The sequence below is a fragment of the Neobacillus solisequens genome (assembly GCF_051233465.1).
Taxonomy (GTDB): domain Bacteria; phylum Bacillota; class Bacilli; order Bacillales; family Cytobacillaceae; genus Neobacillus.
Genome location: NZ_JBKFGJ010000006.1, coordinates 57,672 through 115,342, shown reverse-complemented (window position 1 = coordinate 115,342; position 57,671 = coordinate 57,672). Strand labels below are relative to the sequence as shown.

General features: G+C 41.1%; 53 protein-coding genes (1 of these 53 only partly in view). 45 read left to right on the top strand and 8 right to left on the bottom strand.

The features are described from left to right. Positions 1-54: 54 nt before the first annotated feature. From ACI3K6_RS08085 to spoIID, 25 genes are all read left to right on the top strand, one after another. The gene (locus ACI3K6_RS08085; protein WP_335476731.1) at positions 55-276 is read left to right on the top strand and encodes an AtpZ/AtpI family protein; all 222 of its coding nucleotides are present in this window, start codon (positions 55-57) and stop codon (positions 274-276) included. Between the two features lie 2 nt (positions 277-278). After that, on the top strand, positions 279-653 hold the full coding sequence (locus ACI3K6_RS08080; protein WP_435554412.1) for an ATP synthase subunit I: 375 nt from the start codon (positions 279-281) through the stop codon (positions 651-653). A gap of 23 nt (positions 654-676) precedes the next feature. Continuing rightward, entirely contained in the window at positions 677-1,390 is a 714-nt protein-coding gene (atpB, locus tag ACI3K6_RS08075; protein WP_335476733.1) for a F0F1 ATP synthase subunit A, read from the top strand. Between the two features lie 63 nt (positions 1,391-1,453). Then, positions 1,454-1,666, top strand: a complete 213-nt coding sequence (gene atpE, locus ACI3K6_RS08070) for a F0F1 ATP synthase subunit C (RefSeq protein ID WP_027323467.1) — start codon at positions 1,454-1,456, stop codon at positions 1,664-1,666. Positions 1,667-1,773: 107 nt separating this feature from the next. Beyond that, positions 1,774-2,298 carry a F0F1 ATP synthase subunit B gene (locus tag ACI3K6_RS08065; protein WP_435554411.1) on the top strand — a complete coding sequence of 175 codons (525 nt, stop codon included), beginning with the start codon at positions 1,774-1,776 and terminating at the stop codon, positions 2,296-2,298. Then, a complete protein-coding gene (locus ACI3K6_RS08060; protein ID WP_335476735.1) occupies positions 2,295-2,831 on the top strand; it encodes a F0F1 ATP synthase subunit delta in 537 nt (178 codons plus the stop codon). The genes ACI3K6_RS08065 and ACI3K6_RS08060 overlap by 4 nt, the downstream gene beginning before the upstream one ends. A 24-nt stretch (positions 2,832-2,855) precedes the next feature. Continuing rightward, entirely contained in the window at positions 2,856-4,364 is a 1,509-nt protein-coding gene (gene atpA / locus ACI3K6_RS08055) for a F0F1 ATP synthase subunit alpha (RefSeq protein WP_335476736.1), read from the top strand. 96 nt (positions 4,365-4,460) lie between these two features. Beyond that, a complete protein-coding gene (gene atpG / locus ACI3K6_RS08050; RefSeq protein WP_335476737.1) occupies positions 4,461-5,318 on the top strand; it encodes an ATP synthase F1 subunit gamma in 858 nt (285 codons plus the stop codon). 189 nt (positions 5,319-5,507) lie between these two features. Beyond that, a complete protein-coding gene (atpD, locus tag ACI3K6_RS08045) occupies positions 5,508-6,929 on the top strand; it encodes a F0F1 ATP synthase subunit beta (RefSeq protein ID WP_335476738.1) in 1,422 nt (473 codons plus the stop codon). 20 nt (positions 6,930-6,949) lie between these two features. After that, entirely contained in the window at positions 6,950-7,354 is a 405-nt protein-coding gene (locus tag ACI3K6_RS08040) for a F0F1 ATP synthase subunit epsilon (RefSeq protein ID WP_335476739.1), read from the top strand. Between the two features lie 1,245 nt (positions 7,355-8,599). Then, entirely contained in the window at positions 8,600-8,974 is a 375-nt protein-coding gene (locus ACI3K6_RS08035) for an NADH-quinone oxidoreductase subunit A (RefSeq protein ID WP_335476740.1), read from the top strand. Continuing rightward, positions 8,965-9,477, top strand: a complete 513-nt coding sequence (locus tag ACI3K6_RS08030; protein ID WP_335476741.1) for a NuoB/complex I 20 kDa subunit family protein — start codon at positions 8,965-8,967, stop codon at positions 9,475-9,477. Before ACI3K6_RS08035 ends, ACI3K6_RS08030 begins: the two co-directional genes overlap by 10 nt. A 3-nt stretch (positions 9,478-9,480) precedes the next feature. Beyond that, the gene (locus ACI3K6_RS08025) at positions 9,481-10,884 is read left to right on the top strand and encodes an NADH-quinone oxidoreductase subunit C (RefSeq protein WP_435554410.1); all 1,404 of its coding nucleotides are present in this window, start codon (positions 9,481-9,483) and stop codon (positions 10,882-10,884) included. A 3-nt stretch (positions 10,885-10,887) separates the two neighbouring features. Next, entirely contained in the window at positions 10,888-11,988 is a 1,101-nt protein-coding gene (locus tag ACI3K6_RS08020) for an NADH-quinone oxidoreductase subunit D (RefSeq protein WP_335482054.1), read from the top strand. Next, positions 11,988-12,992, top strand: a complete 1,005-nt coding sequence (nuoH, locus tag ACI3K6_RS08015) for an NADH-quinone oxidoreductase subunit NuoH (RefSeq protein ID WP_435554409.1) — start codon at positions 11,988-11,990, stop codon at positions 12,990-12,992. The genes ACI3K6_RS08020 and nuoH overlap by 1 nt, the downstream gene beginning before the upstream one ends. A gap of 86 nt (positions 12,993-13,078) precedes the next feature. Continuing rightward, entirely contained in the window at positions 13,079-13,498 is a 420-nt protein-coding gene (gene nuoI, locus ACI3K6_RS08010) for an NADH-quinone oxidoreductase subunit NuoI (RefSeq protein WP_435554408.1), read from the top strand. Beyond that, positions 13,495-14,016, top strand: coding sequence for an NADH-quinone oxidoreductase subunit J (locus ACI3K6_RS08005; protein WP_335482060.1), 522 nt, complete (start codon positions 13,495-13,497; stop codon positions 14,014-14,016). Before nuoI ends, ACI3K6_RS08005 begins: the two co-directional genes overlap by 4 nt. Next, positions 14,013-14,327 carry an NADH-quinone oxidoreductase subunit NuoK gene (gene nuoK / locus ACI3K6_RS08000; protein WP_335482062.1) on the top strand — a complete coding sequence of 105 codons (315 nt, stop codon included), beginning with the start codon at positions 14,013-14,015 and terminating at the stop codon, positions 14,325-14,327. The genes ACI3K6_RS08005 and nuoK overlap by 4 nt, the downstream gene beginning before the upstream one ends. A gap of 114 nt (positions 14,328-14,441) precedes the next feature. After that, positions 14,442-16,310 (top strand): NADH-quinone oxidoreductase subunit L, encoded by a 1,869-nt coding sequence (nuoL, locus tag ACI3K6_RS07995; RefSeq protein ID WP_435554407.1) that lies wholly within the window; start codon positions 14,442-14,444, stop codon positions 16,308-16,310. Beyond that, complete coding sequence (locus ACI3K6_RS07990; RefSeq protein ID WP_335482066.1) at positions 16,307-17,815, top strand: NADH-quinone oxidoreductase subunit M; 1,509 nt, start codon at positions 16,307-16,309, stop codon at positions 17,813-17,815. The genes nuoL and ACI3K6_RS07990 overlap by 4 nt, the downstream gene beginning before the upstream one ends. A 6-nt stretch (positions 17,816-17,821) precedes the next feature. Next, positions 17,822-19,336 carry an NADH-quinone oxidoreductase subunit NuoN gene (gene nuoN / locus ACI3K6_RS07985; protein WP_335482068.1) on the top strand — a complete coding sequence of 505 codons (1,515 nt, stop codon included), beginning with the start codon at positions 17,822-17,824 and terminating at the stop codon, positions 19,334-19,336. Between the two features lie 312 nt (positions 19,337-19,648). After that, positions 19,649-19,885: a DUF1146 family protein gene (locus ACI3K6_RS07980; protein WP_335482070.1), complete on the top strand. Its 237-nt coding sequence runs from the start codon at positions 19,649-19,651 to the stop codon at positions 19,883-19,885. Between the two features lie 294 nt (positions 19,886-20,179). Then, positions 20,180-21,118 carry a YwmB family TATA-box binding protein gene (locus tag ACI3K6_RS07975; RefSeq protein ID WP_435554406.1) on the top strand — a complete coding sequence of 313 codons (939 nt, stop codon included), beginning with the start codon at positions 20,180-20,182 and terminating at the stop codon, positions 21,116-21,118. A 32-nt stretch (positions 21,119-21,150) separates the two neighbouring features. Further along, complete coding sequence (gene murA / locus ACI3K6_RS07970) at positions 21,151-22,461, top strand: UDP-N-acetylglucosamine 1-carboxyvinyltransferase (RefSeq protein WP_335482074.1); 1,311 nt, start codon at positions 21,151-21,153, stop codon at positions 22,459-22,461. Positions 22,462-22,945: 484 nt separating this feature from the next. Continuing rightward, on the top strand, positions 22,946-23,989 hold the full coding sequence (gene spoIID, locus ACI3K6_RS07965) for a stage II sporulation protein D (RefSeq protein ID WP_435554405.1): 1,044 nt from the start codon (positions 22,946-22,948) through the stop codon (positions 23,987-23,989). A 45-nt stretch (positions 23,990-24,034) separates the two neighbouring features. On the opposite strand, the gene ACI3K6_RS07960 is transcribed toward spoIID, so the two are convergent. Then, positions 24,035-24,460: a VanZ family protein gene (locus ACI3K6_RS07960; protein WP_335482078.1), complete on the bottom strand. Its 426-nt coding sequence runs from the start codon at positions 24,458-24,460 to the stop codon at positions 24,035-24,037. Positions 24,461-24,604: 144 nt separating this feature from the next. On the opposite strand from ACI3K6_RS07960, the gene ACI3K6_RS07955 reads away from it, so the two are divergent. Next, positions 24,605-25,570, top strand: a complete 966-nt coding sequence (locus ACI3K6_RS07955; protein ID WP_335482092.1) for a peptidoglycan DD-metalloendopeptidase family protein — start codon at positions 24,605-24,607, stop codon at positions 25,568-25,570. Between the two features lie 125 nt (positions 25,571-25,695). Here ACI3K6_RS07955 and ACI3K6_RS07950 read toward each other — a convergent pair whose 3' ends face one another. Next, the gene (locus tag ACI3K6_RS07950; RefSeq protein ID WP_435554404.1) at positions 25,696-26,031 is read right to left on the bottom strand and encodes an MGMT family protein; all 336 of its coding nucleotides are present in this window, start codon (positions 26,029-26,031) and stop codon (positions 25,696-25,698) included. 654 nt (positions 26,032-26,685) lie between these two features. Between ACI3K6_RS07950 and spoIIID the strand changes: the two genes are divergently transcribed. From spoIIID to ACI3K6_RS07925, 5 genes are all read left to right on the top strand, one after another. Next, positions 26,686-26,958: a sporulation transcriptional regulator SpoIIID gene (spoIIID, locus tag ACI3K6_RS07945; protein ID WP_007086083.1), complete on the top strand. Its 273-nt coding sequence runs from the start codon at positions 26,686-26,688 to the stop codon at positions 26,956-26,958. A gap of 181 nt (positions 26,959-27,139) precedes the next feature. Further along, on the top strand, positions 27,140-28,141 hold the full coding sequence (gene mreB / locus ACI3K6_RS07940) for a rod shape-determining protein (RefSeq protein WP_335482082.1): 1,002 nt from the start codon (positions 27,140-27,142) through the stop codon (positions 28,139-28,141). Positions 28,142-28,403: 262 nt separating this feature from the next. Next, on the top strand, positions 28,404-28,694 hold the full coding sequence (locus tag ACI3K6_RS07935; protein WP_435554403.1) for a DNA-directed RNA polymerase subunit beta: 291 nt from the start codon (positions 28,404-28,406) through the stop codon (positions 28,692-28,694). Positions 28,695-28,787: 93 nt separating this feature from the next. Next, positions 28,788-29,222, top strand: a complete 435-nt coding sequence (gene fabZ / locus ACI3K6_RS07930) for a 3-hydroxyacyl-ACP dehydratase FabZ (RefSeq protein ID WP_335482086.1) — start codon at positions 28,788-28,790, stop codon at positions 29,220-29,222. Between the two features lie 126 nt (positions 29,223-29,348). Next, positions 29,349-29,762, top strand: a complete 414-nt coding sequence (locus ACI3K6_RS07925) for a hypothetical protein (RefSeq protein ID WP_435554402.1) — start codon at positions 29,349-29,351, stop codon at positions 29,760-29,762. Positions 29,763-29,802: 40 nt separating this feature from the next. On the opposite strand, the gene ACI3K6_RS07920 is transcribed toward ACI3K6_RS07925, so the two are convergent. Both ACI3K6_RS07920 and ACI3K6_RS07915 read right to left on the bottom strand, forming a co-directional pair. Continuing rightward, entirely contained in the window at positions 29,803-30,063 is a 261-nt protein-coding gene (locus ACI3K6_RS07920; protein ID WP_335482090.1) for a hypothetical protein, read from the bottom strand. Between the two features lie 88 nt (positions 30,064-30,151). Then, entirely contained in the window at positions 30,152-30,583 is a 432-nt protein-coding gene (locus ACI3K6_RS07915; protein WP_435554401.1) for a YwpF family protein, read from the bottom strand. A gap of 246 nt (positions 30,584-30,829) precedes the next feature. On the opposite strand from ACI3K6_RS07915, the gene ssb reads away from it, so the two are divergent. The 3 genes from ssb to ACI3K6_RS07900 all read left to right on the top strand — a co-directional run bounded on the left by ssb (position 30,830) and on the right by ACI3K6_RS07900 (position 32,875). Then, positions 30,830-31,201 carry a single-stranded DNA-binding protein gene (ssb, locus tag ACI3K6_RS07910; protein ID WP_335476614.1) on the top strand — a complete coding sequence of 124 codons (372 nt, stop codon included), beginning with the start codon at positions 30,830-30,832 and terminating at the stop codon, positions 31,199-31,201. Further along, complete coding sequence (locus tag ACI3K6_RS07905; RefSeq protein WP_435554400.1) at positions 31,191-31,379, top strand: hypothetical protein; 189 nt, start codon at positions 31,191-31,193, stop codon at positions 31,377-31,379. Before ssb ends, ACI3K6_RS07905 begins: the two co-directional genes overlap by 11 nt. Positions 31,380-31,774: 395 nt before the next feature. Beyond that, entirely contained in the window at positions 31,775-32,875 is a 1,101-nt protein-coding gene (locus ACI3K6_RS07900) for a 3D domain-containing protein (RefSeq protein ID WP_435554399.1), read from the top strand. Positions 32,876-33,154: 279 nt separating this feature from the next. Here ACI3K6_RS07900 and ACI3K6_RS07895 read toward each other — a convergent pair whose 3' ends face one another. The 3 genes from ACI3K6_RS07895 to ACI3K6_RS07885 form a co-directional block, all read right to left on the bottom strand. Further along, a complete protein-coding gene (locus ACI3K6_RS07895; protein WP_435554398.1) occupies positions 33,155-36,286 on the bottom strand; it encodes a DEAD/DEAH box helicase in 3,132 nt (1,043 codons plus the stop codon). Positions 36,287-36,451: 165 nt separating this feature from the next. Further along, complete coding sequence (locus ACI3K6_RS07890) at positions 36,452-37,990, bottom strand: SWIM zinc finger family protein (protein WP_435554397.1); 1,539 nt, start codon at positions 37,988-37,990, stop codon at positions 36,452-36,454. Positions 37,991-38,359: 369 nt separating this feature from the next. Next, complete coding sequence (locus ACI3K6_RS07885) at positions 38,360-39,430, bottom strand: C40 family peptidase (RefSeq protein ID WP_435554396.1); 1,071 nt, start codon at positions 39,428-39,430, stop codon at positions 38,360-38,362. A 249-nt stretch (positions 39,431-39,679) separates the two neighbouring features. On the opposite strand from ACI3K6_RS07885, the gene ACI3K6_RS07880 reads away from it, so the two are divergent. The 8 genes from ACI3K6_RS07880 to ACI3K6_RS07845 all read left to right on the top strand — a co-directional run bounded on the left by ACI3K6_RS07880 (position 39,680) and on the right by ACI3K6_RS07845 (position 53,891). Continuing rightward, positions 39,680-42,016, top strand: a complete 2,337-nt coding sequence (locus tag ACI3K6_RS07880; RefSeq protein ID WP_435554395.1) for an Ig-like domain-containing protein — start codon at positions 39,680-39,682, stop codon at positions 42,014-42,016. A 305-nt stretch (positions 42,017-42,321) separates the two neighbouring features. Continuing rightward, on the top strand, positions 42,322-44,163 hold the full coding sequence (locus ACI3K6_RS07875; protein WP_435554394.1) for a SpoIID/LytB domain-containing protein: 1,842 nt from the start codon (positions 42,322-42,324) through the stop codon (positions 44,161-44,163). Between the two features lie 643 nt (positions 44,164-44,806). Beyond that, positions 44,807-46,075, top strand: a complete 1,269-nt coding sequence (locus tag ACI3K6_RS07870) for a glycosyltransferase family 4 protein (RefSeq protein WP_435554393.1) — start codon at positions 44,807-44,809, stop codon at positions 46,073-46,075. Continuing rightward, positions 46,029-47,336 carry a glycosyltransferase gene (locus tag ACI3K6_RS07865; protein ID WP_435554392.1) on the top strand — a complete coding sequence of 436 codons (1,308 nt, stop codon included), beginning with the start codon at positions 46,029-46,031 and terminating at the stop codon, positions 47,334-47,336. The genes ACI3K6_RS07870 and ACI3K6_RS07865 overlap by 47 nt, the downstream gene beginning before the upstream one ends. A gap of 27 nt (positions 47,337-47,363) precedes the next feature. After that, positions 47,364-48,512: a non-hydrolyzing UDP-N-acetylglucosamine 2-epimerase gene (gene wecB / locus ACI3K6_RS07860; protein ID WP_435554391.1), complete on the top strand. Its 1,149-nt coding sequence runs from the start codon at positions 47,364-47,366 to the stop codon at positions 48,510-48,512. A gap of 107 nt (positions 48,513-48,619) precedes the next feature. Then, a complete protein-coding gene (locus ACI3K6_RS07855) occupies positions 48,620-49,897 on the top strand; it encodes a nucleotide sugar dehydrogenase (protein ID WP_435554390.1) in 1,278 nt (425 codons plus the stop codon). A gap of 114 nt (positions 49,898-50,011) precedes the next feature. Further along, positions 50,012-51,199 (top strand): methyltransferase domain-containing protein, encoded by a 1,188-nt coding sequence (locus ACI3K6_RS07850; RefSeq protein ID WP_435554389.1) that lies wholly within the window; start codon positions 50,012-50,014, stop codon positions 51,197-51,199. 1 nt (position 51,200) lies between these two features. Then, complete coding sequence (locus tag ACI3K6_RS07845) at positions 51,201-53,891, top strand: glycosyltransferase (RefSeq protein WP_435554388.1); 2,691 nt, start codon at positions 51,201-51,203, stop codon at positions 53,889-53,891. A gap of 61 nt (positions 53,892-53,952) precedes the next feature. On the opposite strand, the gene ACI3K6_RS07840 is transcribed toward ACI3K6_RS07845, so the two are convergent. Then, complete coding sequence (locus ACI3K6_RS07840; RefSeq protein WP_435554387.1) at positions 53,953-54,774, bottom strand: glycosyl transferase family 2; 822 nt, start codon at positions 54,772-54,774, stop codon at positions 53,953-53,955. 196 nt (positions 54,775-54,970) lie between these two features. Between ACI3K6_RS07840 and ACI3K6_RS07835 the strand changes: the two genes are divergently transcribed. The 3 genes from ACI3K6_RS07835 to ACI3K6_RS07825 all read left to right on the top strand — a co-directional run. Then, on the top strand, positions 54,971-55,774 hold the full coding sequence (locus ACI3K6_RS07835; protein ID WP_335474671.1) for an ABC transporter permease: 804 nt from the start codon (positions 54,971-54,973) through the stop codon (positions 55,772-55,774). A 15-nt stretch (positions 55,775-55,789) separates the two neighbouring features. After that, the gene (gene tagH / locus ACI3K6_RS07830) at positions 55,790-57,397 is read left to right on the top strand and encodes a teichoic acids export ABC transporter ATP-binding subunit TagH (RefSeq protein WP_435554386.1); all 1,608 of its coding nucleotides are present in this window, start codon (positions 55,790-55,792) and stop codon (positions 57,395-57,397) included. 134 nt (positions 57,398-57,531) lie between these two features. Further along, positions 57,532-57,671, top strand: partial view of a right-handed parallel beta-helix repeat-containing protein gene (locus ACI3K6_RS07825; RefSeq protein WP_472850921.1) — the 5' portion only. The gene runs 1,246 nt beyond the window's last position; 140 of the gene's 1,386 nt are visible here — the first part of the coding sequence; the start codon lies at positions 57,532-57,534; its stop codon lies off the right edge, out of view.

Here is a 57,671-nt window from a genome sequence, read left to right as displayed (position 1 = left end):
TTCTTGAATAATTTTTTTCCAACACCCATTCTCTTATGGTGAGGATGATTTTTTATGCAAAAAGATCGAAATCCATTTCGTGCTATGGCCTTAATGTCCGCGATTGTCTCCCAATTGGTAGGCTCTATTTTAATAGGAATATTTGCAGGCAGATGGATCGATAAGAATTGGGGTACAGAGCCAATTTTCTTAATTATCGGACTGTTGTTGGGGCTTTCTGCAGGTGTATATTCCATGTTGCTCTCAATCCGTCAGTTTTATTCAGGAGATAAATAACCATGCCAGATTTTAAAGAACTATATAACAGACAGCGAAAATGGACTTTTTACATATTATCCATTTGTGTACTTGGCTGGGGGTTTACATCCTACAAAACCGTTTTCCTTGGAATCATACTAGGTACCATTTTTAGCAACGTGAATCTTTGGTTGTTAATGAGAAAGGCAGACAAATTTGACAAAGCCATTTCTCAAGGAAAAAAACTGCGTTCGCTTGGATCCCTACAAAGATTAGCAATGGCAGCGATTTCAGTAACAATTGCCTTAAAATGTCCACAATATTTTAGGGTAGAAGGTGTTGCATTGGGGCTAATGACATCCTATATTGTCATTATGATAAATTATTTTTATCATGCACTGCATGTACATAAATAAACGGGAAGCGAGGTGAAGTTTACATGCATCATGGGGCTCCTGAGTTTGAATTTATGGGTCTTTGGTTTAACGCGGCGAATATGTTGATGATTACCGTATCCAGTGTGATTGTTTTCTTAATTGCCGTGATAGCAACCCGCAAACTGGCCATGAAACCTACAGGGATGCAAAACTTTTTGGAGTGGGTGATGGACTTTGTTAAGGGCATCATCAACAGTACAATGGATTGGAAGGACGGCGGAAGATTTCATGTTCTCGGTCTGACAATCATCATGTACGTTTTTGTATCCAATATGCTAGGTCTGCCATTTGCAATTATTGTTGACGAAAAACTTTGGTGGAAATCGCCAACAGCTGACCCAGTAATCACTTTAACCATGGCGGTTATGGTAGTCGGGTTAACGCATTTTTATGGCGTGAAATTAAGAGGGGCGAAAGCCTACGGGGGAACGTTCTTCAGCCCAATGAAGTTTTTATTCCCGTTAAAAATTATTGAGGAATTTGCCAATACCTTAACGCTTGGTCTGCGTCTTTACGGTAACATTTATGCCGGGGAATTGTTGCTATCTTTATTAGCAGCTGGACTAGCACATCAAGGTATAGCAGGGTTTATTGCAGCTATTCCGCTGACCTTTGTCTGGCAGGCATTCTCGATTTTCGTCGGATGTATTCAGGCGTATATCTTTACTATGTTAACAATGGTTTATATGTCTCATAAAGTGAGCGCTGACCATTAATTTTATAAGAAGTTGAAAACAAATAAAAAACTTATTTATCCATTTTTAAGGAGGAACAAAATAATGAATCTTATAGCAGCAGCAATCGCAATCGGTTTAGCAGCAGTAGGTGCAGGTATCGGTAACGGTCTTATCGTAGGCCGTACAGTAGAAGGGATCGCTCGTCAGCCTGAAGCACGTGGATTACTACAAACTACAATGTTCATCGGGGTTGCGTTAGTTGAGGCGTTACCAATCATCGGCGTAGTTATCGCGTTCATGGTTTTAAATCGCTAAAATTTCAAAAATTGCAAATGGCGGAGTCGATTGTCTTGAAACCTTCGCCATTCATTTATGTCTATTTTTGTCATGCGTGATAAACTCTTGAAAGGAGTGAACCCAAGGTGTTATTGAGCAATCTTGTATTGGGTGCTGCCGAAGGTACCCATGTTAATTTTGGAGATATTTTCTTCCAGTTAATCGTGTTTATCGTGTTATTAGCACTGCTTAAAAAATTCGCATGGGGTCCGCTAATGGGCATCATGAAAACTCGTGAAGATCACATCGCGAGCGAAATAAATGCAGCAGAAGAAAGCCGCAAAGAAGCGAAAAAGCTTTTAGAAGAACAAAGAAGTCTTTTAAAAGAAGCACGCAATGAAGCACAAACTTTGATTGAAAATGCCAGAAAACAAGGCGAAATTCAAGGTGACGAAGTCATTGCTGCAGCCCGCACTGAAGCGGAACGCGTTAAAGATGCTGCTAAATTGGAAATTGAACAACAGAAGGAAAGAGCAGTTGCCGCCATTCGCGAACAAGTTGCTTCTTTATCTGTTTTAATTGCCTCTAAAGTCATTGAAAAGGAATTGACTCAGGCAGACCAAGATCAGTTGATTAATGAGTATATTAAAGAGGCAGGAGAACGGCGATGAGTAATATCTTAGTAGCAAAACGCTACGCATCGGCCCTGTTTCAAATTGCAAAGGATCAACAAAGCGTATCCTTGGTAGAAGAAGATCTTCGTGTAATCAGAGAAGTTTTAGATTATAACAGTGATCTAAAAGCTGTTTTAAAATCTTCCAAAGTTACTAACGAACAGAAAAAAGAGATGATCAGAGCTGCGTTTGCAACAGTAAACGTGTATGTTTTGAACACATTACTAATTATGGTCGATCGACATCGCGTTAATGAATTGGTTGAAGTCGTCAACCAATTCATTGAAATGGCTAATCAGGAAATGGGAATTGCCGAAGCGGAGGTCTATACGACACGTCCATTATCGGATGCTGAACGTGAGGCTATGTCCGCAGTATTTGCCGCGAAAATTGGTAAAAAGACTCTTAAAATTGAGAATATCGTAGATTCCGATTTGCTCGGTGGCGTCAAGCTCCGCATCGGAAATCGTATATATGATGGATCATTACGCGGTCAGTTAGACCGTTTAGAACGTAAATTGTTAAGCTAGGATTCTTAGATAGGGGTGAAATTCATGAGCATCAAAGCTGAAGAAATCAGCGCCCTGATAAAAAAGCAGATCGAAAACTATCAGGCAGACATTCAAGTTACGGATGTAGGTACTGTTATCTCTGTCGGTGACGGTATCGCCCGTGTTCATGGCCTCGACAATGTTATGGCCGGAGAACTTGTTGAATTTTCAAACGGCGTTATGGGTATGGCACAAAACCTTGAAGAAAATAACGTCGGTATTATCATCCTTGGACCTTACACTGAAATTCGTGAAGGTGACGAGGTTCGCCGTACAGGCCGCATCATGGAGGTTCCAGTTGGTGAAGGACTAATCGGACGTGTAGTAAACTCATTAGGACAACCTATCGATGGTATGGGTCCAATCAATTCTACAAAAACTCGCCCAGTTGAAGCAGTTGCTTCAGGCGTTATGGCACGTAAATCCGTTCATGAGCCATTACAAACTGGTATTAAAGCGATTGACGCCCTTGTACCAATTGGCCGCGGACAGCGTGAGTTAATCATCGGTGACCGTCAAACAGGTAAAACATCTGTTGCGATTGATACAATCTTGAACCAAAAAGGTCAAGACATGATCTGTATCTATGTTGCGATTGGACAAAAAGAATCAACCGTACGTGGTGCAGTTGAAACTTTACGTAAAAATGGCGCATTAGAATACTCAATCGTTGTTTCTGCATCAGCATCACAACCAGCTCCAATGCTATTCTTAGCACCGTATGCTGGTGTTGCGATGGCTGAAGAGTTTATGTATTCAGGCAAACACGTTTTAATCGTATATGATGATTTATCTAAACAAGCGGCTGCATACCGTGAGCTATCCCTATTACTTCGCCGTCCTCCAGGTCGTGAAGCATATCCAGGGGACGTTTTCTATCTGCACTCCCGCTTATTAGAGCGTGCAGCTAAGTTAAGTGATGCACTTGGTGCTGGTTCCATTACGGCATTACCATTTATCGAAACACAAGCAGGGGACGTTTCTGCATATATCCCAACAAACGTTATTTCCATTACAGATGGACAAATTTTCTTACAGTCAGACCTATTCTTCTCCGGTGTTCGTCCGGCGATCAACGCAGGTCTTTCCGTATCCCGCGTAGGTGGATCCGCGCAAATTAAGGCAATGAAAAAAGTTGCTGGTACACTGCGTCTTGACTTGGCTTCGTACCGAGAACTTGAAGCATTTGCTCAATTTGGTTCTGACCTTGATAAAGCGACACAAGCAAAGCTTGCTCGTGGTGCGCGTACAGTTGAAGTGTTAAAACAGGACCTTCACAAGCCGCTACCAGTTGAAAAGCAAGTTATGATTTTATATGCATTAACACGTGGATTCCTTGACGATATTCCATTACAGGATATTCGCCGTTTTGAATCTGAATTCCATAACTGGATGGACCTCAATCGCAAAGAGTTGTTAGACCAGATTGTTACCACGAAGGACCTTCCTTCCGATGACGATTTATCAGATGCAATCAACACCTTCAAAAAGACGTTTGCTACATCTGAATAATCCAGGTCTGACATATAGAACAGGAATGGTGACAGTCACTTCCAACAAGTGTCTGTCACCAACCAGACATTCTTTGAGTGAGGGTGGTGAGAACCTATGGCTTCATTACGCGATATAAAAAATCGCATCAATTCGACGAAAAAGACGAGTCAAATTACCAAGGCAATGGAAATGACCTCGGCTGCTAAATGGAATAAAGGCGTATTAAATGCAAAAGCGTTCGTTCCGTATATGGAAAAAATCCAGGAAGTGACGGCGTCCATTGCAATCGGTACAGGTGGAGTGTCACATCCGATGCTGCAACACCGTCCGGTTAAGAAAACCGCCTATATCGTTATGACTTCTGACCGTGGACTTGCTGGCGCATTTAACAGTAACGTCATTCGTCGTGTCCATCAGACAATCCAAAGCCGTCATAAATCAAATGATGAATTTGCGATTATCGCCATTGGAAGAGTTGGCCGCGATTTCTTCGTTAAGCGCGGTATGGATGTGGCGCTTGAAATCGTTGGAGTTTCCGACCAGCCAAGCTTCCAGGACATTAAGGACATAACCAGCACAACCGTAGGCATGTTTGCCGATGGAACATTTGATGAAATTTATCTCTATTACTGTCATTATCGAAGCGCGATTTCGCAGGAAGTGACCGAGAAGAAGCTACTTCCTTTACAGGATATTTCGACTACTCACAAGCTCACATCCTATGAATTTGAGCCGTCACCGGAAGAAATTCTCGAAGTGTTGCTGCCGCAATATGCAGAGAGCTTAATTTATGGTGCTCTCCTTGACAGCAAAGCTAGTGAACACGCTGCCCGGATGACTGCAATGAGAAACGCAACGGATAATGCACACGAATTAATTAGTTCCTATACATTAAGCTACAACCGTGCCCGCCAGGCTTCGATTACGCAAGAAATCACCGAAATCGTTGGCGGCGCATCAGCGCTAGAATAATAAAACGTCAACCCCCCTTTTTTTTGAAAAAACAGCCTGGTAGACTGTGCCAGATGGGGATTACGCCTAGAAATGGATTCTACCGCGAATCCTTTGTGTTCACAGTTGAACACGTGGCGGAACACTCTCAAGGTTTGTTTTTAAAAAAAGGGGTCGGAATAGGCAAAAAGTAAGTTAGGAGGGAAAACGATGAACAAAGGACGCGTTCTGCAGATTATGGGTCCGGTTGTTGACGTTAAGTTTGAAAACGGTCATCTTCCAGAGATCTATAACGCATTAAAAGTTGTGAATCATGCGCGTAATGAATCAGAAGTTGAAATCAACTTAACCCTTGAAGTAGCCCTTCATTTAGGTGATGATACAGTTCGTACGATCGCGATGGCTTCCACTGATGGATTGACTCGTGGTTTAGAGGTAGAGGATATGGGTAGACCAATTTCCGTACCAGTTGGGGAACCGACACTTGGTCGTGTATTCAACGTATTAGGTGAGGCGATTGACCTTAAAGAGGATGTTCCGGCTTCTGCACGCCGTGATGCTATTCACCGTGAAGCACCAACATTTGAAAATCTATCTACTGAAGTAGAAATTCTTGAAACGGGTATTAAAGTTGTAGACTTGCTTGCTCCTTATATCAAGGGTGGTAAGATCGGTCTATTCGGTGGTGCCGGCGTTGGTAAAACCGTATTAATTCAGGAATTAATCAATAACATCGCTCAAGAGCACAGCGGTATTTCCGTATTCGCTGGTGTAGGTGAGCGTACTCGTGAAGGTAACGACCTTTATCATGAGATGACGGATTCAGGCGTTATCAAGCAAACTGCGATGGTATTCGGTCAGATGAACGAGCCTCCTGGTGCACGTATGCGTGTTGCTTTGACTGGTTTGACCATGGCTGAATATTTCCGTGATGAGCAAGGACAAGACGTGTTGTTCTTCATGGATAACATCTTCCGTTTCACACAGGCAGGTTCTGAGGTATCCGCGTTGCTTGGCCGTATGCCATCTGCGGTAGGTTACCAACCAACACTTGCTACTGAAATGGGTAAATTACAAGAGCGTATTACTTCTACTAATAAAGGTTCTGTTACATCTATTCAAGCGATTTACGTACCAGCCGATGACTACACTGACCCGGCTCCTGCTACAACATTCGCTCACTTGGATGCAACAACAAACCTTGAGCGTAAGCTTTCTGAAATGGGTATCTACCCTGCGGTGGACCCATTAGCATCAACTTCTCGTGCCCTATCACCTGAAATCGTTGGGGAAGAGCACTATTCAGTAGCTCGTAGAGTTCAGCAGACTTTACAACGCTACCGTGAATTACAGGATATCATCGCGATCCTTGGTATGGACGAACTTTCTGATGAAGATAAGTTAGTCGTAGCACGTGCTCGTCGTATCCAGTTCTTCTTATCACAAAACTTCCACGTTGCTGAACAGTTTACAGGCCAACCAGGTTCTTATGTACCTGTTAAGGAAACTGTCCGTGGCTTTAAGGAAATCCTTGAAGGGAAATATGACCATCTTCCAGAGGATGCTTTCCGTCTTGTTGGTCGTATCGAAGAAGTGGTTGAGGCCGCAAAACGTATGGGTGTAGAGGCTTAAACTAGCCAGGAGGGTAAAAAATGAAGACGATTAAAGTCAATGTTGTTACTCCCGATGGCCCGGTGTATGACTCAGATGTGGAAATGGTAAGCACCAAGGCTAAAAGTGGTGATCTCGGTATTTTACCAGGACACATCTCGATGGTGGCACCGCTTGAAATTGGTGCTGTTCGCCTCAAAAAGGGTGGCAAAACAGAATTTGTTGCGGTTACAGGCGGTTTTCTTGAAGTCCGTCCTGATCAAGTAACGATTCTGGCTCAAGCTGCTGAGAAATCTGAAGATATCGATGTGGAACGTGCCCTAAAAGCGAAAGAACGTGCTGAGCAGCGTATGCAGGAACAAAAAGCCGAGATGATCGACTTTAGACGTGCCGAGCTCGCGCTAAGACGCGCCATCAATCGCCTCGCCGTAGCGGAAAAAAGATAATAATATTTTGTGAATAACCAAAACCCCTTTGGGCAGCTTTAAAAGGCTGTACAAAGGGGTTTTTTGTTATGTCTCCCATAAAAAAATCACAAACCCGGAGGTTATTACAATACTAATTAGCTGTTCATTTGCTGGAAACTATGTTGAATAGCTGTAATATGAATTGTTTGAAAGTTCATGAAAGCCAAATGGTAGAGGAAACACAAGGGGTGTGTCATTCATAAAGGGAATGAAAGCCAAATAGTGGAGGAAACACAAGGGGAGTGTCGTTCATGAAGGGGATGAAAGACAGATAGCGGAGGAGACACAAAAGGAGTGTCGTTCATGAAGGGGATGAAAGACAGATAGCGGAGGAAACACAAAAGGAGTGTCGTTCATAAAAGGAATGAAAGCCAAATAGCGGAGGAAACACAAAAGGAGTGTCGTTCATAAAGGGGGTGAAAGCCAAATAGCGGAGGAAACACAAAAGGAGTGTCATTCATAAAAGGAATGAAAGCCAAATAGCGAAGGAAACACAAAAGGAGTGTCGTTCATAAAGGGGATGAAAGCCAAATAGCGGAGGAATCACAAAAGAAAAGTCTTTTCTCTTACGGGGCAATTACTTTTAAGATTCCCAAGGATATGTCCGAAATAAAACCAAGTACCCTTTCTCATTATAGTATCTATATTAATTCCTCCATTGGCATTACGAAATAAAAGAATGAATGGGACTAAATTGAATATAGTTGTAGGGGCTGGTTTTTTAAAGTTTTCATTAAAATTTGAACAAATTATGACAAAATTCACAGACATTACCGAGTAATTACTATTTAATTAGGGTTGTTGCCGGTTTATTATTAGCAGGTTACAACCTGTTTGAAACCCTTTAATACCTTATTCAACCCTCTGTGATTTTTGCAACTCTTTTTAGTCATGTCATCTCTCGTGCTTGCGCTGCAGATCACGCAAATTTCAGAGGAGGGGATACCCGTATTTGAAACAAACCAACAAGGGTGGTTATAATTGGGGTTTTACTGGTATAAGCTACCTGCACATTGCAACTCCGCTCCACTGTGAGCTTTGCGAAAATTTTACAATCAAGTCTTTTTAGAGTTGGCTCTAAAAAGACTTGATTAAAAAAACTTTCGCGGCGTAGAATTCCAATTTTACATAGTGGGTTTTGTCGACACAAGTTTGTAACAATGTTATAATGTTATCGGTTACAATATTCATTAGTTTGAAAAATTCAACATTGGAGGGGATGACATGGAACTTTTAAATGTATATCAGAATAATTATCTGATAGTTTTTGTGTTCCTATGTCTCGGGGTTTTATTGCCAGTGGTGGCGTTATATTTGGGGAAGCTCCTACGGCCGTATAAGCCTAGTGAGGAGAAGTTAACCACATATGAGAGCGGTGTTGAGCCATTTCACGATTCACGTGTTCAGTTCAATGTCCGCTATTATATTTTTGCCCTAATGTTTGTTATTTTTGACGTAGAAACGGTGTTCTTATATCCTTGGGCCGTTGCCTACGATAAGCTAGGGGTTTTTGCACTTATCGAAATGCTACTTTTCGTGATTATGCTGTTAATTGGCCTAGTGTACGCTTGGAAGAAGAAGGTGCTACGATGGATTTAAACTTAGATGGCATTTCATCACTGGAAATGGAAGAGTTAAAAAGAAATGTATTTATGACATCGCTGGAGCAAGTGAAAGCATGGGCACGAAGCAGTTCGCTTTACCCTGTTACATTTGGTCTGGCTTGTTGTGCGATTGAGATGATGGGTGTGGGTGCCGCTCACTATGACTTGGACCGTTTTGGTTCGTTCTTCCGTCCATCGCCGCGTCAATCAGACTGTATGATTGTTTCGGGTACGGTGACGAAGAAAATGGCGCCGATTTTACGCCGGTTATATGATCAGATGCCAGAACCGAAGTGGGTTATTGCGATGGGTTCCTGTGCCACGGCAGGCGGACCGTATGTCAAATCATACTCCGTTGTAAAAGGTGTCGATCAAATAGTTCCGGTTGATGTGTATATCCCGGGCTGTCCTCCAAACCCAGCAGCTTTAATTTACGGAATTAATAAGTTAAAGGAAAAAATTCGTTATGAAGCGAAGACTGGGAAGAAGGTGACCTGATAAATGAGCGGGGAAAAGGATCTCGAGCAATTAAAGCGGGAAGCCGCTGAGAAGGCGAAAGCCGCAGCGCTGGCGAGACGTCAGGCAAAAGCTCAGCAGGAGGCCGGACAGACACAGCAGGAAGCGCAGGAGCAAGAACAGGGCAAGGCTGAGGCCGCAGCGCCAACACCTGCAGGCGGAGAAGCGGATGATTTAGCGAAGAAAAAGGCAGCCGCAGCAGCCAAAGCAAAAGCTGCAGCATTAGCGAAAAAGCAGCGAGAAGGCATCGTGGAAGAGGAAACTCCAACGGTTGAAGCCACAGGCGGAGAAGACGATGATCTAGCGAAGAAAAAGGCAGCCGCAGCAGCCAAAGCAAAAGCTGCAGCATTAGCGAAAAAGCAGCGAGAAGGCATCGTGGAAGAGGAAACTCCAACGGTTGAAGCCACAGGCGGAGAAGCTGATGACCTAGCGAAGAAAAAAGCAGCCGCAGCAGCCAAAGCAAAAGCCGCAGCATTAGCAAAACAAAAACGTGAAGGCATCTCGGAAGAAGAATCCCCAACTGCAGCGGAAGCATCTGACGCCGATGATTTAGCGAAGAAAAAGGCAGCCGCTGTAGCGAAAGCGAAAGCAGCAGCCGCGGCCAAACGCAAGGCCATGGAACAGGCTGGCGAATCTGAAGCTCCGGCAGCAGAAGCAGGAGACGATGCCAAAGCGAAAGCAGCGGCGGCAGCCAAAGCAAAGGCGGCCGCAGCAGCCAAGGCGAAAGCAGCCGCAGCGGCAAAAGCGAAAGCACAGGCCGGTGGCGAAGAGCCTGCGGGTGATGATGAAAAGGCGAAAGCAATTGCCGCAGCCAAAGCAAAGGCAAAGGCGGCGGCAGCAGCAAAAGCGAAAGCAGCGGGTGCGGCAAAAGCAGGAGAATCAGCAGAGCCGGCAGCAGAAGCCAAACCTTCACCAAATCAGCCATTCCTAGATAAGTATGTAAAAGTCATTGAAGAAAATATGGGTTCTGATGTTTTAGAAGACTTTTATATTAATAAACTCTCTAAAGATGTTCCGACACTAGTCGTGAAGCGCGAATCCTACTACAAGCTGGCTCAATTTTTAAAATACAATGAGCTTTTGGGTTTTGACTATTTATCGGAGCTTCATGGCACTGATTTTGAAACACATATGGAAGTATATGTTCACTTATACTCATACAAAAACCGCCAATCCGTTGCGGTAAAGGTAAAGATTGACCGAAATGAATCCACGATCGAATCGCTTCAGCCTGTTTGGGCGGGTGCAGACTGGCCTGAATGTGAGGCATACGATTTGCTGGGCATTAAGTTCACTGGACATCCTAATTTGCATCGAATCTTCCTTGGGGAAGAATGGATTGGCTATCCACTAAGAAAAGACTATGAGCCGTATGATGTGGAGGTGTAGCCAATGATTAGAACGGAAGAAATGATCTTGAACGTAGGTCCTCAGCATCCTAGTACTCACGGGGTATTTCGTCTGGTTGTCAAACTGGATGGAGAGCTGATTACAGAAGCAACTCCGGTTGTCGGGTACTTGCATCGCGGTACAGAAAAAATTGCTGAGAATCTGCAGTATTTACAAATTATTCCTTACACAGACCGGATGGACTACCTATCAGCCATGACCAACAATTATGTTATTTGTCATGCTGTTGAAACCATGATGGGTATGGAAATACCGGAACGTGCTGAATACTTGCGTGTTATTGCAATGGAACTAAACCGGGTTGCCAGTCATCTTGTATGGTGGGGTACATACCTGCTTGACCTTGGGGCAACCAGTCCATTCATCTATGCGTTCCGTGAACGTGAAATGATTATCAATATGTTAAATGAACTTTCTGGAGGTCGCTTAACCTATAATTACATGCGTGTTGGCGGTGTAAAATGGGATGCACCGGAAGGCTGGATTGAAAAAGTAAAAGATTTCATTCCGTATATGCGTGAACAGCTTGAGGGTTATCACAGCCTCGTAACAGGAAATGAAATCTTCTTAAACCGGGTAAAAGGAATTGGTCAATATACAAAGGAAGATGCTCTGAACTATTCCTTAAGTGGAACAAACCTCCGCTGTACAGGAGTAAAATGGGATCTTCGCAAGGATGAGCCATATTCGATTTATGACCGCTTTACCTTTGATGTTCCAACAAGAGAGACAGGAGATGCTTGGGCGCGCTACCAAATCAGACTTGCCGAAATCGAAGAGTCATTGAAAATTTTGGAGCAGGCTTGTGAGCAATTCCCATCCGGCGGGGAAATTTTAGCGAAAGTCCCTAAAATTGTTAAGGCACCCAAAGGGGAAGCTTATGTCCGAATCGAGTCACCGCGCGGCGAAATCGGCTGTTATATCAATAGTGACGGTAAAAAAGAGCCGTACCGGTTAAAATTTAGAAGACCATCCTTCTATAATTTGCAAATTCTTCCTAAGTTATTGAAGGGAGAAAATATTGCAAATATGATTGCAATTTTAGGGGCAATAGACATTGTCCTTGGAGAGGTGGACGGCTAATGATACAAGATATGCTTCAGTCGAGTCCCGGTTTGTTTAACTTTATCATCTTCTTTATTCTGGGACTTGTCTTACTATTAGTCGTATTAGGGTTTGTTACGTATTCGATTTTGGCGGAGCGGAAAGTAATGGGGTATATGCAACTTCGTCACGGTCCGAACCAACTTGGCGGACGCTGGGGATTACTCCAAACCGTTGCGGACGTTTTAAAGCTTTTACTAAAAGAAGATATTATTCCGAAGCTTGCTGACAGACCGTTATTTATTTTGGCGCCGGTCATTGCCTTTGCTCCGTCTTTCATGGTGCTGGCAACGATTCCGTTCACAGATAAATTCCAATTCGCCGATATTGGTGTGGGATTGCTGTATTATGTAGCCATTTCCGGGATGACAGTATTCGGTATCCTGCTTGGTGGTTGGGCATCCAACAACAAGTACTCTCTGTTAGGGGGAGCACGGGCAACTGCACAGATGATTTCCTATGAAATCCCGCTTGTTATGTCCGTACTAGGTGTTATTCTTCTTTCAGGCAGTTTGAACCTAAATGATATCATTCATGCACAAAAGCACGGCTGGTTTATTTTACTGCAGCCAATCGGCTTTATTGTCTTTTTCATAGCATCAGTGGCTGAGCTGAGCAGGACACCATTTGACCTTCCGGAATCAGAATCAGAGTTAGTTGCCGGTTATCATACCGAGTACACCGGTTTCCGCTGGGCATTCTTCATGCTGGCAGAATATGTGTATTTATTCGCAATGACTTCACTGATTGTGGTGCTATTCTTTGGCGGTTGGATGTCTCCATTTGGGTTCTTGGGTTTCATTCCAGGAGCAGTGTGGTTCTCGCTCAAATTCTGCGTTATCCTATTTATCTATTTGTGGTTCCGCAGTACATTCCCACGGATGCGCGCTGACAAGTTAATGGAATTCGCATGGAAAGTATTGATGCCGGTTGCGCTGGGAAACATCTTCCTAACTGCCATCATCAAATCGTTATTTTTCTAAAAAAAGTCGTGGTGCCTGGCACCAATAATAAGGTCTACACTCTGTAAATGATGTAAACCTAATACTACTCTTAAGGGGTGAAAAACGTGCTTGGATTAGCAAAAGGCTTGAAGTATACCCTAAAGCAGTTGTCGCGTGAAAAGGTTACTTATGATTATCCGAATGAACCGCTTCCGCTGCCGGATCGATTCCGCGGGATTCAGAAGTTTTATCCGGAGAAGTGCATTGTCTGCAATCAATGTATGAATATTTGTCCGACTGAGTGTATCGACTTAACTGGTAAGAAGCATCCGGATCCAGCGAAAAAAGGGAAAATCATTGATACGTACGATATCAACTTTGAACTTTGCATACTATGTGACCTTTGTACAGAAGTTTGCCCGACTGAGGCCATCATCATGACCAATAATTTCGAGCTCGCTGAATACAGCCGTGATATGTTATTTAAAAACCTGGAATGGTTGGACGAGAATGATGAAAACATACGGCAGGTGAATAAACCATGACATTTTCGGGCGAATTTATCGCTTTTATGGCCCTTGCACTTGTGGCGATCATCGGAGGCGTGCTTTTAATTAACCTGAATAAAGTCGTGCAAATGGTCGTAGCGCTAATTTTTACATTCGTTAGTATAGCGGGAATTTATATTTTGCTTTCAGCGGAATTTGTCGCAGCGGTACAGGTACTGATTTACTCCGGTGCGATAACCATAATTATGCTGTTTGCGATTATGTTAACAAAGCCCTATGATGACGAAAGTGATTCAAAATCTTCAAAATGGAAAAAAGTGCTCATATTTTTAGGAGTTGTGGGCTTTGCATTCGCATTCTATATCGGCATCTACAACTTCCCGATTGAACAGGTTCCAACAACCCTGCATGAAAACAATACCTTGCAAATCGGTAAAGCACTCTATTCCAAATATATTATTCCGTTTGAGTTTGTTTCTGTTTTACTATTAGTTGCTTTAATCGGAGCAATTGTTTTAGCAAAAAGAGAAGATAAGGAGGCGGATGAGGAATGAGTTCAATCCCCGCTTCAGCCTTCTTGGCACTGGCACTCATATTATTTTGCATCGGACTATACGGCGCATTAACAAAGAAAAACACCGTCATTGTACTGATTTCTATTGAATTAATGCTAAATGCCGTCAATATCAATCTCGTAACCTTCAGCAAATACGGCGCTGCCCCTTCCATAACCGGACAGGTCTTTGCCCTTTTTGCCATGAGCGTTGCCGCAGCAGAAGCAGCCGTAGGACTCGCCATCTTGATGGCTCTCTACCGCAACAAAAAAACCGTCAACATCGACGAAATGAACGAAATGAAAAACTAAGATTTAAAAATATTGCACCAATGAGGCATCAACTATGGATGTCATCCACCGAAGCAAAAGTGTGGGCACAAACTATTCACCAATACAAGGTGGTGCCTGTCACGAAGGAGGATAATGATGGAAAATGCATGGCTAATACCGCTTTTCCCGCTTTTGTCGTTTGTGATCCTTCTTTTTATCGGTAAGCGGTTGAAGGAAGCGAGTGCGTATGTGGGGATTCTGCTTACGCTTGCGTCGCTTGTTTTCTCGATTTTAGTGTTAATCGAACGCTTTTCGGAGCCAACTTTCTTAAAGCAGTTTAACTGGCTCACGATAGGAGATCTTCATTTAACAGCGGGCTTTGAAGTGAATCAATTAAATGCATTAATGCTGTTTATTGTATCGCTCGTAAGCTGCTTGGTACATACGTACTCTAAGGGCTATATGCAAGGAGACGAGCGGTTCCCGGTATTCTACGCTTATTTAGGACTTTTCACATTTGCAATGCTCGGGCTGGTTCTTTCACCTAACCTATTGCAAACATATATTTTCTGGGAACTTGTCGGAGTAGGTTCCTTCCTATTAATCGGTTTTTATTTTTACAAAGAAGAGGCAAAGGCCGCAGCGAAAAAGGCGTTCATCATGACCCGTATCGGGGACGTGGGACTCTTAATTGGAATGATCCTTCTGTTCTGGCAAACCAAAAGCTTTGAATACAGAGAGATTTTCCATGCAGTCGAAGGTGGCGCGGTCTCTCAAACTATGATTACCCTAACGGCGATTTTAATTTTTATCGGGGCAGTCGGAAAATCTGGTCAGTTCCCGCTCCATACCTGGCTTCCGGATGCGATGGAAGGTCCGACACCAGTATCGGCCTTAATTCACGCCGCAACAATGGTTGCTGCAGGGGTATACTTAGTCGCTGCTCTATTCCCATTGTTCTTGGCCAGCAAAACAGCACTATTAACGATTGCAGTCATCGGCGCATTTACGGCGATTTTTGCAGCCAGCATCGGCCTTGTGCAAACAGACATTAAGCGGGTTCTCGCTTACTCTACTGTGAGCCAATTAGGCTACATGATGCTTGCACTGGGTTCTGCAGGTTATGTCGCTGGGGTATTCCACCTCATGACACATGCCTTCTTTAAAGCCTTATTATTCTTGGCTGCGGGAAGCGTGATTCACGCCGTACACACACAAAACATTGAAGAAATGGGCGGGCTTTGGAAAAAATTAAAGCTGACCGGGCCGCTATTTTTAATCGGAACACTGGCCATCAGCGGTGTGCCGTTACTATCCGGTTTCTTCAGTAAAGATGAAATCTTAGTCGCTGCATGGGAAGGCGGACACCCAATCCTGTTCTTGCTAGCCCTTATTGCTGCATTCTTTACTGCATTCTATATGTTCCGCTTATTCTTTATGGTCTTTACCGGAGAAGCACGCAGTGACATGAAGAATGTTCACGAGTCACCAACTAATATGACTTTGCCTATGATCATTCTGGGCGTTCTTGCAGTCATAGCTGGTTATGTCAATACACCTTGGTTCGGCTCATTCTTAGGCGACTGGCTTGTTGACGGCAACGAAGCGCTTGGCCACGGGCACATTGAAGGCCCAGCCTGGATTATGATTGCAGCGACTGTCGTATCATTACTCGGAATCTATCTTGCTTGGTTAATTTACGGTAAACGCTCCATCTCCCGCAATTGGCTCAGCGGACAAGGCGACATGCTGCATACGATTCTTTACAACAAATACTATATCGATGAATTCTATCAAATGACCGTTGTGGCCATCACAACAGCCATCAGTTATTTCTGTAAGTTCATTGATGTCTTCCTTGTCGAAGGAATCGTCAAGGGAGTGGTCGGTTTCGTTCAAGGGCTTGGAACAATGGGCTCAAAAATGCAAACCGGTCAGGTTCAAACATACGGAGCAGTAGCCTTTATTGGTTTAGCCCTGCTCGCCGTGATCTTTGCATTAACAGGGGGGTACTTACGATGAATTTACACTCAGTTCTGTCAATCCTAGTATTCTCCCCTTTACTAGGTATTATCGTTCTAGCTTTCATGCCAAAAACCGTGGAAAAAGCGATCAAAACCATTGGCCTCCTGGCTACTTTGCCGGCACTATTGCTTGCCCTGGCAACTTATCTGCATTTCCAATGGGGTAAAAGCTTGTCTGATTTCTCTGTTTCCACTTCATGGATTCAATTCCGCGGAATGAACGTGGAAGCACCATATTTTTCGGTGAATTATGAACTCGGTTTAAGCGGCTTCCAGCTGCTGCTGGTAGTGCTCACAGCCATTGTGGCAACCCTGTCAGCCATTGCCTCAGCGAAATTCGTGAAGAAAGAATGGAAAGGCTACTACATGCTATTCCTTCTTTTAGAAACAGGCATGCTTGGCGTATTTACAGCAGAAAACTTAATCCTGTTCTTCATTTTCTTTGAAGTAACGCTGATTCCAACCTTCTTCCTAATCGGGAAATGGGGTTATTTTGAAAAAGAAAAAGCGGCATACAGCTTCTTAATCTACAACGGATTAGGCTCAGCCGTACTATTAATCGTAATCATGATCCTGTTTGCCAAAACGGGAACAACCAATATTGATCTATTACAAAAAATGGTCGGAGACCCAAACGCTGCTCTTTCAAGCGACTTAAAATTAGGCTTATTCATTGCCTTGCTAATTGCCTTTGGCGTCAAGCTGCCGATTTTCCCATTACACAGCTGGATGCTGCGGGTTCACGTACAAGCACCGCCATCTGTGGTGATGATTCACTCTGGGATTCTATTAAAAATCGGTGCCTACGGATTAATCCGTTTCGGCATGGGAATATTTCCAGCACAGTTTGAAAAGCTGGCAACCCTTATTGCGATTCTTGGGGTCATTAACCTGCTTTACGGAGCATTTCTGGCCTTCATTCAAACGGACTTTAAAATGGTTCTGGCGTATTCCTCGATTTCTCATATGGGAATCGTCTTAATCGGACTTGCCGCTATGAACGAGGCAGGCATTCAAGGCGCCATCTTCCAAGTGATCTCTCATGGATTAATCTCGGCGTTATTGTTCTTCTTGGTGGGTGTGCTTTACGAACGTACCGATACATCACTGATTGAAAATCTTGGCGGATTAGCAAAAGGAATGCCGCTTGCTGCCGGCTTCTTATTGGCTGGGGCTATGGCTTCACTCGGACTTCCAGGCATGTCCGGCTTCGTCAGTGAATTTATGGCATTCATGGGCTTATTCAAAGAAATGCCGTGGATTGCCGCTGTAGGAACAATTGGAATTATTATGACAGCAGCGTACTTGCTGCGTGCTGTTCTTGGAATGACCTATGGAAAATCACATCGTGAATTTACTGGTGTGGTTGACCTAAAAGGCATGGAATTTGTGCCAGTACTAGTATTAATGCTTTTAATTGTATTAATTGGTGTTTACCCAAGTGTTCTAAGCTCACCGCTTCATGCCACACTTGAGACTATCATGCTTGGGTTAGGAGGGTGATGAGGGATGAGTTCTGAGCAATTTTCTTCGATCAACTGGAGCATCATGACACCGGAGTTCATCATCCTTGGTGTGATTGCCATTCTTGTTGTATTAGAATTATTTATGCCGAAAAATCTTGACCGAAAAATCCTCGGTTGGGTCGGAATAGCTGCCATTTTCGCAGCCCTTGTTACAACGGTAAGCATGGCCGGCGGTGCGGTCGAGTCTATTTTACATGACACTTTCCGTCTTGATAGTTTTGCCATCGCATTTAAAATTTTGCTGCTCCTTGGTTCCGGCTTAGTGTTATTTTTAGCAGTAAGTTATGAAGCGAAAGAGGGATTGGAACGCTATACAGGTGAATTTTATTATCTGTTCCTGTCTGCGCTTCTTGGCGGTATGGTTATGACGTCAAGCGGCGACCTCATTACTCTGTATATTGGTTTGGAATTGTTATCGATTCCTTCTTATGTACTGGTTGGGATTCGCAAGTCCAACTTGCAGTCCAATGAGTCTGCCATGAAGTACGTGATCAGCGGCAGTATTTCATCTGCGATTACGCTTTTTGGGATGAGCTATGTGTATGGCTTAGCAGGATCAACAAACTTGCTTGAAATTGCTGGTAAGCTGTCGCAGTTAGCCAGTGGCCAGCAAGCGTATCTGCTAGGATTATCATTTTTAATGATTTTGGTCGGTTTAGCCTTTAAATTGGCAGCAGCACCATTCCATATGTGGGCACCAGACGTTTACCAAGGGGCACCGACTCCGGTTACAGCCTTTTTAAGCGTCGTATCCAAAACAGCAGGTTTTGTCATTGTTGTGCGAATTCTGCTAACCGTATTCGGGGCAGCTGCATCTGACGGTCCAGGATCAACGCCAATCATTCTTAATATGCAAAACTACCTTGCTGTCATTGCTGCAGCAACGATGATTATTGGTAACGTGGTGGCACTAAAACAGACCAACATTAAACGGATGTTTGCCTATTCCAGTATCGCCCACGCCGGGTATTTACTGGTGGCCTTAACCACATTAACATCAAATATGTTTTATTCCATTTGGTTTTACTTATTGGCCTACTTGTTTATGAACTTGGGAGCTTTTGCTGTGATCCAAGTGGTCACGGAAAAATCAGGCTCTACAAAAATTGCAGATTTTGCAGGGCTTTACCGCCGTTCACCAGGGCTTGCCGTGGCAATGGGTATTTTGTTAGTTTCCTTGGCAGGATTCCCAGGAACAGCCGGCTTTATCGGTAAACTAAACATCTTTATCGGAACCTTTACCGGACCAAATCCGCATTATGTGTTAGCCGCCATTATGATTGCGACAACCGTCGTATCTTATTTTTACTATTTTGGCGTCATGACACAAATCTTCTTCCGTCCGGCAGCCGATGAAAGCAAACTAAACATTCCATTTGGAATCCTAATTGTCCTTATCATTGCTGTAGTTGGAAGCATCCTGTTTGGTATCGCACCAAACATCGCCTTCAACTTCATGAACAACCATTTGGACATCATCTCTGACTTCTTCAGTTAGGGGATAGGATTTTCAAAATATACCGGTGGCAGAGCAGCAAATGGTGCCTGTCACCACGAACTAATACGAATAATGGGAAACGGTGCCAGGCACCAAAAGGGGTTATCTTATAGAGAAGAAGGGGTTGGGGGACCTCTTCTTTTTTCGTTTCTGGGGAATGGTAAGTCATTTATTAAAGTTTGTCACGAAATTGTAATATTTTTTAGAAACAATTGCCCATTTTCTTCGTCTATATGTTAGAATAGACTTTGCGTGAAAAATTTCCATATTATTGGATTCCGTGCGTGAAAATGTGTAAAAGGAGGTAACAGTTTGCTGAATGATATTGGGCAGCTTGCGTTAGTCAGTATAATTTCTCATCTGGTGTTTATCGCCATTTCCTGGTGGGCACTACAGGCTGTTCGGCTCGAAAAGTTAATCAGGCCCAATCATGTGTTTCAGGCGAGATTACTTTACATATTATTAGCCATATTCATTGGCTCGACTGTTAGTAACTTTTTCCTAGATTATCTGCATTGGTCGCAACAATTACCGTTAATCCTGCAATAGAAACACAGAACAGCTGTATTAGCAAATAATATTTGAATTGGAAAAAATTTAGGTCTTAGTATATGTTCCAAATTTCAAATATATTGAGTACAATCATCTTTGTGTGGAAAAATAACAGCAATGATTAACTGTTGTAAGTATAAATATCACAATTTTATCCTCTCACGTAAAACTGGTGTTTTAAAGCACTTGTCAGACGTATTACAACACTTGTCAATTGTCGTTAAGTGACGACAATTCCCAAGTATGCACTCTCCCCGAATGGAAACAATGGTAGGGAGGGGAGAAGAGAGAATGAAGAGAAATCTAAAGTTTTATTTAAGTCTGATACCTGTATTTTGTGTGATCCTGGTTGTAATTGGGAACCGGACAACTGAGGCATACGACGGCCTGGATTTGATTCATAATTTGAAAAAGGACGGCAGCTTGAGCACTATTTTTTTAAAGGCTGAAAAGACTGCCAGCAGCGTTGTTAAGTACCATGGAGGAAAACAAGGACGTTTTGCTAACAACGGTTATGAAGACAACTCGAACGGCATGTCGGACACTGGGTTTACTTTGCCAAAAGAAAGTGCTCGGGATTTAGTGCAAATCGGCTCACTTATGAGAGCCGAAAATATTTTGCTACAGGAATGGTCTTTTTATGCACGTGAACATGTTACAGGCCTTAATAGTGAAAATGAAGTGAAGGAATACGCAGAACAACTTAAGCAAAAGTTTCCTGATTGGACTTGGTCGGAAGTATCTACCGACACAAAATGGGAAGCCACAGCAGTATCTCCAACATCTAAACACCACAGCGAAATGCTTCAAATTATGGCTACCCACACAAAACAACCTGTTGATGCGTATATAGTATATAGGGTTGATGGCAAAGCCTGGAATGAATCCTCTGAGGACTTTTTTACAACAAGGAAATTTGAAAATAGGCTTTCTGACATATTTCGTAAAAAACCAACAATTTTTTCTTGTATGAAAGGCGTAGTCAGTGATAAGATTGATACGGCTTTACAAACAACAATAAATCATTATTTATCAGTTTTTAAAGCGAAACAAATCGAAGCGTTAAAAGAGGAGACGTTCATGTCTGTTTCGGCGAAATCGCCGTTGTTTTCCAACTCCATAGATATGAAAAATAATCACATGAATTTGCAAATTGGCTTACGCTCCGAAGGATTGGGCGGAAAGACTACTATCGTAGTTGGAACCCCTATCATTACGATTGAATATTAATATAGAGAAAATGGACGCGGAGGGGAATACTCTTGGAAAAGATCATCGTCCGCGGCGGACAAAGGCTTTTGGGAACGGTGAAAGTGGAAGGTGCAAAGAATGCCGTTCTGCCTGTTATCGCTGCAACATTATTAGCAAGTGACGGAAAAAGTGTAATTCGTGATGTACCTACACTCTCCGATGTATTTACAATTAATGAAGTTTTACGCAACTTAAATGCCGAAGTGATGTTCGAAAATAATACAGTTGTTGTTGATGCATCCAGAGTGTTAAAAGAGGAAGCGCCGTTTGAGTATGTACGCAAAATGCGCGCGTCTGTGCTTGTGATGGGTTCATTATTGGCGCGAAATGGTCGTGCCCGTGTCGCTCTTCCAGGCGGCTGTGCTATAGGATCCAGACCAATCGATCAGCATCTGAAGGGCTTTGAGGCCATGGGTGCGGTTGTAAAGGTAGGAAATGGCTTTATCGAAGCGGAGGTAGCCGGCCGTTTAAAAGGTGCAAAAATTTATTTAGATTTCCCAAGTGTTGGAGCCACTGAGAATATCATGATGGCAGCCACTCTTGCTCAAGGGACAACGATTATTGAAAATGTAGCAAAAGAACCGGAAATCGTTGACTTGGCGAATTTCCTAAACAAAATGGGCGCCAAGGTGAAAGGTGCCGGAACAGGCACACTTCGCATTGAAGGCGTGGATATTTTGTTTGGGGCAGATCATAATATTATTCCTGACCGTATTGAAGCAGGAACCTTCATGGTAGCTGCCGCGATTACAGGTGGGAATGTCCTTGTAAAGGGTGCCGTTCCCGAACATCTTTCTTCATTGATTGCCAAAATGGAAGAGATGGGTGTTACGATCAGGGAGGAAGAGGATGGCGTTCGTGTCATCGGTCCTGAGCGATTGAAGGCCGTTGATATTAAGACAATGCCTCATCCAGGTTTCCCAACCGACATGCAATCACAGATGATGGCTTTATTGCTTCGTGCAGAAGGTACGTCTATGATTACGGAAACGGTATTTGAGAATCGTTTCATGCATGTGGAGGAATTCCGCCGCATGAATGCAGATATAAAAATTGAAGGCCGCTCAGTGATTCTAAACGGACCTTCAAATTTACAGGGTGCTGAAGTTTCAGCGACTGACCTGCGTGCAGCCGCAGCCTTAATTTTAACCGGGCTTGTTGCTGACGGTATGACTCGTGTTACCGAATTAAAACACTTAGATCGCGGTTACGTGGCTTTCCACGATAAATTAGCCGGTCTTGGTGCGGATATTGAACGGGTGAAAGAAGTAGACGAAACTTTCGTCGAACTTCCGAAATTCGTTACAGACCTAAACGCATAATGCCTTTGGCGTAGCGTAAGTACACACGCCAAGCAGGAGCGGCGGGTAATGACAAGAACACATCTGAACAAAACCAAAAGCAACGGGGCCTGGGATACGGGTCCTGTTTTTATTTTGGGCTAAAATTAGGGAACTGCACGGCAATAAAATTTCGTATTCAACAAATATTAAGGTGAATTCAACAAAATAGAGAAGCATTCAACAAAACCTCAGCCAATAACAACAAAAATTAAATGGAATTCAACAAAAATAAGCAAAATTCAACAAACCTCTATCACAATTCCACATAAAAGAGGACTTGTCCGTGTGTGGTGGACAAATGTCCACGGATGGTGCCTGTCACCATAGCTCCCCCTTTTCCTCAAAGGTCCCAAAATCCTAATAGAAATTTCTGTAATAAATGCTTGTCCTCCTCCATATGTTTTAAGTGAGACGGTAAACCGGCTGTGGTCGGTGGTCAAATTTACAATCTGGAGGCTCATTCATGAAAAATTTCAAACCACTCGTCGTACTAGTGACTGTTCTTTTTGCCTTGATTTTGGCGATTCCTGCTGTGCTTGTTTTGCCGTTTGCTGACAAGGCGGCAACCGGTAAGTTGGGGGAAAGTGTAAGTGAGGCTCCAAAACAGGAAACAGCAGCCACTCCATCGGTTTCGGCTGATGCGTCGGCTAACGTTAGCGTAGCAGTATTTCGTTCAGCTAAAAAGGTGATTGAATCCGTTCCATTGGAGGATTATCTCGTCGGAGTTGTAGCTGCAGAAATGCCAGCTGATTTTAATGAGGAGGCCTTGAAGGCTCAAGCGTTAACTGCAAGAACTTATATCATTAACCGATTAATGAAGAAGGATACGCTCGGGGTTCCAAAAGGCGCTCAGGTTACAGATACGCCGATGCACCAAGCTTATTTGAGCGATGATCAGCTCCGCCAAGATTGGGGAAAGAACTATGAGTGGAAGAAACAAAAAGTTCTCGAGGCGGTCCGTGCGACCAGTGGCCAAATTCTAACTTACGAAGGCAAACCAATCAACGCGACCTTCTTCTCCACCAGCAATGGCTACACAGAGAACTCAGAGGACTATTGGTCTGGTAACATTCCCTATTTAAGAAGCGTAACAAGCCCGTGGGATAAAAACTCTCCTAAATTTAACAGTCAAAAGGTCATGAGTGTGAGGGAATTTGAATCCCGGTTAGGGGTAAAAATCGGCACTAGCAAAACGATTGGCAAAATTGTAGCAAAAACAGAAGGCAAACGGGTCGCTAAGGTTGATTTTAACGGAAAAGTTCTAACGGGAAAGGATATCCGTGAGAAGTTAGATTTAAGATCATCTGATTTTTCCTGGGAGCGCAAAGGTGATAATATCGTGATTTCTACCAGAGGGTTTGGCCATGGAGTCGGTATGAGCCAATATGGGGCGAACGGTATGGCGTCGGAAGGGAAAAATTACAAGGATATCGTGAAGTACTATTATCAAGGCGTTGAAATATCGTCGGCAGCGAACATGTTAGCGACGATCACTGCGCAAAAATAGAGTAAAAAGAAGAGCCAGGCACTGATGCCCGGCTCTTTTTTCTATTTAAGCCCCTATAGTACGAATCCGCTCAAGTCTTTTTCGTAACTTCGAAAATTTACCCCCAAACAACGCCCCTCTTACAAAATAAAAAGAAACAATGATCCCAATAAAATCCTTTACGAGGTCAAAGAGCGAAGCGGAGCGGTACGAATAGAATGATTGATGAATTTCATCACTAATCCCATAAAAGGCCGCAAACACCGCGCAGGCGGCGTTCCAAGCTGGTGTGAAGGCACCTCGTCTTGTTAGCATAGCAAGTACTAATAAAGCATATAAAATCGCAAATTCTATTAAATGCAGTGATTCTTTAATAGTATGGTCCAGCTTAGAATCAGGCAGCTCGACAAATTGATTAGATGGAAGACTGGACTGAATAAAGACGATTGCCATATATATCAGCGGTAATACCCGGAGAATCCATTTTTTCATTTGTAATAAAATCCTTTCAAAAAATATTTTTAATCATGATGCATAAAAAGAGCACCAGTGTCGAAAAATAAGTTTTAAAAATTTTTTCAGCCTTGTGTATATAATTCTACTTATCTGTTCAGAATGATTGCTGAGGTGATGAAAATGAGAGAGGAAGAAAACAAACGATCTTCTCAAAGTTCCAGCGTAAAACGCTTTTTCAAAAAGCGTTGGGTATTTCCAGCCATCTATATTGCAAGTGCAGCGATTATTTTAACAGGCGTACTTTGGTATCAATCCGGCGCGAACAGCACAGATAAGTATGATTACAAGTCTACTGATTTAGCAGGCAAAAAAGGCCAAGAGCCAGCAATTGAAGTGAATAAAGCAATGGAAAACTTCAAGATGCCTGTGGCTAATGCAGCATCAGCAGTAATCAAAACCAAATTCTATGATTTTAATGGAAAAACGTCCGATCAAGAAGCAGCACTAGTATTTTACAATAATACCTATCAGCCAAACACTGGTATCGATATCACGATGAAGGACGGCGAAACGTTTGATGTGACAGCATCACTAAGTGGAACGGTCACTCGCGTGGATGAAGATTCTGTGTTAGGTAACGTGATTGAAATCGAACATGATAAGGGTATTGTAACACAATATTCATCTATTAAAGACGTAAAGGTCAAGGTTGGCGAAGAAGTTAAACAGAACCAAGTAATTGCCAAGGCTGGGCAAAGCTTGTTCAATGAAAAAGCTGGAACACACGTCCATTTTGAAATTCGTAAAGATGACGTAGCAGTTAATCCAACAGACTATTTTAACAAATCATTAAGCACGTTAGAAGAAGTAAAAACTTCTGAAGAAAAAAGCTCAACAGAAGTTCCCAAAGCAACAGAAACTGAGAAAAAATATGAAGATCCTGCTACCAGTAAAACACCGTCATCCGACAAAAAATCAACTGATGACCAGTCTACTGACAAAAAGTCAACAGAAGAAAAGTCTACTGATAAACAGTCAAGTGATGACAAGTCAACTGAAAAAAAGTCAGACAAGAAAACTAACCAAGACAATTCTACTGACAAACAAGACGAATCTTCTACATCTAAACAAAGTACAAATTCATAATGTAAAGAACCATTAACAAGGGGAAGGGGAACACTTTTCCTCTTTTTTTTGCGTATGTACAAAAAAATTGGCGGTAGCTAAAAGGTAAAGGTACCAAAAAGTGGGCCTCGACTATGGCTATATCGTTAAAGCCTTTCTATCGGCAAAGAATCTGTCTCAGGGTGCCATTGGTACTGTTTCAAGTCAATTGAGCCGTTTAGGCCGATTTGAACCCCTTCAGCCTCAAGGGAGAAGACTTGTTCATGATAGGACTCGTCATCCCGAAGGGCTATTTGTCCTTTTCCGTTGATGACGCGGTGCCAGGGCAGCCGGTGTTTTTTGCTCATGGAGTGCAGGATGCGTACTACTTGGCGTGCTGCACGGGGGCTTCCAGCATGCTCTGCAATTTGTCCATAGGTCATAACCTTGCCTTCAGGTATGTTTTTTATTATTTTAACCACAGCTTCAGTAAACGGGGTCACGTCATACAAATCCTCTCGTGCGATTATTGGAACTTCTTTTCTTCCTGCATAATACTCAAGATTATCTAATATTTTTTATAATGACAAGGGGTGCCAGGCGTCAAAACGAATGTAATCCCGTTGAATAAACGTAAAAAACCTAACTGACACACTCTTTTTTTGTACGACAAATTTCTTGGGAAATAATTAAATTACCGTTAGTATTTCCTAACTAGCACCTAGAGCAGTGCCATTTCACAGTGGTTAGTGGGAATGTCGAATATCCTGGTTGTTATTTGACTATTCTGGAATAAGGCCGTAACCCTTGTCCCCTTTGTGTATTTTGTGCATAAACCCGTATCCAAGCTAATAAAATGTTACAAACCTTTATCAAAAGAGAGTGTTTGAGGTGAGCAATCGTTTAATATAAATGGAATTTCAGCTGGGGACATGATTATTCATCGTATGATCAGAAAGTACACCTTTCTGCCGCTTGGTGCCTGACAGCATATTGGGTGTGCTAAAGAGCACACTGTCCACCCCATGTGGACAAATTGGCATTTTGTCTTTTTGCGGTGCCTGTCACCAATAACACCATGCGGAAGTAGTATTTCGTCGAAGTGATAAGCGAGTCTCATTTCACGTTCTCACATCCATATTAGGGAGGGCGAGAGTGTGCACGATTACATCAAAGAGAGGACAATCAAGATTGGAAAGTATATCGTGGAGACGAGGAAAACGGTTCGCGTGATTGCGAAGGAGTTTGGCGTGTCCAAAAGTACGGTCCATAAGGATTTGACTGAGAGACTTCCTGAAATTAATCCTGAGCTTGCAAATGAGGTTAAAGAGATCTTGGATTATCATAAATCAATTCGCCATTTACGGGGCGGCGAGGCGACGAAGATGAAGTATCAGAAGGAAGAAAAGGAGGGGGAGGCTGTTAAATAGTTACAATTTTCTGGCATTATGCAAAAAAAGTAGTATTTCTCTCAAATTCCTCCTGATTGACAGAAATCAGCAAAAATTTACAACGTTTTATTGAAAACGTTAGGGAAATTTTAATGAATATGATACAATAAGCAATTAGGAAATGTATGTGGATTCCGTTTGGAGGAGGAAAGAAAAGAGAATGTTTGCAAGAGATATTGGGATTGATTTAGGTACGGCTAACGTGCTAATTCACGTTAAAGGCCGTGGAATTGTATTAAACGAGCCGTCCGTAGTGGCGATCGACAAATCAAATAATCGCGTTCTCGCAGTCGGTGAAGAGGCAAGACGCATGGTAGGGCGTACACCTGGTAATATCGTGGCTATTCGTCCGTTAAAAGATGGTGTAATTGCAGATTTTGATGTGACAGAAGCAATGCTGAAGCATTTTATTAACAAATTAAATGTAAAAGGCTTTTTATCTAAACCCCGTATTTTGATTTGCTGCCCAACCAACATTACCAGTGTTGAGCAAAAAGCAATCAGAGAAGCTGCAGAAAAAAGCGGTGGGAAAAAGATCTACCTAGAAGAAGAGCCAAAAGTGGCGGCTATTGGAGCAGGAATGGACATCTTCCAGCCAAGCGGAAACATGGTTGTGGACATTGGAGGAGGAACGACGGATGTTGCTGTATTATCAATGGGCGATATCGTGACTTCTTCCTCCATCAAAATGGCCGGTGATAAGTTTGATATGGAGATCTTGAACCATATTAAGCGCGAGTATAAGCTATTGATCGGGGAACGCACAGCTGAAAATATCAAAATTAACATCGCTACCGTATTCCCAGGGTCACGCTCTGAAGAAATGGAAATTCGCGGACGTGACATGGTAAGTGGTTTGCCTCGTACCATCACTGTTCGTTCCGAAGAAATCGAACAGGCCCTGCACGAATCAGTTGCTGTAATCGTTCAAGCTGCAAAAAGTGTTCTTGAACGCACTCCACCTGAGCTTTCCGCTGATATTATCGACCGTGGTGTTATTTTAACGGGCGGTGGTGCATTGCTACATGGAATTGACATGCTACTTGCTGAAGAGCTAAAAGTTCCTGTTCTTGTGGCAGAAAACCCAATGGAATGCGTGGCGATCGGAACAGGCATCATGCTGGATAATCTTGATCGAATTCCAAATCGCAAATTAGGTTAAGTGGAATCTTTTGCCTTTGGTGGTATGACATCTAACCAATAGAGATTAAAAAGTCTAATGAGCAGGCTGCCAAGCCACGATCATTGGACTTTTTTTGGTTCAACTGGATAAAGTCTTACGCTTGTTTTTGAAAAATTAATGTAATAAAGTGTATAATTTTTTATAATAGAATAAATGTGAAGAATTCTGAAAATAAAAAGGGTTATAATATGGATAACTCAGTTAAGTCCGTGGCGGGGTTACCGGCCTATTTAAAGGGGAAATGAAGTTGAACCAAGAACAAGTTCAAACGCGTGAAGATTTTAAAAAGGAACAAAAAGGGATTGAGGAGAACCAAATGAACAACACGGAAGAAGCAGCGCCGCAATATAAACGGGTGCGAATTCGTTTGTTTCCAATTTGGCTTCGTTTGCTTTTACTTGTCGTTTTGATGTTCATCTGCCTGATGTCCGGTGCTGCTGTGGGCTATGGAGTTATTGGAAGCGGAAAAGTAGTGGACATATTCAAGGAATCAACCTGGACGCATATTGTGGATTTAGTTGAAAAAAAATAGAGATAATCAGGAAGGGAAGAGTTGTTAATGCTCTTCCCTTTTGTGTTACAATAAGGAATGAATACTTGTTCCTAGTAGGAGGTACTAAATAAAATGCTTGATACCACACAAATCAAAGAAATTATTCCGCATCGTTATCCGTTTTTATTAGTGGATCGTATCTTAGAGGTCGAAGAAGGAAAAAGAGCTGTTGGCATAAAGAACGTCACGGCAAATGAAGAGTTTTTTAACGGTCACTTCCCTGACTATCCGGTCATGCCTGGAGTTTTAATCGTAGAAGCACTTGCCCAGGTTGGTGCCGTGGCTGTGCTAAAGAAAGAAGAAAACCGCGGCAGATTAGCGTTTTTTGCAGGTATTGATAATTGCCGATTCAAGCGCCAGGTTAAGCCTGGTGATCAGCTTCGTTTAGAGGTTGAAATGGTCCGTTTGCGCGGTCCAATTGGAAAAGGTAAAGCAGTGGCGACTGTTGACGGTGAAATTGCCTGTGAAGCGGAAATTACCTTTGCGTTAGGGGAAAAACAAGCGTAATTTTGCAAAAAGACTTAGAGTTCTCTAGGTCTTTTTTTTATGCCCTTCAAAAAAATGGCAAATCATAATCCTAAAACAATGGGAATGCTAAAACTGTTAAGTTAATTATTGAAGGGAGAAATTCGCTTGAAGAAAAAACTGTCATTAATGATTCTGGGTTCCCTTACTTCCATGATGCTTTTGAGTGCATGTAATAATGATAATGATGATAATCATAATCCGGCACCACCAAACGTCAATATGGACCGGAATGACCTGAATAACCCCAACGACCTGAATGATCGAAATAATTTGAATGACCGGAATAATCTGGACAACCGGGATGACCGAAATAATCTGGATAATCGGGATGACCGAAACACTTTGGATAACGGGGATAACGGGAATAACCTGATTGATCGTGACAATGATCATTACACGCCAAGAGAAGACAAAAACACGGATACAGACAAGGATCCAGTTAAGGACTATAACACAAAGCATGAAGATATGATCGAGGACGACATTGACCGTAATGACCGCGATCGTAAAGATGAGTAAGGACAGAAAAGGGACAGGTATCTACCTGTCCCTCCTGTCATTATTGCATTCCTGCACCAATAAAGATCGCTGCCAATAAAGCTAAAACAAAAATGGCTACATAAACAAGGATGGCAATGATCAGAATGATCCATCCAGCCACTTTACGTCCGGTTTTTATAAAATAAATTCCTAAAGTGATGGGACCAAAAAAGAACCCAAGGATCGCCCAAAGAACAGCACTTTTTTGATGCTTGGGCGCATCAATTGCTAGATAAATCGCAATAATTACCCCAACGATTGAACCAGAAATAAACTCCAAAAGATAACCCCCTTTTTGTATATAGAATTTAAGTATGTCTGTAAATTTTTGAAAAATCAACCACAAAAAAACCAGCCTAAATGACTGGTTACGATTTTTTTACTTTTATCTTTGGTTTGCTTTTTAGCTTTTCTCTGAACTCAGAAAGCAGTTCCTCGCCGTCCAGCCCCTTTTGAAGCAAGGTCTCTAGCAACAGCTCTGAATAATCGCCCTTATTACGGCGGATTTGCCCTTGAAACAGCACGCTGATATGGTCCTCAAACTTTAACAAGGAGACGATCTTGGTCTGAAAAAAGGCCGGGGCATTATCCCGTTTCGTAATAACGGCCTCCACTATGACTTCTCGATTTCCTTCATAAATATTCTTAAAAAACTCATAATGAGAGAGGTCAGTATAGGCATCGATCAGCCAGTTGGAAAAATCGTCTTCCTTATTAAGAATCAGGCTATTCTCTAACGGCACCTCAACAGAAGTGTCTCCGTCCACCACTTCTAATGAATAAAGTCTAAACGTTTTCATGGATTTGACCTCCATTTTACAATTTTCCTCATTATACCATAGTCCAGCCTAAAGCAAGTGTCGAAAAAAATTATCGAAAATGCGAAAAATGTGTTTTTTGCTCCAAATTGATGCATTTTTTACAAAAAACGCGTAGATAAATGATTTATCTCGCCAAAAAATGCACGAATAGCCCTTTTTCGTGATTTTACTTTGGGGCCTCCCAGGAGCTATGATACAGACATCAGGTATAAAGGAGATGAATCAATGATTAATCAAGTTACTCTTGTTGGCAGGCTGACAAAAGATCCGGAGAAGAAAGTGACGTCTGAAGGAATCGCGATGGCAAACATTACCCTGGCAGTAAATCGTAATTTCCGTAATCACAACGGTGAATTTGAAACAGACTTTGTCCAATGCACTCTGTGGCGGAGAGCAGCTGAAAATACGTGCCAATATTGTCGTAAAGGAGCGATCATCGGCATTACAGGCAGAATGCAATCCCGTCATTACGATGCTAAAGATGGAAAAAGAATTTACATGACCGAGGTGGTGGCAGAAACAGTTCGTTTCTTAAGTTCCAAGCCACAAACGAAAGCTACCGAGGAAAAGAAAGAAGGCGTCAGCATTGGGTCCTAATCCAAGCGAAGAAGCAGCCCAAAAATTAGAGCAATTGCTCGAAAGCTTAATTAAAATGGTGGGAAACGCCAACAAGAATGTCGACAGTCTGCAAAGACGCGTCAGTCAGCTCGAATGGCTAATAAAAGAACAGCAAAGCTCCAGCCGCGAAACCAACCCCATACGGATCTACTCCTAAGTCCCTCTGAATCCACCTTCATCTTTTTCAAAAGGGATGCGTTGCCATCTGTGTAACGTAGTTTATTATCCTCGTAAGAGCCTATCACCAAAAAAAGAAAATCAAACGCCTCTCCATAATGTACCCTCATATTTGAGAATTCCCGGGAAAAAGGCCGGGAATTTTTTTGTATAAAAATTATTGAAATAGGAGATACTGTTACAAAACCCCCTTTTTTTACTGAAGCTCCTGACCTGTATCGGGGGCTTCTTCGTGTTTTTTAGGGCATTCTAGACAAATTTTTGCCAAATAATAGGTAATTTCCTGCCCCTTAAGACAATTTGTGATAGTCTTTTAATCTTTTTGTAACATAACTATTACATTGCTTTGTTATAAATAGAACAAGGAGGGAGAGTATGCATAATTTAAAAAAGCGTATTATTCTCGTGGTACTTACAACTTTGTTTACTGTAACAGGCTCGAACATGGTTACATATGCGGAGACAAACAGTGAAGCGTTACAAAATGCCCAACAACAACTTCAGCAGCAACAAAGTATCGTAAACCAAAAAGAACAAGAAAAGCAATCCGTTAATAACGAGATCCAGCAAATTCAGCAAGAGTTAGATAATTTAGTTTCATATATTGATTCAAATAAGCAAGAAATGGCAAAGACACAAAGCAAGATCGATGAAGTGAATAAGCTCATCGAAGCCAAAAAAGCTGAAATTGTGGTGCTAGAGGACAAAATCCTCAGCCGTAAAGATATTATGAAAAAACGGGCAGTGGCTCTGCAGCAAAATGATAACATAAACATTATGCTCAACCTATTCTTTGAGTCTGATAGTATCTCTGATTTCATTCAGCGCGCCAGTGCCGCTTCCGAGTTAATGGATGCGGACAAGGATATTTTAACTGCCCAAAAAGAGGATCTCCAAAAGATTGAAAATGATAAAAAAGAGATTGATAGACAAGAGCAGATTTTGCAAGGTCAGCAGCAGGTCTTGGCCCAACAGCAAGCGGAGCTGAGCCAAAACCTGCAAAAGAGACAACAATCCTTAACGGCTATGCAAGAAAAATATAATCAAATCGTGCAGCAAATGGCGCTTGCTGAGCAGCAGAAAGCTGGCATTGAGTCAAAAATGAGAAGCATCCAGGATCAGATGGCCCAACCGTCTAGACCGCAAACCGCTTCGGCTGGTACGCAAGGTCTGGCAGCTCCGGGTGTAAACGGCAAGGAATTATACGTTACCGCAACCGCTTATAGTCCAGAAGAATCCGGTGCTATCACCAGACTAGGCTACAACATCGCGGCAAATCCAAATATGAAACTAATTGCAGTAGACCCGCGCGTCATCCCACTTGGAAAGAAAGTTTGGGTAGAGGGCTACGGAGTCGCCATCGCTGGTGACACAGGCGGCGCCATCCAAGGTCACATCATCGACGTCCTCATGCCAAATAAAGCATCGGCATTACAATGGGGCAGAAGAACGGTGAAAATTGTTATTTTAAATTAAATATTACCTATTAAATGAGACCCGGTTATCAGCGCCGGGTCTTTTTGCATGTGGGAGAAGTAAAGTACTTTTAGGTTGTCGGAGGGTTGACAGTATTAATAGAGGAGAAGCAGGAGGGCATTCTCAATGGTAGATAGGTATGAAAAATTCGGAGAGAAATCCGATAGAAGCATTCTCAAGGTCGAGTAGGAGGGAAAAACCCGTGGAGACGTCTGATAGAGAGCGCCTTACCCCCATAAATAAAACAACCTACTCAAATTTATTGAGTAGGTTCAAATATTACCCCAAATAAACCAAATCTTTCAGCTCATCCGTAGAAAGCTCGGTGATCCAGTTTTCGCTTTGGATGATTTGGTCGTTGAGGAATTGTTTCTTTTCAAGCATGGCGTCAATTTTTTCCTCGAGTGTTCCGGTGCAGATGAGTTTGTGCACGTGGACGAAGCGTGATTGACCGATGCGGTATGCGCGGTCAGTTGCTTGGTTTTCAACGGCAGGGTTCCACCAGCGGTCATAGTGAATGACATGGTTGGCTGCGGTTAAGTTCAATCCTGTACCGCCTGCTTTTAAAGATAGCAGGAACACGGGGAATTCTCCGTTTTGGAACCGTTCAATCATTAGATCCCGCTGCGTCTTGGGGACACTTCCATTCAGGAACGGAACCTCTACGCCAAACTGCTTTTTCAATGCACTGCGTATCATTTCACCCATTTCAATATATTGCGTAAAAATCAAACAGCTCTCACCTTGATCTAGGACCGCGTCCACCAATTCAATCAACTTCTCCAATTTATTGGAGCGTTCTAACAGTGGTCTTCCAGCAGATTTTTCCTTTAAATAAAGCGCAGGGTGGTTGCATAGCTGCTTCAGACGGCTGAGCATTTGTAAAATTAAACCCTTTCGCTCGAACCCAGTCAATTTTTCAATTTCAGCAAAAGTATCGTGAATTAGTTGTTCATATAAAGAAGCCTGTTCAGCGGTCAATGGGCAATATTCCTTCTGTTCGAGCTTGTCAGGAAGGTTTAAGGCAACTTCTTCATCCTTTTTCGTACGGCGAAGCAAGAATGGCCGAATCAACGACTGAAGCTGCTGGATTTTATCCTTCTTCTCATCCTTTTCAATCGGAATGATAAACCGCTTTTGGAATTGCCCTAAACTGCCTAGGTAGCCACGATTTGAAAAATCAAAAATAGACCACAATTCGGACAAACGGTTTTCCATCGGCGTTCCCGTTAAAGCAATGTGGTGGCGGCCCCTTAAACGGCGGACTGCCTTCGATTGCTTTGTTTGTGCATTCTTGATATTCTGCGCCTCATCAATCGCAATCGTACTCCATAACTTTGACTCAAACTCTTCCGTATCCAGATGGCTCAATCCATAAGAGGTCAGCACGACATCCGCCTTCTTAACCTTATGAGAAAATGCCTCATCCTTTAACCGGTTGGATCCATAATGTAAATACACATCCATATTAGGCGCAAACCGCTCCAACTCTTTCTGCCAATTCCCTAGCACCGAAGTCGGACAAATAATTAATGCAGCCTGGACAGAGACCATATCGGCCGGGTCTCCTTGATCCTTTTTCCGACGCTGTCTTTTAGTGGTGACAGGCACCGATGGCTGACTTTCCACAGTGGATAGATCGTTAATGGTGACAGGCACCTTTTCTTCATCAGGTGTGATAGAAACAGTGTTAACCTTATTATCGGTAACTGGCGCAAATTCCTCTTCATGCACAATAGGAATCGCTTCATTCCTTCTTTCAATGACAGACGCCGTGCTCTCCTGCTCCTTCACCTTCAGCAAATATGAAATAAGCTGAATCGTTTTGCCAAGCCCCATGTCGTCCGCAAGGCAGGCCCCAAATCCCTGCTGTCGCAGGAACCATAGCCAACTCATCCCAAGCTGTTGGTAAGGGCGGAGTTCTCCGTTCAGATCTTCTGGAACACTGATAATCGGAATTTCGTTGGTTTCAGATAGTTGGTTCATCATCTGCTTCCATTGTCGATTTAATTCAATCTGTATTTTTGCAAAAACCTTTTGGTTTTCTAAGTCATCTTCGGCTTCGCCGGATTCAACCAGCTCCTGCTCGAGGAGATCCCTGACATGAAGCCCTTCCTTTTCAGCCTTTTTCATCAAATCTTGAATATGTCGTATAAATTGAGGATCCAGCTTCACCCAACGTCCGCGAATATACACAAGCCGACGTTTTTCATCCACAAGTTTATTAAATTCATCCTCGGAAAGATCCACACCATTCATGGAAAAGCGCCAATTAAAATCCAGCATGGCATCTAATCCGACAAAAGAAGGACGGTGGCTCGATGTGCCTTTCACGGCTGCTCTTACCTTCAAGTTAGCGTTTTTCATCGCCTGCCACCAGGAAGGAAGGAGAATTTCTACATTAAGGGATACCAATGTCTCGCTTGCTTCGGTTAAAAACATCCATGCCTCGTCTTCGGTAAGTTGGGTTTTGAGGGGAGTGGGAGCAACACTACTCTCCTCATGATCACAGAGCCAAGGGATCAGCCGTCCCCATCGGGCTTCCTCACGGTCCACTCGATCTAAAAACGGCCGCCATTTGGCTGGAATTCGTTTCACGTCCTCGACATCATAGACTTCATCGATATTTTTTTTACCTCTGAGGAAGACATCGAGACTCCAATCTCCTTCGCCATCAACCGGCTCATCAAGGCGCATACCAATGGTAAACGGCACATCACTTTCCTTAATACCCACCCATTCAAGCCAGCTCTCTTCATCAAAATAACGCGATAACTCCAAGCCGGAAATGTTTTGTTTTCGCAACAGGTCAAGCTTCGGACCAAACAGTTCCTTCATCGCTGTATTTCTTGTTAAAAATGAATCAAGGGCATTGTTATACAACTCAGAAATGTAATCATGAGTTGTTGGGATACTAGTAGCAGGAAAAACAAGTTCCTGTTCTATATGGCTGTTTGGGGACAGGCTTCTATCCTCGGCCATTTCCTGCTCCCAAAAGGATGAATCAAAATCATCTTTCACACGCTCAGGCAGCTTCCAACGAAAGTTCCCATGCTCCCAAACTGAGAAATCAGGAAGCCAATCTTTCTCTATAATTCCCTCATATAGCGTATGGGCCGTAGCCAAGCAGATTTCCGCCTCTTCATTCCAATCCCATTCAATAAAGCGATTGAAGGACTCTTTAGCAAAGAGAGAAACCAGCTGCCAGCCATTCACCGCAACACCCTCAATACCATCAACAGTCTCCAGCTCGAGCAGCGTCCCGAAAAAACTTTCCTCATGGCTGCTAAAAACAAGATTCTTCCATACAAGCGGATTCAAATAATCCCCATGCTCATCCCTAGCAGTAAGAAGAAACCGTCCATCTCCCACTCTCGTCATCATCAACTTCAAAAACCTAGTCTTAAGCATAATCCTTCCATGCTCCTTCAAACGGTGACAGGCACCGTTTTAAAATATCCATAAAAATCCAAATTGTCCTCCCCACGAGGACAAAATGGCTGTTTTTGTCCACGAGCGGTGCCTGTCACCAACGATTGTCCCAAGATTATCCCTCTCGTTATCACCGCAACACCATTAGATCAACTTACTCCGTTGGCATTCTTCCTGAAATGCCCGCAGTCGTTTGGTTCTCTCGAGCAGCTCTGTTATGAAGTACTCCCAGTCGTCGACCCTGCGCAATTTTTTATACAGTGTTCGCAATTTTTTTAAGTGGCGCACGGCAACACGGTAGCTACTACGGTTTTTCTGGTCGATTTCCCGCTGTGCTGTTTGATGGAGCATTCCAAGAAGCACATCCGGCTGCTCCTTCTCCACCAGTTTTACCCGTTCTTTCGGCAAGTCATAAAATTCAAATCCAACGAACGCCAGCAGTTCGGCCCAACGGTCATATAGCTTGCGCTCGAACAACACATATTCATATTCCACAAAGCTATAGGGGAGCATGGCTAACAGCGCACGCTCATACAGATCATCCCTGTGAGTTTCTGAACAAAATTGCCCAATAGGCCGCAATGCACTTCGTACAAAGGCTGAGCTGCTTTGATAAGAATCGAGCCGTGACAAATAAGCCTTCACCTTTTGTAAAAATAAATCCAAAACAGGCTCAAGCCGCTTCCAAGCTTTGAGATCGGAAAAATAATCAAACCAATAAACTAAATAAGGTACAATGGCTTCCTCAGCCTGATTAATCAGCTTCAATGCTAAATCATCATTGCCGAGCAGGAAATATAAATGGGCACTCGTCACCTGAAGGGGAATGGGATTTTCCCAATCCTGAAGCTCTTTCAAACGATCGCCAATCTTTAACACTTCCTCAACCCGCCAGGCCTTCTGACGGAAAAGGTCATTCCACAGCAACCGGTAGACATATACCCGCTCCAGTTCAAAACCAGCCGTGCAGGTTAGAAGTTCAAAGGCATCATCCTTCAGACGTTCAATAAACACATCAAAATCAAATGGAAGGGCACGGGTTCCAATTTTTATAAGGAGATCCCGAATATCCTCGAGCATCCCATGAAACAAATGGGAATACGCTCTGCGTACCACATCCTCGTTAAAGCCCATTTCGTCCACAAAAACCGCCAATTTTCGAAACGACACAATCGCTTCGACTAACTCATATAACAGGCGCCATTCCTGCTCAATCGGAGCACTTGCGGCAACCCTTTTTCGATAAATCTCAAAAAGCTCCGGTACTATATAAGGGTTTGTATATTTTTTCGAAGCCACCAAGGTATCAAAACTAGACTCAAACGTTTGGATCCAGAGGCTATAATCCGGTTTCATGTTCCCGTTTGCCCTCACCAAATCCTTGGCTGCCTGCAAGCCCCAGCTTGCAATCGATTTTTTCTCGCGAATCGGTTCACGCCAGACCGTAACCCAATCTGACACACTGCCTACCCGGGAGTATGCAGCAAAAAAGACCGCCATTTTATGCCGGCAAATATAATCGGCAGGGCAAGAACACTCACTTAAAAGCCAAGACTCAGGATCTAGTGAAACCTTCACTGGCGCAACATCCTGTACCGTCGCAGTAATTTCCCTATTGCTCATTCGCAACTGAGACACCATCCCTTGCCGATACAGCATCAGCCCCTTCTGAACCAGCCGCACATCCTCCGAACTCCCCGCACTAATTAAATCGCTCAACTGCTCCGCCAGGCCTTGTATTTCCTCTTGTCCCTCAAACGCCTCCAAGGCCGCGACCCCCTTCTACATCAAAAAATCCATATTCCTTTATTATACCCAAAAAAATGCAGCCCGAGTAGTCGATATATACTCAACATGCGCAAAGAGACATAGAGCACTACCATTTATATTTCAATCCTAAATAAGTGGAACAACCGGCTCTTTTTAAAATGCAAAAAAAGGTGCCTGTCACCAAAACTACCACTTTGTTATCATTAAGCTAGCTAAACTTTGAAAAGTGTTTCAAAACAAAAAAATCCAGCCTTCGTACCATAAGGTAAGGCTGGATTTTGTTTAGTAGAGCCGTTTGTAGGCTGAGAAGTGCTGGGCGTAGTAGGGGCTTGATAGGTTTGAGATAGTGACGCCAGTTCCATCGTTTGCATGGATGAATTGGTTGTTCCCCAGGAAGATGCCGATGTGGGAGATTCCTGGTTTGTATGTATTTTCGAAAAAGACGAGGTCGCCTGGTTTTGGGTTGTTCACGTAATAGCTCCGGTCATAATAGCCGGCTGCTGAATAGCGGCCTATTACCTTTCCTGCTTGATTGGCGACGTAATAGATGAAGCCGCTGCAGTCAAATCCGGAAACGGTGCTGCCTCCCCAAACGTAAGGCACGCCCATTAAGCTTTTGGCTATAGTAATCATATTAGTGGCCACTTGTGCATCTGTCACTGAAGAACCCGTAGTTACTGTTGGCTTTGATGGTGAGGTTGTGACTGTAGTAGTGGAACCTCCAGACGCAGTTTTTACTGTAACCTTCAGCTTTTGCCCAACATAAATCAGGTCGGATTTCAAGCCGTTAAGAGACTTCAATTCCTGAATGGACATCCCAAATTGAATGGCAATTTTACTTAAGCAATCGCCGGTTTTAACAGTATAAATGGTAGTATTGGCACTTGTCCCTGTTGTGGGTTTCGGTGCTGGAGTTTGCGGTTTTGGCTTCGTAACTGTTTGAGCAGCGGGCGATACCTTAAGAACCTGTCCCACATAAATGACCGTTCCTTTAATGTTGTTCCATTGTTGTAATTCACCTACCGTCACGTTAAAGCGGTTCGCGATTTTAATCAGCGCATCCCCTTTGACCACTTTGTAGGTCTGTACGGTTGTCTTGGCAACGGGAGCAGTCGAAGTCTTAGTTGCCATTGGCGTATTAGTTGATACCTGAAGCACTTGATTCACATAAATCAGATTAGTGTTTAAATTGTTTAATTTCTTCAATTCTGTAACACTAGTATGATAGTTAGAGGCAATTTCCGAAAGGGTATCGCCACTTTGAACCTTATATGTATCTGCGAGAGCTGTTCCCGAAAAAAGAGTAGATAATACAGCCGTTGTCGAAAGAGTGCTAACAATTTTCTTCTTCATTTAGGAATAATCACCTCGATTTCTACAGTTTTCTCTTTATTTTACCATAGATTTCAAGTGTTTCTAAATAATTTTACAAAAATTGCCCAATTTAGCAAATAAGTAGACTTGATAAATAAGAAACTGGTAAAAATGAGGAAAATAATAAAAGAATTTATCATTTTATAGTGCGAATTGCTTGGTATTTTAGTAATATAGAATTATGGTAATTTTTTACTGAAACATATAGAAGAGGGAGAGGGGTAGAAAATGTTTCAAAAAACACTGGCAATCATCCTTACAGTTTTGCTAATTTTACCGACAGTCAGCTATGCTCAAGCACCAGAAAGCCAACAGTTGCCCACGAAGAATTTGAATGCAAAAACAGTAGATAAAGCACCAAGGCCATCGTTATCAACCCAGGCTGACTATCAAGACCCGTCAAATTATCCATTAATTGGAGAGGGTAGTTTTGTTAAGACCTTATACGATAGCTATGGTGGATACCATATGATTTATTTTGACAAAGTTACTACCTCATCCTATGGGACAAACTATCTTAATGCGAAACTACGCTATTATTCTCAGTATTCATATTCCAAGGATGGCATCGTAACGGTCGAGTTCTATACGAATCAATCGAATACTTTAAAACCAGTAGAAAATACCGAATTTGATACCGAAGGAACTTCAGCTACCTATCTAAATTCACATCTGTTAAAATCCAACTATACAAATCAACCATATATTTATATTAGGCTGGGTTTATCATCATCAACTAATGACTCCTATTATTCAGATGTCACAACGTTCAAAGTAGCAAACCCTTACTATACCGGAAGCACCACTAAGGCTGACAAATATGCAGTTATTAACAATGAATCTACCAGTCTATCAAAACAATCAACAGGTGTATTCAATCTGAAAAATATGAATTATACATTTGATCAAAATGCAAAGCCAGGCGTCTATAAAATGGATGTAAATATCCCATTTAATATTCCAAACAATCAAGACAATCAAATCAAAAAAAGCACCAACTTTATTCCGGAAAAATATATGGTGGGACAAGCCAAGAGTTTTTGGGTAACTAACCTGGTCGACAATACAAACTCGCAAATTTCTGCTAAACTGGCCTATAGCGGTACGAAAGCGAATGTTTGGGTTTATAATAATCAGATTACAACGGCAGCCGCCACCAAGCTTGGTACCGAATTTGACAATAAAATCTATTCATCAGTCACCACCAATTTTGGAAAAGAATCAGATATAAACAATGATGGAAAAGTCAATATCCTTTGCTATGACATTCAAGACGGATTTAACGGCAGCGGAGGGTATGTAGCTGGCTATTTTTGGGCGGGTGATTTATACAATACGTCCAACTCCAATAAATCAGAGATTTTTTACATTGATACCTACCCGGCTATGGGCATTGGCGCTACCAAAGACGTAACCGAAGCATATGAAACTTTGGCACATGAATTTCAACATATGGTCAATTTTAACCAAAATGTTTTAATTGAAAAATCAAGCACCGGTATGGACACATGGCTCGATGAAGGCCTTGCAATGGCTGCGGAGCAAATTTACACCGGAAAAGGGCTGAGCGACCGGATTGACTACTATAATATGTCTTCGTCTATTAAAAGCGGTCATTCTTTATTATACTGGGATAATTACGGCGATACACTAGCAAACTACTCACTGTCCTATTTATTTGGTCAATATATTAAAAAGCAAAGTGGTCAAGGGGATAGAATTTTCAAGGAAATTCTCAGAGATCCAAATAATAACTATAAAGCAGTAGAAGATGTGGCTAAAAAGTATATTGATTCCAATATTACTTTTGGAAAATTAATGACTGACTTTAGGATTGCTCTATTATTGAAAAAATCAACCGGTTTATATGGGTTTAAGGGGGATACTTTTTTCAATTCATTAAAGGATCGGATTTATTCCGGTAATTCAGCAAGCCTGCGTGGCGGGGGATCCATTGTTACAACGTATAGTTCAGCAGTAGGCTTAACGATTCCAAAAGATAAAGGAGCGAATATCACCTATACGACCTTGAACAAGGACGGTAATGATGTAACACCTCCGGCAGTCCCAAAAGTAGCGACAGTGACCGATAGAGCGACCGTGATCAAAGGGACAACAGAAGCATATGCCCGTGTAACCGCAAAAGTAGGAACCACAAAAATTGGCAGTGCCACTGCGGATAAGACTGGAGCGTTCTCTATCCCAATCGCAAAGCAAAAGGCAGGAACCATCATTACAGTGGTCGCACAAGATAAGGCCTATAATGAAAGCTCCGCAAAGGTTCTAGTAGCGGCTGCCTATACACAGGTAAACATCCAGCTAAACGGTGTGAACTTTACCAAAGGATATACGGGCGGGGGCACCACTTATATTCATTTTAAAGCACTGGATACGTTTAACATCCCTTATAAATATAAAGGGAACGGAGTATTCGATATTCAAGGCCGTACCGTAAATGGACAATCTATCAACGGTGCCATGTACCTCCGTTGGTCCACAATCGCCCCAGGGAAAATTACGTATGAAAAAATCACTGGCGGCTATAACTTTATATACACAAAATAAGGATGCACAGTCACCTGACATTTCAGGTGGCTGTTTTAATGGCTGTTACAAAAATTCAAATTAAAAAAGGGGCACCACTTATCGTTTGGGGGATCAGGATGAAGGACAAATTCCCCTTAAATTTTTAATAGAAATGAAGAAAACCTTGCAAGAGTAGCAGGGTTTTTTTCAACTGGTGGTCTTTCCAATCAAATAACACTCTATAAAAAAAAAAATATGGTAACATATAGTAATAGAGAATAATGTCGGATTCTCCAAGAATCCGGAAAGGCAAGTCGAAAAACCAAAATAGGAAGGAGTTTATGATGAAAAAACTACTCACAATGTTCGTCATTGCATGTGTCTTGCTAGGCTTGGCCCCGAATATGACATCAGCAGCCGCTGCACAAGAACCAATCTTACAGGTAAAACTAGTAAACTATTTAAAAAATAAGACTAGTATTTCGATGAAGGTATCGGGAACGTATTATATCAAAGAAAAATCGTACCGATTAAGCACTTCTAAAACGTATACACTAAAGGTGGCATCTGGTCTTGTCAGCGTTTATGATGGATCAACCAAGCTGGCATCGGCCACAACGCTTACCATTTCCTCATCCAATCGAAATGACCATGCACTGTTAAATAACCGCGATTACTTAGGAAACTTCAAGCTTTCAGTTGAGAACTCCATATATGTGAGTGTCGTGAACCTTATTTACCTTGAGGACTACATAAAATGTGTCGTACCGGCAGAGATGTATGCTTCCTGGAATAAAGAAGCCCTTAAATCTCAGGCCGTGGCTGCCCGATCCTTTGCTTACTATTCTAAAGATAAGGTGATCAATGATTCGCCAGCCAACTACCAAGCCTATGAAGGAACCTCAAAATTATATCCGAATTCTACAGCAGCTACACAGGAAACAGCAGGTGAAATTCTTACCTATAACGGGGCTGTAATCCAAGCATTATTCTCTGCATCCAATGGCGGGATGACACAGAACAACTACAACGAATACGGGTCTCCGGCTCTTCCGTACTTTCCTATTAAAAAAGACACGTATGATACGAAACTTACATGGAACCCGGTTATTCATAAGAAGCAAATGTATATAACGTCTGTGGATTTGCGCCACCCAGAACTTTGGTGGGATAAAATCAATGAGACAGATCCAACGATATCTAAAAACATCAAAGCTTGGCTAAACAACAATGGTTATAGCAATAAACAAATCAAAATGGTCTCCATACCAAAAGTGGCCTTCTATGAAAAAGACAGCAGTGGCAGAGCCATCCGAGGCGATCTCACCATCACTTTTTTCGTAAAAGATAAACGGGATTCAACAGGCAAGCTGGTCCTGCAAACGGTGAAGAAGACAAACGTCATTGCCGATCAGGTCCGGGATATCATAGGCAGGAGCATCATTCCGAGCACGTTAATTTCGAGTGTTACCGAAACGACCTCAGCTTTTTCGATTAAGGGGTCAGGAAACGGCCACGGAATTGGATTAAGCCAGCATGGAGCCAATAACCGTGCTAATGCAGGAATATTATATAAAAGCATTTTAACCTTCTATTATCCTGGAACAGCATTGACTAAGGCTTATAGTCAAACCGTTTCACCGGATTTGGAACCAACGACTTACCAATCCATTAATATCCAATTAAACGGAGTAACCTTTAAAAACGGATACAGCAAGGATGGAGCCACCCATATTCACTGGTCAGCCTTAGATCAATTGAAAATACCGTACACCAATAAAGGGAACGGGTTATTTGTAATCAACGGAATTCAGGTACAAGCAGCAAACATAAATAATGATTGGTATATTAAATGGTCCCAGCTAGCTCCGGGGAAAATCACCTACGAAAAAATAAATGGCGGATATAATTTCATCTATTATAAACCGATAACGATTCAATTAAACGGCACTTCCTTTAAAGAGGGATACAGCAAGGACGGTGCCACCCATATTCATTGGACAGCCGTAAACGTATGGAAAATGCCATACACGGATAAAGGAAACGGACTATTTGTGATTAACGGGCGTGAAGTGCAAGCTGTGAAAATCAACAATGATTGGTATTTCCGCTGGTCTCAAATAGCTCCAAACCACATAACGTACACAAAAATTACGGGCGGCTATAATTTTATTTACCAACCATAAAAGATTGGGACTGTCCTTTCTATCTAGAGGGAAAGGACAGTTTGTTTATACATTTTGATCTATAGTTATGAATAGGTTTATAATTACATATTCGACATCTTTCGACAATTTTCGCTCTTTACCACCCCCGGAAATAGTGATACACTATTTTTTGGTCAGCATAATATTTGACTAATTAAAAAGGGTGATACATTTTGAAAAAATATGTAAAATATTGTTGTAAATACGTATTTTTTTGTTAACCGCATATAAATCTAATGGAACAATAACATCATTATAATGATGTTATTGTTCCATTAGATTTTATTTTTAAACAAAATTATTTAGATTTACGAATATTTGTATCATAAATAGTTATTATATTGAAATGTGAATAGGTGAACATGGAAATAAATTGGAAGTAATCAGAAATTTCTTAACTGGGAATTGAATGTAAATTGTTTGGGTCTATTTTCTTTATAACTTTTGGCGTGTAATATTATGTATGAAAGTTGCTTTTAAATTATAGGCTGTGTTAAAGAACAGTGTTGATTTTTTTACACTCTGTTGATTGGAGCGGAAATCAACAGACAAGTTTAACAGAGCCAAATTATATAAGCACAGTAGAGATATAATAAAGGGGATCAATAAAAGGGGAAATACTATGAAAAAGGTATTAATTATATCCCAACATTTTTATCCGGAGATAGGAAGTCACGCAAATCGGATTAAAAACCTATATATCCAGTTGCGAGACAATCAATTTGATGCGAGCATTTTGACAACTGAGCCTTCTTACCCAAATAAGAAGATCTATGAGAGAGAAGAATTTTGGGATGAAGAGTCATTAAATGATCAAGATGATCGTATTCAGCGAATTGGAATTAGAAACAGAAAGTATTCCACAAGTTTTTTTAATCGTTTATTTTATTATTTGGAAATAGCTTTTAAGTTTATATTGCACATTTTAAAAGATAAAAATAAATACGATTATATTATTGTTACATCTCCTCCTATTTTTACTGGACTAGTTGGGCTTTTTGCTAAATATAGATACAAAAGTAATTTTATTTTGGATATTCGTGATTTATGGCCTGAATCTCTAAAGGGAGTTGGCGTGTTTGCGAATCCCCTTGTGTTAAAGAGTTTTGGCGTTTTAGAAAAAATGCTTTATAAACGGTCAGACAAAATTGTGATCAACAGCTTAGGCTTTAAAGAGTACATTCAGAAAAAAGCCCGAATTTCAGAATCTAAAATCCTCTTTATTCCAAATGGCGTCGCCAATGATGAAATAGCACAATCCATCAGAAAAGAATCCGATACTAGGAAAATTGTTTATGCCGGAAATTTGGGCCTTGCACAAAATACCGAGTTAATCAATCAACTTGTACCTCTTTTAGCGGGTTATGATTCACAGTTGACGATTATCGGATATGGTGTAAATAAGAACCAGGTGCTAGAGTCGGTAAAAAACCATAAAAATGTCCAGTTCATCAAGCCTATGACGAAAAAGCAGTGCCTAAAGGTCATTGCTGATCATGATTTGGGATTGGTAACGTTAAAAGATAAAGAAGTATTTAAAACGGTTTTGCCAGGTAAAATTATTGATTATCTGGCTTGTGGTGTACCCGTTATAGGCGTATTGGACGGTTATGCCAAAGAATTAATCGAGAGCGAAAAAGTGGGAGTTGCCATGAATGACAGTGACCCGCAAGTTATTTTCTCGCAGATAAAACGATTACTTGAGGACAGGCATTTAAGAGAAGAAATGGCTCAAAATGCGCTGGAATTAACCTATGAAAAGTTTAATTTTGAAACTAATATTTATAGTTTATTAGAATATATGGATGATTCAATCTTAATTGAACAAAGGAATGATTGTGAAGATGTCAAAGAAGGTTTGCATGTTCGTCTGGAATCACTTCACAAATGATGCCCGGGTCTTACGTGAATGTACCGCGTTATCAGAGGCCGGGTACGAAGTGGATTTATTATGTATCCATGATCCAAATGACCCAAACTTGCCAAGATTTGAACAAAAAAATGATCGTTTCAGAGTGCATCGGTTAAGACGCTACCCGATTCCTTTGGAAATGGTTCAAAAACTCTTTAGGTACTCCAAACAAAATAAAGTGGTTGGAGCTCTTATAGTGCTCTTGTGGGCCTTGTTGATTTATGCATCCCCGATTGTGTTTTCCATCCTTACGGTCTTACTGGTCGTTTTGTTGAAAACAAAATTGAAGGCGATATGGGTAAAAGGCAGCTTGATCCTCGGTATGATTTTAAAAGGACTCCAAAAGGACTATGATATTTATCATTCAAATGATTTAAATACACTGCCACAAGGTTATATTTGTTCAAAGTGGCGTTTCAAAAAGAAGAAGCTGATTTACGATTCACATGAGGTCCAAACCAGCCGTACTGGATATGCCAGTCCTGTTTACGGCAAGCTGGAGGGTTTTCTCATTAAAAGAATCGATGAAATGATTGTGGAGAACCATACTAGGGCAAAATATAATGAAGATTTATATGGTTTTTATCCGCATGTCGTTCATAACTACCCGTTTAAACAAACGGTTCAAAGCGATGAAAAAGTGGATTTACATGAAATCTTAGGCATTCCTAAGTATGAAAAAATTCTGCTTTATCAAGGCGGGATCCAAACTGGCAGAGGATTGGACAAACTTGTCCAAGCCGTTCCACTGTTTAAGGAAGGAATCCTTGTGTTGATTGGTGATGGAAAAATAAAAAAAGAACTGCAAGCAATGGTTCAAGAGATGCAGCTGGAAGACAAGGTGAAGTTTCTTCCAAAAGTGCCGCTTGCCGAACTACCGAAATATACAAGAAATGCTTATTTAGGTTTTCAAGTTCTCAATAATGTTTGTTTTAATCATTATTCAGCATCCTCAAATAAATTATTTGAATATATGATGGCGGGCATTCCTGTTGTAGCCTGCAGTTTTCCTGAGATACAAAAAGTGGTTGAGGGGGATCAAACAGGAGTTAAGGTTGATTCACACGACCCTGTATCGATTGCCAATGGTGTAAATTGGCTTCTAGACCATCCTGAAGAGCATAGTGAAATGAAGCGTAACTCGCTTAGAGCCAGCGGCAAATATAATTGGGAAAACGAGCAAAAGAATTTACTGGAAGTCTATTACAATAGCGAGTCGATACAAGAGGCTTATATTTAATAACAATAGTAAAAATTGGAGGCTACCATGGAAAACAAATTAAAAGTTATGACGGTCTTTGGTACTAGGCCAGAAGCAATTAAAATGGCTCCACTTGTGAAGGAGCTTGAAAAATATAATGATAAAATCGAATCTATTGTTACTGTAACGGCACAGCATCGTCAAATGCTGGATCAAGTATTGAATATTTTCGAAATCACGCCTGATTTTGATTTAAATATCATGAAAGACCGTCAAACTTTAATCGATGTCACTACCCGCAGTTTAGAGGGATTAAATAAAGTCATGCAAGATGTAAAACCAGATATTGTGTTGGTTCATGGTGATACCACTACAACGTTCGTGGCCAGCTTGGCGGCATTTTATAATCAAATTCCAATTGGACATGTGGAGGCTGGACTCAGGACGGGTAATAAATACTCACCGTATCCAGAAGAAATGAACCGCCAGTTAACTGGCGTATTGGCCGATCTGCATTTTGCTCCGACAGAACAATCTAAGCAAAATCTAACCATTGAGAATAAAAAGGAAAAGGATATTTATATAACAGGAAACACAGCGATTGATGCCTTAAAGACCACTGTTAAAAATAGCTATACTCATCCGATTTTAGAGCAACTGGGTGAAGACAGACTTGTGTTAATGACGGCACACCGCCGTGAAAATACCGGCAAACCGATGGAGAATATGTTCCGTGCCATCAGCAGACTTGTTGACAAGCACAAGGATATACAAGTCGTGTATCCGGTTCACATGAATCCAGTCGTTCGGGAAATCGCCAATCGAATCCTTGGCGATAACAACCGTGTACACTTGATAGAGCCATTAGATGTCATTGATTTTCATAACTTTGCCTCAAAAGCCTATCTAATCTTGACCGATTCAGGAGGTGTTCAGGAGGAAGCGCCATCCTTAGGAGTTCCCGTTCTGGTATTGAGAGACACGACAGAGCGTCCGGAAGGCGTAAAGGCAGGTACTCTTAAATTAGCGGGTACAGAAGAAGAAGTAATTTACAATCTTGCTGATGAACTGCTATCTGATCAAGCAGCTCACGATCAAATGGCGAAAGCTTCCAACCCATATGGCGATGGACAAGCTTCTAAGAGGATTGTAGATGCTATTTTATTCCATTTTGGTTATAGTGTTGAAAAACCAACCGACTTCAATGTACAATAAAGCCTGTAATTGATTGACTTTGTAAGGGAAAAGGAATTCTCAAATCTACCATTTTTTATATAGATTGATGTTTGATAAGCTATTAAAACTCCAGGAGGAATTATACTATGAAACTTTGTACAGTAGGTTTAGGATATATCGGATTACCAACTTCTATTATGTTTGCAAAGCACGATGTTGAAGTAGTGGGTGTAGATATCAGCCCAAGAGTCATTGAAATGTTGAATTCAGGTAAAATTCATATTGAAGAGCCGGGTTTACAAGAAGCATTAGAAGAGGTCATTGCAAAGGGAACATTCCGTGCAACACTTACACCAGAAAAAGCTGATGCTTTTATTGTTGCTGTTCCAACTCCAAATAATGACGATGAATACAAATCTTGTGATTTATCATATGTGTTAAGTGCTGTTAATAAAGTTATTCCTTATTTAGAAAAAGGGAACGTTTTGATCGTAGAATCAACGATTGCTCCTAGAAGTATGGATGATTATGTGAAACCACTAGTGGAAGAAGCAGGCTTCGTGATTGGTAAGGATGTTTTCCTTGTTCACTGCCCAGAGCGCGTTTTACCTGGCCAAATCCTTCATGAGTTAATCTACAACAATCGTATTGTTGGCGGTATTACACCTGAATGTACAGAAGCTGGCGCTATGGTGTATAGCACATTTGTTAAAGGTGAAATTATTAAAACAAATTCGAAAACAGCAGAAATGTCCAAGCTAATGGAAAATACATTCCGTGATGTGAACATTGCTTTAGCAAATGAATTAGCGAAAGTGTGTAATCACCTCGAAATCGACGCTTTAGAAGTAATTGAAATGGCTAATAAACATCCGCGTGTCAACCTTCACTATCCAGGACCAGGAGTAGGTGGACACTGCTTGGCTGTTGACCCGTATTTTATTGTGGCAAAAGCACCTGAACAAGCCCAAATCATTAACTTGTCTCGTACAGTCAATACTTCAATGCCGGAATATGTAGTAGAAAACGTAAACAGCTTAATGAAAAATACAAATGGTAAAGTTGTAACAGTATTTGGATTGACTTACAAAGGAAATGTGGATGATATTCGTGAGAGTCCAGCAATGGAAATCTATGAAGAGCTGAAAACTCAAGGAAACTATGAAGTTAGAGCTTTTGATCCGCACGTAGAAAATGACTTTGTCGTAGAAGATTTCGAAGCAGCTGTAAACAACTCAGACTTAATCTTAATCTTAACGGATCATAACGAATTTAAAGAGCTAGAGTTTGCTAAATTAGCAGGCATGAATAATAAACGAATCTTTGATACTAGAAATATCGTGAAAAACGCACCAAGTGATGTGGAATATATCAACTTTGGTAACCTTTATTCAGCTGTTGGAAAACAAGGCATCTTAGTTTAAAAAGAGTAAACCTATGTGTGTAAGTGTTGTTAAAGATGGTGATGATATCCTTAACAGCACTTACATATTTTTTGAGGAAATAAATTTCCAAATATTGTTAGGGGCGGAATAAGAATGCAGAAACCACTAGACCGAATTACACAAGCCTATTTTGGCGAGTTGGGCGATGCTTTTTCTGAAAAGGTAAGAAGCCGTGTCCATTGGGTTTGTGAGAAAGCAAAGGGAGAAACTGTTTTAGATATCGGATGTTCCCAGGGAATCACGTCCATCCTCCTGGGGAGAGAAGGGAAAAAGGTTATCGGGGTGGATCTTCTTCAAGAATCCATTGATTATGCCAATGAAGTTCTCTTAAATGAAGAAGAGTCTACACAAAAACTTGTCGAGTTTAAAGCAGCCAATTTCATTCTGGTCGATTTTGGAGACCAGACGTTTGATTCCATTATTCTTGGTGAAGTACTTGAACACGTTACTGATCCCGAAAGATTTATCAACAAAGCCTTTAAATTGTTGAATGATAATGGATCTCTGATTATCACATTGCCATTTGGGATCAATGACTATTTTGATCACAAAAAAACCTATTATTTAATGGACCTGATGAACTTCGCGTACGAAAATGGTGTGGTTCAGGAAGTAAAGTTCTTCGGTAAGTGGATCGGGGCCATTTTAAAGAAGAAGGGCCAGGAAAAAAGCAGTGTCACTGTAAACAGTGATCTCGTATTTAAGCTGGAAGAATCATTCTACTCTATTGAGAGAGACTTATTGACCAAGATTGCAGCAAGAGATAAAAAAATTAAACTCTTTGATGAGAAAATTAAAACACTATCAGCAGATCTAAAAACACAGAAAACAACGGCAGTTGAACAACTAAAAGGAAAAAATAAAGAATTAGAGGCTGCCAAAAAGCAACTGGCTGAAGATGAAAAGAAAATTACAATATTCACCAGAAAGCTGAAGGAAAAGGAAGCAGAAATAAACAACAAGGCTGCGGAAGTGAAGGAGGAAGAAATTAAGTCATTGAAGGCTCAATTGCAAGAAAAAGAAGATCTCATTTCAACATTGCAGCAGCGGGAAACAGAAAAGAACAAAAAACTGAAAGAGTATGAAAAACATCTGGAACTTACAAAGAAAGAAAAAATCTCGGTTCAGGAAACTCTTTATGATGCGTATAAAAAGGAAGAAAAACTGTTACAATCCCAACAAAACTTGTTAAGAAAATATCGCGCATTAAGTGAGTCAAAATTAGGGAAAATTACCTTATCCTATTGGAATAGAAGAAGAAAAATACGGGGAGGTAAGTAAATTGGATGAAAAATCCATACAACAAAGATTGTTAACACTGCAACAATTAAAGGCCAAGTTGAAATTGGAAATTGAAATGGAAAAAGAGGCGCTTCGGTCAGGAATCCTCCTTAATCCAAAATCAAATGTTAAAATGCCTACGACTAGAAACGATAATGAAGTAGATATAGAAAAAAAGAAGGAGTATCTGCGTTTGCGGGACAAGCTGGCAGATACTAATTTTTTCAAGGAAGTTAAACCGCTCTTAGATGAGATCCCAGAGAGTAATGGCAGCCGATACTATGAAAAGCTTAAGGTGAATATCGGCATTATTGCAGATGAATTTTTATATAACTCCTACAAAGATATTGCTAATTTTCACTATATAGACCGGGATAATTATAAGAAATTTTCCAATCAACTGGATGTCTTTTTGGTTGTTACCGCCTGGAAGGGCTTAAACATGGAATGGAAAGGCCTTGGGAATCCGAACATTCGGAAGCATCGCCAGGACCTATTCAAAATTATCGATTTCTATCGGTCTCAAGGGACAAAAATTGTCTTCTATTCTAAAGAAGATCCGGTTAACTATGATATTTTTATTGAAATCGCCAAACAGTGCGACTATATATTTACAACAGCTGAGGAAAAAATCGACGATTATAAAAGGGACTGCCAAAATGAAAAGGTCCATGTTCTTGATTTCGGTATTAATCCTCTGTACCATAACCCGATCGGCATTAAGAAGTTCCCTAAGCGTAAAGAGGTCCTCTTTGCCGGTTCATGGTATGAGAAATATCCGCACCGCCAAGTCGATACACGCATCCTCTTTGATGGTGTCATTGAAGGCAATCGTGATTTAAAAATCATTGACAGAAATTACGATTTGAAATTGGTCCATTATTTCTTCCCGGAGCAATATTTAAAATACGTCTCACCAGCGGTGGATCACCATTATTTGCAGAAGCTTCATAAACTGTTTGATTGGGCGATTAACCTGAATACGGTTCAGGATAGCAAGACGATGTTTGCCAACCGGATTTATGAGCTTCAGGCCATTGGAAATATCATGTTATCCAATTACAGTTTGGGTGTAAATAATAAATTTCCGAATATCTTTTTAATTGATCATAAAAACGAAATCAAAGATATCTTCAACGCCTTTTCAGATGAGGATGTATTTGAACATCAGGTACAGGGCGTCCGCACGGTTATGACCGATCACACCAGTTACCACAGAATCATGGGGATGCTTGAGAATATCGGCATAAATCTGGAAGTAAAAGAAAAGAAGGTAGCTGTTCTGATAAAGGAACAAACCCCACGCCTTAAAGAATTGTTCGATGGTCAGACATACCCTCACAAAGAGCTGATTCTTATGGAAGAGTTCACAGAGGAGCAAAAAAATGAGTTTGATGTTATTGCCTTTTTTGACGATCAAAAATTCTATGGCGAGTTTTATTTAGAAGATATGATCAATGGCTTTAAATATACGGACTCAGATTATATTACCAAGGCTGCCTATTATGATGGCACTAACTGGCATGAGGGCACGGAGTTTGACTATGTACATACAGTGAATGATAAATATCGGACAGTATTCTGGAGCAAGTCATTCTCTTTACAAGACCTGATTGAAATGGAAGGGCCAATAGAGGCTGCCAATGGCTTTAGTATCGACCGCTTTGAGTTTAACAATCAAGTAGTGGAAAAGCCGGCAAGACAAACGTCCTATAAGTTATCAGTTATTGTCGCCTGTTACAATAATGGTAAGCACTTGTTGAACAAATGTTTTAATAGTTTAAAACGAAGCAGTCTATTCGACGATATGGAGATCATTTTGGTCGATGATGGTTCAACTGATTCATTAACTCCAACAATTATCAACAGGTTGGAAAGGAAATATCCAAATGTGAAAGCTTATTCCTATCAGGATGGCGGAAGTGGCAGTGCATCACGTCCTCGGAACAAGGGCTTTGAGTTAGCAACGGCTCCATACATTACCTATCTCGATCCGGATAATGAAGCGATCAATGATGGATATTACCACCTATACCAGGAAATAACCAAGAAGAACTACGATATGGTTGTAGGAAATATGACCAAGTGGGATACAAAAGCTTCTAAATTCGATTACCATAAAACAGCCGTTTATTATTACGGCAGTGATGTGATCACAAAGGATGTCAAAGACTATCTGGTTAGAAGTCAGTTCAAGGCGATGAGTATTCAAGCATTAATCTGTAAGCGTGAAATCATTGGTGACCACGGATTGAAAATGGTAGAAGGAGCAGCAGGACAAGACACATTATTCTTCCAAGAACTGTTGCTCAACTCTAAAAAGACAAAGACCATTGATTTACCAATCCATATTTATTATGCAGCCGTTGCGGGATCGACAGTGAATTCTGTGTCAAAAAGATTCTTTGAAAAATACTATCTGCTTGAAAAATCCCGAGTACCTATTTTAAGAAACTACGGGCTGCTGCAGGAATACATTGACCATCGATTTGACTACTATTTCAAAGGCTGGTACCTAGAAAAGCTGAAGTATGTTTCAAACGAACAAGCCATGGAATCCATCAAGCTTCTGACAGAAATCTTTGATTTTTATCGTGATGAATTTACTCCTGAAAGTGAAGAAGTCATCCGCTTTAAAGAACTAAGTGCAGCTAAGGATTTTGAACAAATCAAAAGAGAATTTGTCCAATAGGTAAAAAGGAACAAGCCCTTTCCACGATAGAAAGGGCTTGTTTTATAAAAGGTTTGACCGATTATGAATGGATAAATTGTTGAATATACGAGACCGTTTCATCCATATCAAGAGGATTATGGTCCCTTTCTTTATCATAATACAAGTTGAGCTGAATCCGTTTATAATCATAGGATTCATTCAATTCTTTAAGACCCATGAAAAATGGGGTCAAATGCTTTTCCATGTCATGTTCACAAGCCAGGTTTTGCAAATAATATATTTCCGGAACATATTTGATGGTCTTGTAAAATTCTAGTACATTTAATCTTGCAGGATATTGTTTGATGATGTCATCTCTTGTAAATTCAGGCATGGCATTGGTAAATAATTTGTTTACATGGCCTGTATAATAATGGTGAACCATCGTTTGTGGATTGTTGACCAGTGCTTTGGATTCCTTTATAAACCCAGCTAATAACAAAGACATAAATCCACCTGCAGAACTGCCGTAAAATAAAACATCTTTATGTTGTATATGACAAAGTTCTAGGATTATTTTTAGTATCTCTGATATCTCTTTCAAATAATGACGGTCGGCATTTCCAAAACCCCAGCCGATATTTATTTTCCCTAGATACAGAGTAGGGTCATTAAAATAGATCACCGATTCTTCAAAATGATCCATCCATGAATGTCTTTGGAACACGGGCGGGGTAAATTTAGTAGAATCATATGCCCCTGAACCAAAAATAATCATGTTTTCTTTCCCTTCTTTACGTTTCAAAAGAAACTCAAACATAACCTCATTTTTCTCAACGGAAAGAATAATTGGTTCGTTTAAAGGGATTATAGTTTCTGTTAATTTTTCAAAAGGGACTATTACTTTTTGATATTGTTCCACCGAAACGTTCCTTTCTCTAAGAGGGTGTAAAATGGTTGATAAAATAAGTATACAATTAATTACATGTAAATCATAATGCCTCTGGAAAAATATGTAGACAATAAAAAACCACTTTTAAGGGATACTTATTATGATATAATGTATAACTGTGATTAATTATAGACTTTTTAAGTAAATTCATAAAGGAAGTTAGTGAATGAAAGCTGTCATTGAGATTCTAAAAGAACAAATAGCGAATTTGCATTTAATATTCCGCTTGGCAAATTATGAAATAAAAGGTAAATATCAAGCGCACTACCTCGGAAGTCTTTGGCAATTTTTAACACCTATTATTCAAATTATGATCTATTGGTTTGTTTTTGGTATTGGAATTCGTCACGGGCACCCAGTAAATGGTGTACCATACTTAATCTGGATGCTAGTTGGCCTCATTCCCTGGTTTTTTATCAGCCCATCTGTCATCAAAGCATCCAACAGTGTCTATACGAAAGTAAGTTTAGTGGCAAAGATGAAATTTCCCGTAAGTGTGTTACCGCTTATCACCATTATCAGCAATGCCTTAAACTTTATTGTCATGATTATAATTCTATTTTTCATTCTGTTTATATATGGGGTTAATCCTGGGATTTATGTTTTACAACTTCCTTACTATTTTATTTGTATGCTTATGTTTTTATATGCCATTTCTTTACTGTTTTCAACCATTGCTACCCTTTTCAGAGACTTTCAAATCCTCTTACAGTCTGTAATGAGAATGATGTTATATCTCCTACCAATCTTATGGAATATGGATAAATTGAATCCTGCTTATGTGAAATTATTAAAATTAAATCCATTTTTTTATTTAATTGAAGGATTTAGAGATACTTTCTTAAACAAACAATGGTTCTTTCATGATTGGATCTATATGAGCTACTTCTGGATTACAACGTTATTGCTTTTATATATTGGGTCATTGATTCATATTCGTTTTCGAAAACATTTTGTGGATTATATTTAGACCGGAGGCTTCTACATGTGTGCACGGCCAAAAGTGATATTTAAAAATGTATCAAAAAAATATACACTGCAACAGAAGAAACTTGATACTATATTCGAATTATTGGGTACGAAAAAGACCAATAGAGGCTTTTATGCCCTTAAAAATATATCGTTTACTGTAAATGAAGGAGAAACCATTGGTGTGATTGGAATAAATGGGTCGGGGAAATCAACCTTATCCAATGTTCTAGCACAGGTGATTCCTCCGACATCTGGTGAATTAGAGGTGAACGGAGAAACCTCTCTTATCGCCATTTCTGTGGGGTTGAATAATAATTTGACCGGAATGGAAAATATTGAATTAAAATGTCTCATGCACGGTATGAGAAAAGAGGAAATTAAACAGCTGACTCCTAAAATTATTGAATTTGCGGATATTGGCGATTTTATCAATCAACCTGTTAAATCATACTCAAGCGGGATGAAGTCGAGACTAGGCTTTGCCATCTCCGCCCATACCAATCCCGACATTATGGTGGTCGATGAAGCATTATCAGTTGGCGATCAAACCTTTTATGAAAAGTGTATAACGAAAATGAATGAATTTAAGGCTGAGGGCAAAACCATCTTCTTTATCAGTCATTCCATTTCGCAAATTCGTACCTTTTGTGATAAGACCATGTGGATTCATTACGGAGAAATGGTAGAATTCGGAGATACCAGTGAGGTCTTAGCCAAATACAATGAATTTATCAAGTATTTCAATGCCCTTAGTGAAGCAGAAAAAGCAGCTTACAAGAAAGAAAAGATGGCGGGGCGTCAGGCAGAAGGGGAGTCAACTTCTTCGAGAAGAAGAAGAAAAAGGAACGAAAGACAAAGTCAAAAATCGGTCTATTGGGAAATGGGAGTATTGCTGGTTCTATTCTTTTTCAGTGCTATGCTTGTGTTGTTTAACAACAACACGCCAGTAAAGGGAATAGACAAGTTAGATATCAATAAAGCAAACAGCAAAATGCTCAGTAAGAGTGAACTTAAATCCAGCTCAATAGGACAAGCCATCAATAAGACAGGTTATATAGTAGAAGATCACGCACCTGTTTTTAAAACAGCAAAACTAAACAGGAAGCTCTCCTCATTAAACTTTTTGAATAAGGTAATGGTTAAAAGGAAAATAGGAAACGTCTATGAAATTACCAGTAGAGGTAAAAAGGGATTTATTCAACAGGAAAGCGTGCATATTCAGACTCCCTCTTTAACTCAACAAGATTTTACTCTTGCTGGTTCATTAAATGCTTTACCTAATTCATTTAGGAACTCCTATCAATATTATCTGGCCTTTCTGGGAAGCGAAAAATCAAGAATTGAAGCCAAGATTAAATATAAAACAGGCGAAGAAGAGGATGGCCTAGGTAATACGTATATAATCTATGATAAGGTTAAATACAGAATCAATCATCAGCAATTATCGGACCGCATTGTGGTGAATGAGTTTATGCCTGAAGAAACCAACCTAGAGGAAATAACAAATAAAGCCACCTTAATCAGTAAAGATAAAAAGAAGATCTATATTCTAACAAAACAATATGAATATATCTTTGATTTAAATAGGAATACCTTAACAATTGCAGAATCAAAAAAATAATTATAAAATGACAAAGGCATGAGATATCACTCATGCCTTTATATTTCCCATCATAATAAATGGAAAAGGAGTGAGTGTTGATGTTAAGAGAAACCCGTCATAAACGTAAGAGAAAGAGGAGAAAGAGGATTCTTTTGATCAGTATGATTACATTCATTTCCCTCATCTCCTTAAAACTCCATTTTTTCAGCTCAGCTGATGATAAACCGATTGCCCAAAGAGCAGCAACATCCCAAAAGAATACACCTGCCCAAATGAAATCTCCCATCCAGAC

Excerpts from the sequence above, each read along its gene's own strand:
- ACI3K6_RS08085 (WP_335476731.1), top strand. The coding sequence starts at position 55 with ATGCAAAAAGATCGAAATCCATTTCGTGCTATGGCCTTAATGTCCGCG.
- ACI3K6_RS08080 (WP_435554412.1), top strand. The coding sequence starts at position 279 with ATGCCAGATTTTAAAGAACTATATAACAGACAGCGAAAATGGACTTTT.
- atpB (WP_335476733.1), top strand. The coding sequence starts at position 677 with ATGCATCATGGGGCTCCTGAGTTTGAATTTATGGGTCTTTGGTTTAAC.
- atpE (WP_027323467.1), top strand. The coding sequence starts at position 1,454 with ATGAATCTTATAGCAGCAGCAATCGCAATCGGTTTAGCAGCAGTAGGT.
- ACI3K6_RS08060 (WP_335476735.1), top strand. The coding sequence starts at position 2,295 with ATGAGTAATATCTTAGTAGCAAAACGCTACGCATCGGCCCTGTTTCAA.
- atpA (WP_335476736.1), top strand. The coding sequence starts at position 2,856 with ATGAGCATCAAAGCTGAAGAAATCAGCGCCCTGATAAAAAAGCAGATC.
- atpG (WP_335476737.1), top strand. The coding sequence starts at position 4,461 with ATGGCTTCATTACGCGATATAAAAAATCGCATCAATTCGACGAAAAAG.
- atpD (WP_335476738.1), top strand. The coding sequence starts at position 5,508 with ATGAACAAAGGACGCGTTCTGCAGATTATGGGTCCGGTTGTTGACGTT.
- ACI3K6_RS08040 (WP_335476739.1), top strand. The coding sequence starts at position 6,950 with ATGAAGACGATTAAAGTCAATGTTGTTACTCCCGATGGCCCGGTGTAT.
- ACI3K6_RS08035 (WP_335476740.1), top strand. The coding sequence starts at position 8,600 with ATGGAACTTTTAAATGTATATCAGAATAATTATCTGATAGTTTTTGTG.
- ACI3K6_RS08030 (WP_335476741.1), top strand. The coding sequence starts at position 8,965 with ATGGATTTAAACTTAGATGGCATTTCATCACTGGAAATGGAAGAGTTA.
- ACI3K6_RS08025 (WP_435554410.1), top strand. The coding sequence starts at position 9,481 with ATGAGCGGGGAAAAGGATCTCGAGCAATTAAAGCGGGAAGCCGCTGAG.
- ACI3K6_RS08020 (WP_335482054.1), top strand. The coding sequence starts at position 10,888 with ATGATTAGAACGGAAGAAATGATCTTGAACGTAGGTCCTCAGCATCCT.
- nuoH (WP_435554409.1), top strand. The coding sequence starts at position 11,988 with ATGATACAAGATATGCTTCAGTCGAGTCCCGGTTTGTTTAACTTTATC.
- ACI3K6_RS08005 (WP_335482060.1), top strand. The coding sequence starts at position 13,495 with ATGACATTTTCGGGCGAATTTATCGCTTTTATGGCCCTTGCACTTGTG.
- nuoK (WP_335482062.1), top strand. The coding sequence starts at position 14,013 with ATGAGTTCAATCCCCGCTTCAGCCTTCTTGGCACTGGCACTCATATTA.
- nuoL (WP_435554407.1), top strand. The coding sequence starts at position 14,442 with ATGATGGAAAATGCATGGCTAATACCGCTTTTCCCGCTTTTGTCGTTT.
- ACI3K6_RS07990 (WP_335482066.1), top strand. The coding sequence starts at position 16,307 with ATGAATTTACACTCAGTTCTGTCAATCCTAGTATTCTCCCCTTTACTA.
- nuoN (WP_335482068.1), top strand. The coding sequence starts at position 17,822 with ATGAGTTCTGAGCAATTTTCTTCGATCAACTGGAGCATCATGACACCG.
- ACI3K6_RS07975 (WP_435554406.1), top strand. The coding sequence starts at position 20,180 with ATGAAGAGAAATCTAAAGTTTTATTTAAGTCTGATACCTGTATTTTGT.
- spoIID (WP_435554405.1), top strand. The coding sequence starts at position 22,946 with ATGAAAAATTTCAAACCACTCGTCGTACTAGTGACTGTTCTTTTTGCC.
- ACI3K6_RS07960 (WP_335482078.1), bottom strand. The coding sequence starts at position 24,460 with ATGAAAAAATGGATTCTCCGGGTATTACCGCTGATATATATGGCAATC.
- ACI3K6_RS07955 (WP_335482092.1), top strand. The coding sequence starts at position 24,605 with ATGAGAGAGGAAGAAAACAAACGATCTTCTCAAAGTTCCAGCGTAAAA.
- mreB (WP_335482082.1), top strand. The coding sequence starts at position 27,140 with ATGTTTGCAAGAGATATTGGGATTGATTTAGGTACGGCTAACGTGCTA.
- ACI3K6_RS07935 (WP_435554403.1), top strand. The coding sequence starts at position 28,404 with ATGAAGTTGAACCAAGAACAAGTTCAAACGCGTGAAGATTTTAAAAAG.
- fabZ (WP_335482086.1), top strand. The coding sequence starts at position 28,788 with ATGCTTGATACCACACAAATCAAAGAAATTATTCCGCATCGTTATCCG.
- ACI3K6_RS07915 (WP_435554401.1), bottom strand. The coding sequence starts at position 30,583 with ATGAAAACGTTTAGACTTTATTCATTAGAAGTGGTGGACGGAGACACT.
- ssb (WP_335476614.1), top strand. The coding sequence starts at position 30,830 with ATGATTAATCAAGTTACTCTTGTTGGCAGGCTGACAAAAGATCCGGAG.
- ACI3K6_RS07900 (WP_435554399.1), top strand. The coding sequence starts at position 31,775 with ATGCATAATTTAAAAAAGCGTATTATTCTCGTGGTACTTACAACTTTG.
- ACI3K6_RS07895 (WP_435554398.1), bottom strand. The coding sequence starts at position 36,286 with ATGCTTAAGACTAGGTTTTTGAAGTTGATGATGACGAGAGTGGGAGAT.
- ACI3K6_RS07885 (WP_435554396.1), bottom strand. The coding sequence starts at position 39,430 with ATGAAGAAGAAAATTGTTAGCACTCTTTCGACAACGGCTGTATTATCT.
- ACI3K6_RS07880 (WP_435554395.1), top strand. The coding sequence starts at position 39,680 with ATGTTTCAAAAAACACTGGCAATCATCCTTACAGTTTTGCTAATTTTA.
- ACI3K6_RS07875 (WP_435554394.1), top strand. The coding sequence starts at position 42,322 with ATGAAAAAACTACTCACAATGTTCGTCATTGCATGTGTCTTGCTAGGC.
- ACI3K6_RS07870 (WP_435554393.1), top strand. The coding sequence starts at position 44,807 with ATGAAAAAGGTATTAATTATATCCCAACATTTTTATCCGGAGATAGGA.
- ACI3K6_RS07865 (WP_435554392.1), top strand. The coding sequence starts at position 46,029 with ATGTCAAAGAAGGTTTGCATGTTCGTCTGGAATCACTTCACAAATGAT.
- wecB (WP_435554391.1), top strand. The coding sequence starts at position 47,364 with ATGGAAAACAAATTAAAAGTTATGACGGTCTTTGGTACTAGGCCAGAA.
- ACI3K6_RS07855 (WP_435554390.1), top strand. The coding sequence starts at position 48,620 with ATGAAACTTTGTACAGTAGGTTTAGGATATATCGGATTACCAACTTCT.
- ACI3K6_RS07850 (WP_435554389.1), top strand. The coding sequence starts at position 50,012 with ATGCAGAAACCACTAGACCGAATTACACAAGCCTATTTTGGCGAGTTG.
- ACI3K6_RS07835 (WP_335474671.1), top strand. The coding sequence starts at position 54,971 with ATGAAAGCTGTCATTGAGATTCTAAAAGAACAAATAGCGAATTTGCAT.
- tagH (WP_435554386.1), top strand. The coding sequence starts at position 55,790 with ATGTGTGCACGGCCAAAAGTGATATTTAAAAATGTATCAAAAAAATAT.